Source organism: Psychroserpens luteus (assembly GCF_015319355.1).
Classification (GTDB): Bacteria; Bacteroidota; Bacteroidia; order Flavobacteriales; family Flavobacteriaceae; genus Psychroserpens; species Psychroserpens luteus.
The window spans coordinates 749728-807398 of sequence record NZ_JADILU010000001.1; the positions used below are offsets into that span (position 1 = coordinate 749728).

The 57671-nt window shown below is 33.6% G+C and carries 43 protein-coding genes (2 of these 43 only partly in view); 11 read left to right on the forward strand and 32 right to left on the reverse strand.

What is annotated here, in order from left to right; all coding sequences use genetic code 11:
- The 3 genes from IM744_RS03310 to IM744_RS03320 all read right to left on the reverse strand — a co-directional run.
- Window positions 1-460, reverse strand: partial view of a TIGR04282 family arsenosugar biosynthesis glycosyltransferase gene (locus tag IM744_RS03310; protein WP_194506660.1) — the 5' portion only. It extends 227 nt beyond the left edge of the window; the window shows 460 of its 687 coding nt (coding positions 1-460); it begins with the start codon at window positions 458-460; its stop codon lies off the left edge, out of view.
- 115 nt (window positions 461-575) lie between these two features.
- On the reverse strand, window positions 576-1640 hold the full coding sequence (arsS, locus tag IM744_RS03315; protein ID WP_194506661.1) for an arsenosugar biosynthesis radical SAM (seleno)protein ArsS: 1065 nt from the start codon (window positions 1638-1640) through the stop codon (window positions 576-578).
- A gap of 6 nt (window positions 1641-1646) precedes the next feature.
- Complete coding sequence (locus IM744_RS03320) at window positions 1647-1982, reverse strand: arsenosugar biosynthesis-associated peroxidase-like protein (protein ID WP_194506662.1); 336 nt, start codon at window positions 1980-1982, stop codon at window positions 1647-1649.
- Window positions 1983-2159: 177 nt separating this feature from the next.
- Between IM744_RS03320 and xdhC the strand changes: the two genes are divergently transcribed.
- Genes xdhC through IM744_RS03335 form a run of 3 tightly spaced genes read left to right on the forward strand, consistent with a single transcriptional unit; the run spans window position 2160 to window position 4464 of the window.
- Window positions 2160-2939: a xanthine dehydrogenase accessory protein XdhC gene (gene xdhC / locus IM744_RS03325; RefSeq protein WP_194506663.1), complete on the forward strand. Its 780-nt coding sequence runs from the start codon at window positions 2160-2162 to the stop codon at window positions 2937-2939.
- A 35-nt stretch (window positions 2940-2974) separates the two neighbouring features.
- Entirely contained in the window at window positions 2975-3982 is a 1008-nt protein-coding gene (locus IM744_RS03330) for a hypothetical protein (RefSeq protein ID WP_194506664.1), read from the forward strand.
- Window positions 3979-4464, forward strand: a complete 486-nt coding sequence (locus IM744_RS03335; protein WP_194506665.1) for a nucleoside-triphosphatase — start codon at window positions 3979-3981, stop codon at window positions 4462-4464. Before IM744_RS03330 ends, IM744_RS03335 begins: the two co-directional genes overlap by 4 nt.
- A 71-nt stretch (window positions 4465-4535) precedes the next feature.
- Here IM744_RS03335 and IM744_RS03340 read toward each other — a convergent pair whose 3' ends face one another.
- From IM744_RS03340 to IM744_RS03370, 7 genes are all read right to left on the reverse strand, one after another.
- Complete coding sequence (locus tag IM744_RS03340; protein WP_206694456.1) at window positions 4536-4946, reverse strand: hypothetical protein; 411 nt, start codon at window positions 4944-4946, stop codon at window positions 4536-4538.
- 85 nt (window positions 4947-5031) lie between these two features.
- On the reverse strand, window positions 5032-5601 hold the full coding sequence (locus tag IM744_RS03345) for a GNAT family N-acetyltransferase (RefSeq protein WP_194506666.1): 570 nt from the start codon (window positions 5599-5601) through the stop codon (window positions 5032-5034).
- A complete protein-coding gene (locus tag IM744_RS03350) occupies window positions 5601-7937 on the reverse strand; it encodes a xanthine dehydrogenase molybdopterin binding subunit (RefSeq protein WP_206694457.1) in 2337 nt (778 codons plus the stop codon). The genes IM744_RS03345 and IM744_RS03350 overlap by 1 nt, the downstream gene beginning before the upstream one ends.
- Entirely contained in the window at window positions 7930-9339 is a 1410-nt protein-coding gene (locus tag IM744_RS03355) for an FAD binding domain-containing protein (RefSeq protein WP_194506667.1), read from the reverse strand. The genes IM744_RS03350 and IM744_RS03355 overlap by 8 nt, the downstream gene beginning before the upstream one ends.
- A gap of 3 nt (window positions 9340-9342) precedes the next feature.
- On the reverse strand, window positions 9343-9816 hold the full coding sequence (locus IM744_RS03360; protein ID WP_194506668.1) for a nucleoside deaminase: 474 nt from the start codon (window positions 9814-9816) through the stop codon (window positions 9343-9345).
- A 101-nt stretch (window positions 9817-9917) separates the two neighbouring features.
- Complete coding sequence (tamL, locus tag IM744_RS03365) at window positions 9918-12203, reverse strand: translocation and assembly module lipoprotein TamL (protein WP_194506669.1); 2286 nt, start codon at window positions 12201-12203, stop codon at window positions 9918-9920.
- 3 nt (window positions 12204-12206) lie between these two features.
- A complete protein-coding gene (locus IM744_RS03370; RefSeq protein ID WP_206694458.1) occupies window positions 12207-17303 on the reverse strand; it encodes a translocation/assembly module TamB domain-containing protein in 5097 nt (1698 codons plus the stop codon).
- Between the two features lie 360 nt (window positions 17304-17663).
- Here IM744_RS03370 and IM744_RS03375 point away from each other — a divergent pair, with 360 nt between their 5' ends.
- Complete coding sequence (locus tag IM744_RS03375; RefSeq protein ID WP_194506670.1) at window positions 17664-18431, forward strand: M90 family metallopeptidase; 768 nt, start codon at window positions 17664-17666, stop codon at window positions 18429-18431.
- 26 nt (window positions 18432-18457) lie between these two features.
- Here the strand turns inward: IM744_RS03375 and IM744_RS03380 are convergent, their stop codons facing one another.
- From IM744_RS03380 to IM744_RS03395, 4 genes are all read right to left on the reverse strand, one after another.
- The gene (locus IM744_RS03380; RefSeq protein ID WP_194506671.1) at window positions 18458-20692 is read right to left on the reverse strand and encodes a xanthine dehydrogenase family protein molybdopterin-binding subunit; all 2235 of its coding nucleotides are present in this window, start codon (window positions 20690-20692) and stop codon (window positions 18458-18460) included.
- Between the two features lie 101 nt (window positions 20693-20793).
- Complete coding sequence (locus tag IM744_RS03385; RefSeq protein WP_194506672.1) at window positions 20794-21255, reverse strand: (2Fe-2S)-binding protein; 462 nt, start codon at window positions 21253-21255, stop codon at window positions 20794-20796.
- Between the two features lie 63 nt (window positions 21256-21318).
- Window positions 21319-21900, reverse strand: coding sequence for a nucleotidyltransferase family protein (locus tag IM744_RS03390; RefSeq protein ID WP_194506673.1), 582 nt, complete (start codon window positions 21898-21900; stop codon window positions 21319-21321).
- Window positions 21901-21903: 3 nt separating this feature from the next.
- Window positions 21904-23448, reverse strand: coding sequence for a hypothetical protein (locus tag IM744_RS03395; protein ID WP_194506674.1), 1545 nt, complete (start codon window positions 23446-23448; stop codon window positions 21904-21906).
- 147 nt (window positions 23449-23595) lie between these two features.
- Between IM744_RS03395 and IM744_RS03400 the strand changes: the two genes are divergently transcribed.
- The 5 genes from IM744_RS03400 (at window position 23596) to IM744_RS03420 (ending at window position 30549) form a co-directional block, all read left to right on the forward strand.
- Window positions 23596-24771 (forward strand): 2-isopropylmalate synthase, encoded by a 1176-nt coding sequence (locus IM744_RS03400; protein WP_194506675.1) that lies wholly within the window; start codon window positions 23596-23598, stop codon window positions 24769-24771.
- 94 nt (window positions 24772-24865) lie between these two features.
- Window positions 24866-26248 (forward strand): 3-isopropylmalate dehydratase large subunit, encoded by a 1383-nt coding sequence (leuC, locus tag IM744_RS03405; RefSeq protein WP_194506676.1) that lies wholly within the window; start codon window positions 24866-24868, stop codon window positions 26246-26248.
- A complete protein-coding gene (gene leuD / locus IM744_RS03410) occupies window positions 26248-26838 on the forward strand; it encodes a 3-isopropylmalate dehydratase small subunit (protein WP_194506677.1) in 591 nt (196 codons plus the stop codon). The genes leuC and leuD overlap by 1 nt, the downstream gene beginning before the upstream one ends.
- An 8-nt stretch (window positions 26839-26846) precedes the next feature.
- The gene (leuB, locus tag IM744_RS03415; RefSeq protein WP_194506678.1) at window positions 26847-27965 is read left to right on the forward strand and encodes a 3-isopropylmalate dehydrogenase; all 1119 of its coding nucleotides are present in this window, start codon (window positions 26847-26849) and stop codon (window positions 27963-27965) included.
- Window positions 27966-27969: 4 nt separating this feature from the next.
- Window positions 27970-30549: a phosphoenolpyruvate carboxylase gene (locus tag IM744_RS03420; protein WP_194506679.1), complete on the forward strand. Its 2580-nt coding sequence runs from the start codon at window positions 27970-27972 to the stop codon at window positions 30547-30549.
- 155 nt (window positions 30550-30704) lie between these two features.
- Here IM744_RS03420 and IM744_RS03425 read toward each other — a convergent pair whose 3' ends face one another.
- The 4 genes from IM744_RS03425 to IM744_RS03440 all read right to left on the reverse strand — a co-directional run bounded on the left by IM744_RS03425 (window position 30705) and on the right by IM744_RS03440 (window position 34840).
- Window positions 30705-31937, reverse strand: a complete 1233-nt coding sequence (locus IM744_RS03425) for an ammonium transporter (protein WP_194506680.1) — start codon at window positions 31935-31937, stop codon at window positions 30705-30707.
- A 5-nt stretch (window positions 31938-31942) separates the two neighbouring features.
- Entirely contained in the window at window positions 31943-32281 is a 339-nt protein-coding gene (locus IM744_RS03430) for a P-II family nitrogen regulator (RefSeq protein WP_194506681.1), read from the reverse strand.
- 215 nt (window positions 32282-32496) lie between these two features.
- Window positions 32497-33804: an ammonium transporter gene (locus IM744_RS03435; RefSeq protein WP_194506682.1), complete on the reverse strand. Its 1308-nt coding sequence runs from the start codon at window positions 33802-33804 to the stop codon at window positions 32497-32499.
- 25 nt (window positions 33805-33829) lie between these two features.
- A complete protein-coding gene (locus tag IM744_RS03440; protein WP_194506683.1) occupies window positions 33830-34840 on the reverse strand; it encodes an outer membrane beta-barrel protein in 1011 nt (336 codons plus the stop codon).
- Window positions 34841-35279: 439 nt separating this feature from the next.
- On the opposite strand from IM744_RS03440, the gene gltB reads away from it, so the two are divergent.
- Together gltB and IM744_RS03450 are read left to right on the forward strand one after the other, a co-directional pair.
- Entirely contained in the window at window positions 35280-39794 is a 4515-nt protein-coding gene (gltB, locus tag IM744_RS03445) for a glutamate synthase large subunit (protein ID WP_194506684.1), read from the forward strand.
- Window positions 39795-39798: 4 nt separating this feature from the next.
- Window positions 39799-41262, forward strand: coding sequence for a glutamate synthase subunit beta (locus tag IM744_RS03450; protein WP_194506685.1), 1464 nt, complete (start codon window positions 39799-39801; stop codon window positions 41260-41262).
- A gap of 203 nt (window positions 41263-41465) precedes the next feature.
- On the opposite strand, the gene argH is transcribed toward IM744_RS03450, so the two are convergent.
- The 14 genes from argH to ilvB all read right to left on the reverse strand — a co-directional run.
- Entirely contained in the window at window positions 41466-42740 is a 1275-nt protein-coding gene (argH, locus tag IM744_RS03455) for an argininosuccinate lyase (RefSeq protein WP_194506686.1), read from the reverse strand.
- A gap of 90 nt (window positions 42741-42830) precedes the next feature.
- Window positions 42831-43892, reverse strand: coding sequence for a M20 family metallo-hydrolase (locus IM744_RS03460; protein WP_194506687.1), 1062 nt, complete (start codon window positions 43890-43892; stop codon window positions 42831-42833).
- Complete coding sequence (gene argB / locus IM744_RS03465) at window positions 43889-44665, reverse strand: acetylglutamate kinase (RefSeq protein WP_194506688.1); 777 nt, start codon at window positions 44663-44665, stop codon at window positions 43889-43891. Before argB ends, IM744_RS03460 begins: the two co-directional genes overlap by 4 nt.
- Before the next feature lie 90 nt (window positions 44666-44755).
- A complete protein-coding gene (locus tag IM744_RS03470; RefSeq protein WP_194506689.1) occupies window positions 44756-45691 on the reverse strand; it encodes a Rossmann-fold NAD(P)-binding domain-containing protein in 936 nt (311 codons plus the stop codon).
- 78 nt (window positions 45692-45769) lie between these two features.
- A complete protein-coding gene (locus tag IM744_RS03475) occupies window positions 45770-46900 on the reverse strand; it encodes an aspartate aminotransferase family protein (RefSeq protein WP_194506690.1) in 1131 nt (376 codons plus the stop codon).
- A 94-nt stretch (window positions 46901-46994) separates the two neighbouring features.
- Window positions 46995-47795: a pyrroline-5-carboxylate reductase gene (proC, locus tag IM744_RS03480; RefSeq protein WP_194506691.1), complete on the reverse strand. Its 801-nt coding sequence runs from the start codon at window positions 47793-47795 to the stop codon at window positions 46995-46997.
- A 92-nt stretch (window positions 47796-47887) separates the two neighbouring features.
- Window positions 47888-48865 (reverse strand): N-acetyl-gamma-glutamyl-phosphate reductase, encoded by a 978-nt coding sequence (gene argC, locus IM744_RS03485; protein ID WP_194506692.1) that lies wholly within the window; start codon window positions 48863-48865, stop codon window positions 47888-47890.
- Window positions 48862-50046 carry an argininosuccinate synthase domain-containing protein gene (locus IM744_RS03490; RefSeq protein WP_194506693.1) on the reverse strand — a complete coding sequence of 395 codons (1185 nt, stop codon included), beginning with the start codon at window positions 50044-50046 and terminating at the stop codon, window positions 48862-48864. The genes argC and IM744_RS03490 overlap by 4 nt, the downstream gene beginning before the upstream one ends.
- Complete coding sequence (locus tag IM744_RS03495) at window positions 50043-50666, reverse strand: GNAT family N-acetyltransferase (RefSeq protein WP_194506694.1); 624 nt, start codon at window positions 50664-50666, stop codon at window positions 50043-50045. Before IM744_RS03495 ends, IM744_RS03490 begins: the two co-directional genes overlap by 4 nt.
- A gap of 426 nt (window positions 50667-51092) precedes the next feature.
- On the reverse strand, window positions 51093-52670 hold the full coding sequence (locus IM744_RS03500) for an NADP-dependent glyceraldehyde-3-phosphate dehydrogenase (protein WP_194506695.1): 1578 nt from the start codon (window positions 52668-52670) through the stop codon (window positions 51093-51095).
- 5 nt (window positions 52671-52675) lie between these two features.
- On the reverse strand, window positions 52676-53944 hold the full coding sequence (gene ilvA / locus IM744_RS03505; protein ID WP_194506696.1) for a threonine ammonia-lyase: 1269 nt from the start codon (window positions 53942-53944) through the stop codon (window positions 52676-52678).
- A 104-nt stretch (window positions 53945-54048) separates the two neighbouring features.
- Window positions 54049-55551: a ketol-acid reductoisomerase gene (gene ilvC / locus IM744_RS03510; protein ID WP_194506697.1), complete on the reverse strand. Its 1503-nt coding sequence runs from the start codon at window positions 55549-55551 to the stop codon at window positions 54049-54051.
- Between the two features lie 13 nt (window positions 55552-55564).
- Window positions 55565-56092, reverse strand: a complete 528-nt coding sequence (ilvN, locus tag IM744_RS03515) for an acetolactate synthase small subunit (RefSeq protein ID WP_194506698.1) — start codon at window positions 56090-56092, stop codon at window positions 55565-55567.
- A gap of 1 nt (window position 56093) precedes the next feature.
- On the reverse strand, window positions 56094-57671 hold the 3' portion of the coding sequence (ilvB, locus tag IM744_RS03520; protein ID WP_194506699.1) for a biosynthetic-type acetolactate synthase large subunit. Its footprint extends 159 nt past the window's final position; only the last 1578 of its 1737 coding nucleotides appear in the window; its start codon lies off the right edge, out of view; the stop codon is at window positions 56094-56096.

Genomic DNA, 57671 nt, shown 5'->3' on the forward strand with positions numbered 1-57671 from the left:
GAGATGATGTAAGTCTGGAGATATTTCGGCTTAAAGCTGAAGTTTGCCATGGTAATTTTAGAAACGTCTCTACATTAAAATGAGATTTTTTCAATCCCATTAAATAGAAACCACCATCTTTTGATGGACCTAAAACAATGTCGTTTTGCTGTAATTGATGAACAGCTTTTAAAATATGATTTGTTTGTAAATGAGGTGTATCATTACCAATAGTCACAACATTTTCATAACCTTTATTGTAAACAGATTGAATAGCATTAGTAAAACGCTCACCAAAACTAGAACCTATTTGGTTTTTTTCCGAAGATAAAAAATAAGGTAAGCCAGATTTTTCTACAATCTCTACAGTATGTCTATTTAAGGCATCAAATAAAGCTTCTGAAGATTGAAACGGTTTTTGAGTCGCTTCAAATTCAGCAGAATTTGCAAAAATTAATATGGCTGTTTTGTTATTTTTCATTTGTCATTCCTGCGCAGGCAGGAATCTGTATTTTATATATCTATTTAGTTTTGAAAACTAGCGAATCTCATTTTGTTATTTCTCATGTACCATGAGATTCCTGCCTTTGCAGGAATTATGCAACAACACCTTGACAGCTACTTCCTGCTCCAGCAGTGCAACCATAACAATGTTGTGAAATCACGATATCACGTCCTTCTAATTGTTCTTCGTTAAACTCTGAAATATGCTTGGATTTACTATTTACAGGTAATTCTAGCATTTGATTAAAATCACAATCAAATAAATAACCATCCCAACTAATAGAGAGCGTATTTGTACACATCACATTTTTAACAGCAGTAGGATTATAGGCTTCAACCAATTGATACATGTAATCTTCATAGTTTTCTGAAGCAATTAAGAAATCGAGAAAACGTGCAATAGGTAAATTTGTAATCGCAAAAAGACTGTGAAATTGAATTCCGAAATCTTCCATCAATGCTTTTTTGAAATCCTTTTCCATTGCAGCCTGATCTCCAGGTAAAAATGCACCAGACGGATTATAAACCAAATCTAATTTTAAGTCGCTATCTGGCATTCCGTAGCCAACAGCATTCAGTTCTTGCAATGCTTTTATTGATTTAGCAAAAACACCATCTCCACGCTGTTTATCTGTTTTTCCTTGTGTCCAGTGTGGCATTGAGCTCACAACATGAACATTGTGTTTTTTGAAAAATTCTGGTAGATCGTAATATTTTTTATTAGCACGAATAATCGTTAAATTAGAACGTACAATAAAATCTTTGATTCCAACTTTTGAAGCTTCTTCAACAAACCATCTAAAATCTGGATTCATTTCTGGAGCTCCTCCTGTTAAATCTAAAGTATGAGCGCCAGATGTTTTTATAACCTCAAGACATTGTCTCATGGTGTCGCGTGTCATGATTTCCTTTCGGTCAGGACCTGCATCAACATGGCAATGATCACAAACTTGATTACACATGTAACCAACGTTGATTTGTAGTATTTCTAACTTTCTTGCTTTAAGCGGAAATTGGCTCGTCTCAGAAATTTTAGCTTTAAATGTTGGTAATTCTCCGTTTTTGAAAATACCGTTAGATAAGATTTCGAGTTGCCTATTACTTTGGGCTAAATCGCTTCCTTTTTTTTGTAGGGATTGGGTCTTTAATTTTATCATTTACTATTAACCGTCTAATTTATTTACTTTATTCATCATCTGAATACCATGAACAAGAGTAGCTCCACTTTTAATTGCAGCGCCAACATGAATGGCTTCCATCATTTCCTCTTTAGTCACACCTCTTTGCAAGCCATCTTTTGTGTAAGCATCTATACAATAAGGACATTGTTCAGTATGTGCAACAGCTAATGCAATTAAAGATTTCTCACGAGCTGTAAGTGCACCTTCTTCAAAAACTTTTCCGTAGTACTCAAAGAATTTGTTACCTAATTCTTCTCCCCATTCTGTTATTTTACTAAACTTTCTAAGGTCTGCAGGATCGTAATATGTTTTTGACATGTTTAAAGTTTCAAGAGTTAATTTATCTACGTAAAAAGTAGATATTGAGTTTTAAGTCGGTATTAATTATCAAACTTAACAGAAAATTTAGCAGAATGCTAATTTATTTTTTATCACAGAAATGAAATATGGTTTACCTTAAAAAAGTCTTACTTTTAAATTCTCTTTTTAGCAAGAATGAAGAATTGGATTGAATTATTATCAGAATTTAAGGAAAAGCAACAGCCAGTAGCTCTAGTTACTGTGACAAGATGTTTAGGGTCAACGCCTTGTGTGTTGGGTTCACGTATGATTATAACAAAAGAAGAAGTGCTTTATGGCACTATAGGAGGAGGGAAGTTAGAGTTTTTAGCTATTGAAAAAGCTATGATAGCTTTAGATGAAAACAAAATTGTAGAGTCTGGATATACTTTAGGTCCGGAGTTTGAACAATGCTGTGGAGGAAAAGTTGAATTTATAATAGAACCTATGAACCAATCACCAGAATTGTTTTTATTTGGAGCAGGACACATTGGACAAGAAATCGTGAAATTGCTCATCGGCACACCATTTAAAGTTTATCTTATTGATTCTAGAAAAAACTGGTTTGAAGAAAAGGAGTTAGATAATAGTATCAACCAATGTGAGGTTAGTGAAATAGATTTTAAAACGTTTAGAGATGCTGTTAGATGGGGAAGTAATTGCTATGTTTTAGTACTCACTCATAATCATGCTATTGATTTTGATATCATCTCAATGGCATTAAAAGAAGAAACCAAGTTTCTAGGTTTAATAGGTAGCAAAACAAAAAAAGCACGTTTTAATAACATGCTTATCAATGAGATGAATATTAAAGAAGGTATGAATAATGTCGTTTGCCCTATTGGATTGCCTATTGGAGGAGATACACCAAAAGAAATTGCGATTAGTGTTGTGGCACAATTACTTCAAGTGCATTATCAACCAATAGCAAAATAGATAGTGTCATTCAGAGCAAAGCGAAGAATCTTTACATGAAAAACAACAAATCCATTATAGATAAATTAACTGCACTTTGGGCTTTAAATGAGTCTGGCCTTGGTGGTTTTTTACATGTTTTTAATACACCTTTTACAGGTTTAGTCGTTGGCGGAATTTCCATTTTACTCATTAGTTTAATTGCATTTTATGCTGAAAACAAATGGCAAGCTATTTTAAAAGCGTTGTTAATTGTTTTAATTATAAAAATGGCTGTAAGTCCGTATTCTCCTTTTGGAGCTTATGTTGCGGTGAGTTTTCAAGCATTGTTAGGAGCTTTTCTGTTTGCTAATTTTTCATGGAAAGGTATCACATTAATGGTTTTGGGAATGGTAACATTTTTAGAGTCTGCACTTCAAAAATTATTGATATTGACTATTGTCTATGGGACAGAATTATGGCAAGCTATCAATATTTATGGTTCTTGGGTGCAAAAGAAATTGAACTTTATTTCAGAAACCTCTACAACATCAGCCTTAGTAACATTGTATCTTGTAGTCTATGGGATTTGCGGAATCTTAGCAGGACTATTTATCAAAAGTCTTATCAAGATTATATCAAATAAAAAAGACACTGACTTTTACATAGAGCCAGATAATATGGACTCAGATAAAAAGCCATCAAAAGTCTCTTTTAAAACTAAAGTAATTTGGGTTTGGTTGATTACAGTTGCAGTTATCGTTTTGGCTTTTACATTCTTTGGAGGTGATTTATTTGGGTGGAAAAAAGGTGTTTATATCATGTTACGTAGTTTCTTAATTTTAATGCTTTGGTATCTCGTTATTGGTCCTCTGCTATTAAAATTGGTTAGGAAATATCTCAATAAAAAGGAGTCACAGTACAAGGAAGATATCACTAATGCTATGGATTTGTTTCCGTATTTCAGGCAGATTATTTCGTACACTTGGAAAGAGACAAAGCATTTAAAGGGCTACACAAGGTTTAAGTATTTTATGGCAAATAGCATTTCTAATTGCATTCATTTTAAAATTCCTTCGGAATGATTTACATCCTCACAGGAGCCATAAGATCAGGGAAAACCACAACGCTATTAAATTGGAGTAAAGGCAGAAATGATGTTGACGGATTATTGTGTCCAGATAATGAAGATAAAAAACGTTATTTTCTGAAAGTGAAATCACTTGAAGAATTTCAACTTGAAACTAAAAGTGATACTGAAGACATTCTCAAAATTGGACCTTTTAGATTTTTGAAATCTGCTTTCAAAAAAGCAAATGATTTCTTAATTACTTTTACTTCGGAAAATGAAAATCAATACCTAATTTTGGATGAATTAGGGAAACTGGAATTGAAAAATGAAGGTTTGCATTTAGCTGCTGAAAGAGTGATTCCTGAATTTTTGAATAATGACAAGCAACACTTAATTCTTGTGGTTCGTGATTATTTATTAGATGATATTATCGAACATTATAATATTTCGGAATATCGCATATTAAAGAAAGAGGATTTAAGTAATTTGGAATAGCCTTGTCATTCTGCACTTGATACAGAATCTATCTAAAATAACAAAGAGATTCCTGCCTTCTCAGGAATTGGTCAACTAAATAAAGTCTCGCTCAAAGCATAATAAATCGCCATCAAAGCAGAAAAAATAGCACTTCCCATAAATCGCCATTTAATCTTAAATCGATTTTGAATAATATAATTCGCAACAAACGAAATAGGAATATTCACCAAAAATGACCAAAAAGCAATCTCTAAAAGATTAAAACCAATCGCTTCAAATTTTCCAGAAAACAGTTTGATAAACAATAAATGTCTGGCGATCCACAATGGGTTAAAATACGCTATTGCTAAAAAAGTTTTGGTTAATGTCGCTTTAATCCCTTTTAAGAACTGTGTCTTTTTTACAATCCAATCAAAATAATTCGGAATTTCAAAAGCATAAAAAGTGGCGCCAATAAACATCATTCCTAGCAAACGATACCAAGAAAACTCATCGAGCAAAAGTGCAGCAATAGTATCTCCAGCACTATAAATAAGTGCGCCTTTTAGTATGTTTTGTTTATTGTAATGTAGTGCGATAATCTATCTAGTTTAAATCTGATTTTATTAAGCAATAAATTTCACTATCTAAAAATTGACCATCATAATAGAAGTTTTCTCTAAAATGAGCTTCAAGTTTAAATCCAAATTTAAGTAATAGTGCTTTTGAGTTTTCATTTTCGGTATTGACATTAGCTTCATAGCTATGAAGATTTAAGTCATTAAAACCAAAATGAATTAGTGTATTGAAAGCTTCAGTCATATAGCCTTTTCCCCAAAAGTCTGGATGTAAAATATATCCAATTTCACCTCTTGAATTTTGTCTGTCAATTCGCCAAATCCCGAAATCACCTATTGGTTTCTTACTGCTTTTTTCAATGATAGTCCATGTAATTCCTTTGCGTTCATTGAATGCATTAATGTAGCCTTCAATTCGCTTTTCGGTATCTTCAACTCGTTTAGGAATTGCAGTATCCATATATTTAGAAACAGCGTTATGACTTCTCATGTTTAAAAGGGCTTGCGCATCTTCTTTTTTGTAAGCTCTGAAAATAAGTCGATTACTTTCTAATTCTGGAAAAGCATCAAAAACTTGCTCGTTTACCTGTGTTTCCATTATAGTTTATGCTTGTTTTCATATAAGGCCATCAATACTTTTTCTGGAGTCATTGGAGCATGAAATTGTAAATCGTAGTTAGGATTAAAAACTTTAATTGCATTTTGAAGTGCAAAATAAGCACCAATGCCATACATTAAAGGAGGTTCTCCAACTGCTTTAGATTTTAAAATAGCCATGTCATTTCCTTCAGTTTCTACAGGAATAACTTCTACGCTTTTTGGTACTGAAAATATATCAGGCACTTTATAAGTAGATAATGCATTAGATAATAATCTACCATCGTCATTATAAGCAATTTCTTCCATGGTCATCCAACCAATTCCTTGAATTAATGCGCCTTCTACTTGGCCTAAGTCAATACCTTCACTCATACTTTTTCCGTAGTCATGGACAATCTTTACACTGTCAAATTCATAAGTTCCACGTGTGCAATCTATGGTTGTTGTTGTAATTGCGGTCCCATAAACGTGATAGGCAAAAGGATGTCCTTTTTCTTTGGTTTTATCAAAGTGAATTTCTGGTGTAGCGTAATGTGCATTTTCAGTAAGCGCTACACGTTTTAGCATTGCGCTACTTATGAGTTCTGTCCAAGTTAAATCTGATTTTTCAGCTTTAATGTAAACAGACTCATCTTTCAATTCTAGATCATTTTCCGAAGCATTTAAAATTTCCGAAGCCACAATTTTTAGTCTTTCAACTAAAGCATTACAAGCCATTAAGGTTGCTTTTCCGTTTAAGTCTGCAGTAGAACTCGCAGCAGAAGGTGACGTGTTGGCAACTCTCGTCGTATTAGTAGTTTCTATCTTGATTTTTTCAATAGGAATAGAAAATACATCTGCAGCAATTTGCATCATCTTGGTGTTTACACCTTGACCCATTTCTACAGCAGCTGTGCTAATACCAACGCTTCCGTCTAAATAAATATGCACCAAAGCACGCGCGTGATTCATCGGTGTATTGGTAAACGAAATACCAAAAGTAATTGGCATAAAAGAAAGCCCTTTTTTTAAGCTTGCATTGTTTTTATTGAAGTCTGCAACCTCTTGCTCTAATGCTTCAATATTAAATATATTTTTAGCAGAATTCCATGTGTTTTTGGCTTCTACTTTTTTAGCAATTTGTCCGTAAGAAAACGTGTCGTTTTCATCTAATAAATTTGCTTCTTGAATTTGTCTAGTTGGAACTCCAATTTCATTTGCAGCTTTTGCAATTGCAGACTCTATTACAAACATGCCTTGTGGTCCACCAAAACCTCTGAACGCTGTGTTTGGCGGTAAGTTGGTTTTACAACTCAATACTTTTGTCGTTACGTTTGGCACGTAATAACTGTTGGTTGCATGAAATAAGGTACGCTCTGCAATGGCAGGAGATAAATCTGCTGCAGCACCAGAATTTTGCAAAAACTCCGTTTGGTAAGCTAATATTTTTAAGTCTTTTGAAAGTCCGATTTTATACGTGCTTTCATAAGGATGACGTTTTCCAGTCGTTCGTAAATCGTCATGACGATTCAATATTAATTTTACCGATTGATTTAAATGATAGGTTGCTAAAGCAGCCATGACTGCCCAAGGTGTTGCTTGATCTTCTTTACCGCCAAATCCACCTCCAAGTCTTGTGACATCTACTTCAATTTTATGCATCGCAATGCCTAAAACTGTTGCAATTGTTTTCTGTACAGCAGTCGGACCTTGTGTGGATGATGTGATTTTTATATTTCCGTTTTCTAAAGGTTCTGCGTAAGCACCTTGTGTTTCGATATATAAATGTTCTTGTCCGTTGGAAAAGGTTTCTCCTTCAAAAACATAGGTGCATTCCTTAAATACTTTTTCGGTATCACCTAAACTAAAAGAACGTGGTGCATTGATAAAACTACCTTTTGCTTTTGCTTCTTTTGCTGTGGTGATTACGGGTAAATCTTCAATTTCAATCTCGATTAAACCTCGTGCTTTTCGTGCAATAAATTCCGACTCTGCAACAATTAAAGCAATTGGCATTCCCCAAAAGTGAACTTCATCTTCAGCAAATAAAGGTTCGTCAGGAATAATACCACCAATTTCATTTTCACCAGGAACATCTTTGTAAGTGAAAATACGTTCAACACCTTCCAAAGCTTCTGCTTTAGAATAATCGATATTTTTTATTTTTCCGTGTGCTTTTGGCGAATCAAAAACCACTGCGTGAAATGTACCTTTTCTTATGTTTACATCGTCTACATACAAAGATTCTCCGCGAACATGCGTGTAAGAGTCTAAGTTTTTAATGCTTTGTTTTAATGATTTTGAAACAGCATCTAATTTAGTGTCTAGTACTTTATTTGCTTTGTTTTTATGCATGCTGAACAAAATCGTTTAAGGTGAATTGCTTCGGAAATAACGTTGTAAAATGAGCAAAGAATAATTGTCTTCCTAATAAACGTTTATAGTCTGTTGTTCCTCTAACATCGCTAATTGGACTGATTTCTTTTTGAAGCATTTCGTTGGCTTCAATTATAGTTTCAGAAGTCAACGGTTTTCCAATTAAAAATGCTGATGTCTTGTGTAAATACTTCGGAATTGCTGCAACACCTCCAATAGAGACATGTGCTTTTGAAATGGTTTCGTTTTCAACCGAAATATGTATTGCAGAATTGACACTCGCAATATCCAAATGTGTTCGTTTACAAACCTTTTCAAAATTAAAAAAAGAGTGCTCTGTTGGTAAATTAAAGCTAATTGCTTTTAAAAGTTCACCATCATTTAAGTCGTAAGTTTTATAACCTTGATAAAAGTTTTTAAGTGCAACTGTTCTTTCTTTTTCTTCGGAATTTAATATCGTAATATTACTATTAAACGCTAAGAAAAATATGGTCATATCACCAATAGGAGAAGCGTTGGCTAAGTTTCCTCCCAAGGAAGCCATGTTTCTAATTTGTTCTGAAGAAACTAATTTTAAGTGTTTTCTTAAGTTTGGTAAAATACTGTTTAGCTCAGTATGATTCCATAAGTCGGAAACGGTTGCATTTGTTCCTATGGTGCAAACACGGTTTTCAATGGAAACACCTTTTAAATAATCTTTTTCAGCAATAAGATGCACGTCGTTGTCAGCCAGATGATCTGCTTGTTGTACATATAAATCAGTTCCTCCAGAAACATATTTTCCTTTAGGTTGATTTAAATCTTTAGCTTCAATATCCTTTAAACGTTGAGGAATACTTTTAAAATACTCAGGAATAAATTGGTTCTCAATTAACCAATCAAAAGTAGTTTCTGTTTTGTTTTCCAGTTTTTCAACAACTTGATGGGCAGCTTTTTCTATTGCTTTATAACCTGTGCATCTGCAAATGTTTCCGCTTATAGCGTCAATGGCATTACTATAATTTTTATCAGAATTTGATAAAGCAAAACCTGTTAAAGCAACCACAAAACCAGGTGTGCAAAATCCGCATTGTGTGGCGTAATTTGCTTTCATAGCTACTTGAACTGTGGTTAATTTGTCTTTTAGATTTGTTCCTTCAACCGTTACAATGTGCTTGCCATGCGCATTTCCGAGGGGAGAAATACAAGAGGTGATACTTTGGTATTCTATAGTGTCACCTTTTAATGTGCCAACCAATAGTGTACAAGCACCGCAATCGCCTTCTCGACAACCAATTTTGGTTCCTGTGAGTCGTTGTTGGTAACGAACAAAATCCAATAAAGTCATTCCGGAATGCTCCGAAGTTTTAATGGTTTTGTTATTTAGGATGAAGGCGATCATATATTAATATTCAGTCTTATCCATTTTTTTAGTCCATTCTTGAAAAGGTTCTAATGCGATTTCGCGAGCTAATTGCTCAAACGGTATGCTTCGTTCTGAATAAGGTAAAGGGATTTCTTTGTAAATAAATTCGTCATCAAAACCAATGTTTGCTGCATCCACTTGATTACTTCCGTAATACACTTTATCAGGTCGAGCCCAATATATAGCGCCTAAACACATAGGGCAAGGTTCGCAAGACGTATAAATTTCGCAACCATCTAATTGAAAGGAGTCTAAGTTTTTACAAGCATCTCTAATTGCTGTAACTTCTGCATGAGCAGTTGGGTCATTAGTAGAGGTTACTTTGTTGTTTCCGCGTCCTACAATTTTTCCGTCTTTAACAACGACGCAACCAAATGGTCCTCCTTCATTGTTATTCATTCCTTTTAAAGCTGCGTTTACAGCTTCTTTCATAAATTGTTCTTTATCTGTCATATATAATTATTTGAGTTGGGTTTTTATTTTAATACAAGATATTAAATTCAAAGCTAATAGGGTGTATTCAATTAAACTAAGAAAGCGTAAAATTAAACAACTTAAAAAGAATACCCAATGGCAAAATTAAGCACAGGTTGGTCAAGTTGAAAATCAAAACGTTCTCCTTCTGGTAAGGATGGGTCATGAAAAGGTGCTGCCAAATCAAAACGGATTACAAAACCTTGTAAATCGACACGCAAACCAAAACCAGTTCCCATTCCTAGCTCATTGATGAAGTTGGAAGTGAATTTGTCTTCACCATCAAAAGTAGAATTAGCTTCAGAGTTCCATACATTCCCAGCATCTACAAAAAGTGCGCCTTTAAAAAAGGAATAAATTGGAAAACGATATTCTACATTTGCTTCTAATCTTATGTTTCCGGTTTGTTCAAAGTATGTTCCGTCGCTCTCAGTGTCATTGTCTGCATTGTAAGTTCCTGGTCCTAATGAACGTGATTTAAAAGCACGAACACTATAGGGTCCACCAGAAAAATACTGCTTTACATATGGGATGACATCTGAGTTTCCATAGGCTAATCCATAGCCTGCAAATAATCTAGTAGCAATCGTATGTTGTCTATCTTTTCCGAAGTTTAAATGAAAACGAGCATCAATATCAGCTTTTGCATATTGCGCATATTCTAATCCTAGAAATGTTTTTGGATCTCCTGCGATTTCTTCTTTTCCAAGCAGACTTATGGAGTTTCCAGCGACATCCAAAGTAGCGTTTAGGAAAAATTGATTTGGATCATTTGTGTCAACCATCTCATTGTAAGTAAATGAAAATGTCAATCCTGAAATAAATTGCTGATCAAAACTGCTCTCTAAAAATGGGTTGTCTTCTAAAATCGCTTCAAATTCTTCACTCGTTTCCTTCAAACTCGTATAATTGACTGAGATGGGATTAACCTCATAGGTTATATAGCGGTTTGCATTCCAAGTATAACCAAATAATGCGCTTCCTGTTAATAGCGCATATAATTGGCTTCGTTTTAAATAACTAATTCCTAAACTGGTTTTTGTCTTCGGAATGGAATACTCAAAAAAGTCATCATTGATATTAAATGGCGAAATCACTCTTGGGAAAATAACTTCCCCCTTTAAACCATATTCTAAACTACTTAAGCCAGCATTTGAGCCACTAGCAAATTGTGTTTCATAACCAATGTTTGCGGTAAGATTTAATGTTTCGCCACCTCTAAAAAGGTTTCTGTTACTGAAGGTTAATGCAAGGTTTGGACCTGTAAAATTATTTGATTTTGTGACTGCTTGTAACTCTGCTCTAAAAGCTCTTTTTGTTAAAGGTGATAAGAAAATATTGGCTTCAAGTACACCTAAGCTATCAGTTAATAAGGAATCTACTTCTCTATATTGGATATTCACATATTTGTATGCACCAATGGTTGATAATCGTCTAGATGTGTTTTTAGAAATTTGCGGACTGTAATAATCACCTTCTTTAATTGTGATAAATTTGTCTAAATGCTTTGGTTTAAAAAATAGCGAATCTTGTAAATAATTTTTCTCATTAAAACGCTCTGTCGTTGTGGTTAATGAGTCTTTTAAATTATAATCTGGATAAATATTGACACGTTGAATTTGATATGGAACTGTTGATTTCTTCGGAACTTGTGCTTTTAGCTTCAGGAACAAATCAAAACGTTTGTTATTGTACTGATTGGTGTCTGCTTCAAAAATAAAAAAGTCTGAATTCATGTTGTAATACCCTTTCTTTTTTAATTCTGAATCTATTCGAAGACGTTCTAGTTTAAGATTGGATAAGTCAAATCGCATATTTTTTGACAAAGGAGAATTTGCTTTGGCTATTTTAACGTCTTCGTAAAGTGGAGACGACATAGAATCTAATTGGAAATTTTTCATTTTATAAGCTGCAGGTACTTTTAAAGAATAAGTAGCATAAGCTTCTAGTTCTTTTTCTTCAAAAGAAGATGTTGCTGTACTGTAGAAAAATCCATTATTTTCTAGTCTATTGCGTAAAATATCCTCAATTTCAAAAGTTTTAATATTAGATTGATATACCGGTTTTTCTCCAATTTGTTTGTAAAGCCAACGGTTGATAAAACCAGGATTTTCTTTTTGAGTTTTGTAGTAATAATATAAGCCTGGACGCATTCCTAGAAATTTAGAGTTAGGAGTTGGTCTTAAAATAGTTTCAAGTTCTAGTTTTAAATCATCAACATTTTTAACAGAACTATCAGCCTTGATTTCGATTTTTGCACCAGTGTAAAGTCGTTCGCCATCAGGAATATATTTTCTAATACTACAAGAATGCAAGAGTATTCCGAAGAAAAAAAGATAGATGATATGTTGTATTGTTTTGTTCAAGGTTTAATTCTTTTTCTGTTCTATACTTGCATTTGTTTCTTCTTCTTTGGCTTTAATTTTGGCTTCAGCAGCTTTTTTGTCAGCTTCTAATTTTGCTTTCTTTTCGCTTTGAGATTTAAATATAGCATCCCAAAGTTCGTTAAATTCATTGAACTCTTGAGTGAAAATTAATGCAATCCCGCTCACGATTGTTTGTCCGTCAATAACATTCTCAAACTCACTTTTTCTAAAGCCTTTCAATCTGTATCTACCATCTTCTGAAATAATATATTCTAAACTTACATTACCAATCAAAGGTGTTGACTCTCCAGTTGAACTAGTGCCTTGAATATCGACTTCGCTACCAACACGTACAATTAAACGATCATCAAATAATTTTTTTTGTGCAGCGACATCTAATTGAGTTCTATCTGTTGCACTTTCGCCTTGATAATCTGTGTAGCTATTGAGTCCGAAATCTAATTCAATCCCAGAGTCACCTAATAATTTATCTGAAAATGCATTAAGTTGTCCTGAAACAGCATCATTTATATTGTCTCTTGCTATGGTCGCAAATCCTCCCGAACTACCATCACTTCCTGAATCTGGATAAAAACGATTAAGCACGAGCAATGAAAAAACTTGTTTGTTGAGTTCGGCTTCTTGAGCGTTGACTTGTTGCACACGACTATAAACTTGTCCACTAATAGCACCTTGCTCTTCCTCAGGCATATCTAGATTAAAAGATATTTTAGGTTGTAATAATTCGCCATCAATATTAAGATATACAATAAAAGGCAAAACTTGTTTGTATTTGTTTTGTACCGAGGGATCTGCACCAGAAATTTGTGCAGCCATTAAGGTAGAAGCAGATGTTTCTAGATTATAGATAGCGCGAACATCAAGTTTGGCATCAAAGGGGTCTCCAGACCAAGTGACGCGACTTCCAGGAGCAATTAAGAATTTTCTATTGACTAAATTATATAAATTAAGTTCGTAATGTCCATCTGAAATTTCATAAGCTCCTGTAAGTGATATTCTCCCGTTTGGAACCATAGTAAAAATAAGTTCACCTTCTCCAGATGCTCTAAAATTATCTCCAGTTTCTTGATCAATAATGACGGTTACAGCAGCATCCTTACCAATTTTTATAAGTGTTGAAATATCTAAACCTTTGATGGTTGCGGTTTGCTCTTCGGTTTGAGTGAGAATAGCGTCAGGATTTTCTCGATTTACAAAAGCGACCACACCATCTCTCTCTTCAATATTAGCGTAAGAGGATGGCATCACGTAAGTAACATCTGTATCTGACCCTAAGGTTAATTCAGCATTTAATTTAGGGATTTGTAAATCTCCTGTTAATTTCGCATTGGCGTTAAAAGTTGCTTTTCCGTAGAAATACTCGTTATCTTCATGCGTAGCATTGAGTATTTGAAAATTATTAGCTTTTAAATCTAGGTTAAAAGTTGGGTTGATAAAACTTTTGGTACCAATATCACCAGAGAGAATCAATGCATTATTGTTTTCATCCAAAATGGTGAAATTAGACATTGAAAGTCCGTCGTTATTCACATTAAGTGTTTCATTTTGCATAGTAAACTTTGTGTTGAGTTTACTTACATTAATACTAGCGTCATCGAAGTTTATAAATCCATTATAAATAGGTTTTGCAGTTGTTCCAGTCACCTTAAACTTTCCGTTAAAACTACCATTAGCATCTTTAATTTCGCCTAGTGTCAAGGTGTTGAACGCTTTCATTTTAAACTCATTAATATTGAGATTAAGATCAAGAATGGCAGCAGTCTCAGTTGCAGTATAGTCACCAACGAGGTCTAGATCAATATCGCCTCCTTTTAGTCCTGCATTAAAAGCATAGGCATTATCTGAGAGTGAATTTCCATTAAGGCTCAAAGTTCCTAAATCTGTATCTAGAATTTTTAGCTTTTTGATACTTAAATCTGCGATGAGTCCTGTTTGTCCAAATGGTTCTTCTAAAACAAAGTCACCATTAAGTTCGCCAGTTGCTAATTTTGCATCAGGATTCAAATAATTGAAGAATTCACTAATTCTAAAATTGTTAAAATCTAAAGCAACATGAGGTTTTCTGATGCTTTCTAATTGATTAGTGATTTCAATAGATTGGTTGTCTTTAGAGATTTTAAAATTATTAAAAGCTAGATTTCTATCAGTTAGAATAATAGCATTTGTTGCAGGTATTGACCATTTTTCTTTGTTTAGAATTAAGCTGTCTGGATTTACTGTAAATTCTAAACGCTCACGATTACCAGTAATTTTGGTATTAATATTCATGAGTTTTTCAGTATCGTGGTAACCTAAGAAGTTAAGCGATAATTCGTTATTGGTTTGATTCCCGGTAATGATTGTTTTTGGAACCTCTAGAGGACCAGCAGTAATGTTTTTAAAACCGAGATTAAAATTGAAATTCTCCTTATCTGTATTCATTGAAAAGGCTAAACTGTCTAATTCGTTGCCACTATAATTAATATGAGGCGCAGTAATTTTAGCTTTAAGTAAGCGTTTGTTTTCATTGAAATATACAGCAATATCAATCGTATCTAAATCCTTAACATTCACTAAAAACACATCATTAAGCAAAGGGGATTGCGAAATTTTACCTTCCAATTTAAATTTTACCGGATTTGTAATAGAATCTGAAATAGTTTCATCTCGATAAAAATAACTTAAAATATGTCTTTCTAAAGCCTTGCTAAAGGTTTGAGGATCTGAGTTTGATTTTAAATTGAGGTTGACTGTTTTGTTTTTTATAGATATTGATGTCGTGTCTTTTTCTACATGTGCTAAAGCATTAAAACCACCTAATAAGTAAGTTCTATTGTCATAAACTACAACACCATCATCAATAATTGCAGAAGCATCGTATTTTTCGGCATTGCCTTTAAAATCTGCAAATATTTTCATTCCAGTTTTGACATTACGTTGCATCAATCCAAGTGCTTGCAAATTTGCTCCAATTACATCGATTTCTACAGTTGCTTCTGGTGCTATTGAGTCTAGAACTACAAACGCATCGAGATTAATATTGAGGTTATCATCTTTATATTTTGAGAAGATTTTTCCTGTTCCATTTTTTATGTTTCCGTTGAGGTTAAGGTTTTTTATTGCGTAATTGTTAAGCTGAAACTTTGTAACCGTCGCATCTAATGTCGCATCGAGCGTGTTAACTGTTGATCCGCTTCCTTGTGATTTTAATTTTAAACTTAAGGCTCCAAATTGCAGATTGCTGAGTAATTCATTCACTTTATAATCTTCTATGGTAATTGAAGCATCGTAAGCAATAGTGCTACTGTTTTTGAAATTACCATCTAGAGTTGCGATCCCTTGTGTGGTTGTTAATTTTGCTTTTGCGGAAATATCTTGTGGATTGCCATTGAGTTGTCCCACAAGTTTAACATCATTAGGCAAGCTAATTCCTAAATCCTCTTCATTTATAAATTGTACAATATCTAAACGTTTTGTAATAGCAGAAAACCGTGGAATATCAAACCCAAGCGTTTCAGGATTGGTCACGTTTTTAAGTGTTCCATTGGCTGAAATTTGCGTTGTGTTTCCCCAATTTATTTTTGCATCAGTAAGTTTTACTAAAGCTAAATTTCCAGATGCATTGAGGTTTCCTGTAAGTTGTCTTTTACTTATTGTGTTGAGGTATACGTTGTTTTTTAAGTCTGGTAGAAATTTAGAAATCTCAGATAAAGAGAGACTAAAAGATGGTAAATTTACATCTACTCTTGTCGTTTTTGGATTACTTATTAACCGTGAAAGTGAAGTGTAGTCTAAATGTGTGTAACCCGAAAGAGCATTATTATTTAATCTAAACTCTAAGTTGTCTAAACGCAGTTGTTGATCTGTCGCTTCAAAATTTACAGCAAGTTCTTTGAGGTTGAGTCCAGAAATTTCATTGAATTTAAATTCATTTAATTCCAAATTCGCTTGCTTGTCTTTTAATATGATGTTCTGAGCCTTTAATGTGAGGTTTTGAAATGCAAGAGCGTTTGGGTTAAATACTCCTTTTTTTGGTTTTGCATTGCCAACACGATAATCAATTTGATTGTTTTCTATATCGATACTTTCAATATTGACTTTTAGTTGAGGCCATTCAAAAGTTTGAATATCTGTCTTGGCTTCGTTTTTAGTGTTTTCAATTGTTTTGACAATCCCATTATTTTTAGTGTCAGTTTGGATTGAAATTTTAGAGTTTTTTAACCGAATAACATTCAAGTTAATATCATTATCCGCTAGATCGATTTGTGGAATTTCTGTGTAAAAATCAGTGATATCTATATCTGCAATGATTTGATCAGGTTGAGATTCATAATATGCAGCGACATTTTGGAGTGTTACGCTTTCCGAAGAAAATTTAGGTAAAGGTACATTTGATGTTGTGGTATCAATTGCTACTGGTTTTTGAATGAATTTTATTTTAGAGTTGATGAGTTCAATTTCCGAAGCATTAAAAATCATGTTTTCAATGTCTGTAGTTTCCATATTAGCTTTTAGTTCGCCAATTTGGAATCTACTATCGATTCCTGCAACTGCATCATCAAAAACAATATCAATAGTATTGAAATTCAGTTTTCCTATAATCAAATTAAGTGGAGTAGAAGTTGTATCTACAGCGACTGTCGTCGTGTTAGCAGAAACAAAAGCATCTATCAAAAACTGAAAATTATAACCTGAAACAGTATCTCTTCTAATGATATTAGCGCGTAAACCATTCCAATCTAAAGCATCAACTCCAATGGCTTCTCCGTTAATCATTTTCCAAAGAGGGATATTGGCTTCTAACGATTTTGAGTAGACTAAAGTGTCACCAGTTTTGTCTTCTAAGTACAATCCGTCGAGTTGTAAATCGCCATCAAAAGTGATGAATAATTTGTCTATGTTAACTTTTGTATTGGTTTTATTAGAGACGTAGTTTGCTGCTTTATTAATGATAATATTTTGTCCCCAAGGACTTCTTATAAAGAGTATAATTAGAAATAAAAAAAGAAAAATGCCTAATAACACTCGCAAGGTTCTACGTAACCAGCGATATTTGCGTTTTTTTGGAGAATTAGTCTCTATGTTTTCAGGGTTTTTCAAGCGTCAAATATAACGATGTAAAGGTATTATAATTGTCACGATTGCAATTAATATTAACGCTCATACCATAGAATTTTAACGCAATGAAATAATTATTTAATTAAAATTTTTATTTGAAAATTCATTAGTATTTACAAATAGCAAACGATCTATAATCTTTTCTTCGGAAATTTGATTTATTGAAAGCAATTGCGATTGATGTTAATTAGGATAGTGTATAGTTTTTTCAATGAAATTTGTTGGACTATAATACCAAGTGAAATTTTATAGACCACTATTGAGATTGTTTTTTTGTGAAATTGACCTATAAAAAGTTTCAAAATCATTAGTTTAGAACTCTTAAGTTTCAAAAGCCTATTTATGTTATACATCATAATTTTTATTATTCTTCTCATCTTCGTTGTTTATGTGTTTTATAAAATGTATTCAAAAAAAACGAAACAATTTCCAGCGCATTGGCACAATATTTTACTTAAAGAAGTTCGGTTTTATAAAAATTTAGAGCCTAATGAGCAAAAGCGTTTTCAAGATAGAATGATGCAATTTTTGAGCGAAGTATATATTGATAGTGTTGGTTTCGAAATTGAAGAATTAGATAAAATATTAATCGCGTCAAGTGCTGTGATACCTGTATTTGCATTTAAAGAATGGCATTATCCAACAGTAACCGGAATTATAGTATATCCAGATAATTTTAATGAAGATTTTGAATTTTCAGACAAGAGTGAATCTAAACAAATTGCAGGTGTTGTGGGTACAGGTCGATTAGAGAGGAAAATGATTTTATCTAGAAAAGCGTTGTATCATGGATTTAAAAATTCTAATGATAAACGCAATACAGCCATTCATGAATTTGTTCATTTGATTGATAAAATGGACGATATGGTTGATGGTGTTCCAGAGATTTTAATGCAAAATGCATATACCATTCCATGGTTAAAATTGGTGCATGATGAAATGGAAGCTATTAATGATGATAAATCAGATATTAGAGCTTATGGAGGAACCAAACAAGCAGAATTTCTCGCAGTAGCCTCTGAGTACTTTTTTGAAAACCCAAAACTCATGAAACGCAAGCATCCAGAATTGTACAGGATGTTAGCTGAGTGTTTTAGAGTCAAATTTTAATGCTTCGGTCCTGATAACCTTCGGGATTAAACCTTCAAACCAGCATCATGTTTTATTAAAAATTTTACAAATGGTTGCTTAGTCAATATTTGACCTGTTGCTGCTTTAATTGCATTTGCCAAAGCGCCTCCAGCTGGTGGTAATCCTGGTTCTCCTAATCCTGTTGGAGATAAATCGCTGTCAACAAAAAAGGTGTTAACGATTGGAGTTTCATTCATTCTAATTAAGCGATAGGTGTTGAAGTTGACGTCTTGAGGTTTTCCATTTTCAAAAGAAAAATCACTATACATCGCATGACCAATACCATCAATTACACCACCTTCAATTTGATTTTTTGCACCTGTTGGGTTGACTACGATTCCGCAATCTACTGCAACAGTCACTTTTTCAACCATTGGTAATCCGTTTTTTAATGTAATATCAACAACTTCGGCAACGTGAGTATTATGACTATAATAAGCAGAGAATCCTTGATGAACGCCTTCCTTGGTATTTTCCCAATTGCTTTTCTCAACAGCCAATTTTATAGCATCTGTCATTCGCTTTGCGGAATATTCAATATTAGAATCTTCGCCATCGGTAACATTTTTAAGCAAGTCTAATCGTAATTGTACTGGATCTTTCTCACAGGCTTCTGCCAACTCATCAAAAAAGCTTTGCTCTGCAAAGGCTAAAAAGTTGGTGTAAGGTGCTCGCCAAGCTCCTGTGGTAATATTACTTTGGTAATTCCCAGATTCGACTTTATAATTTTTAATAGCTCCAGCAGGAAAGAAATGCGGAATCAATCCATACATATTGGAGTTAATAGCTGCTTCTTTTAAATGGTAACCTGTCACTTTATTGTCTTTTATTGAAGCAGAAATTCTATATTTAATAGCTGGTCGATAAACACCTAACGACATATCATCTTCTCGGGTAGAAATTAACTTAACAGGTTTTTTAATTGTGTTAGCAATTTCTGCTACTTCATATACAAAATCACCATAGAGACGTCTTCCAAAACCTCCACCCATACGTGTCATATCTATATGTACATCTTCAAGATTGCGATTTAATAATGAAGCTACAACTTTCGCTGCTGCTTCTGGAGTTTGCACAGGGCCAACTAAGTGCACTTTTTCATCTGTAACATCAGCGAAAAAGTTCATAGGCTCCATGCAGTTATGAGGTAAAAAAGGTGATTCGTAAGTGCGTTCAATAACTCTATCAGCTTCTGCAAATGCTTTTTTGATATTACCATCTTCACGCCTAATGTCAAGATTTTTGCCATCTAAAATTTTTACGAGTTCGTCATCATGCGTTTTTGTACTCTCAGTTGATGAATCATCTTTCCAAGTTGCTTTTAAGGCTCTTTTGCCTTTTATAACATCCCAAGTGGTTTTTCCAATCACTACGACTTTATCTGTTTTGCTTAAACGCACACTCCAATGTGAAGATGGGTCAAAACTCTCTTGATTTAAATAGTTTCTTGCTTTTTCTCCAATAGTTATCACATCAATAACACCTGGTAAGGCTTTGGCTTCGGAAGCATCATAGGATTCTAAAATTTGTCCAAAAGCAGGAGGTCTTAGTACAGAAGCGTACAACATTCCATCAACTTTATAATCTAAACCAAATAATGGTTTGCCAGTTATGATTTTATCAACATCAACGTTAATAGCATCTTTACCAATAATTTTATAGTCTTTTGTTTCTTTTAAAGTGATATCTTCTGGCACTTCGAGATGAGCTGCTTCATTAACAACATCGCCATATCCAAGTGTGTCTCCATTAGCATTTTTTATAATACCTTCGGAAGCTGAGCAAGAAGCTGCATCAACGTTCCATTTAATCGCTGCTGCATTAATCAACATTTGTTTTGCAGTGGCTCCAGTTTGACGAAGTGCGTCCCAACCAAAACGAATTGACTGACTTCCGCCAGCCACTTGCCTGGTGAAATTAGTTGTGTCTAAAGCACCTTGTTCAACAGAAACATGTTCCCATGGTACGTCAAGTTCTTCAGCAATAATCATTGGCATCGATGTTTTTACGCCTTGGCCAATTTCAGGATTTGGAGAAAAAATGGTGACGTAGCCATTTTCAGCAATCTTTATAAATGCATTAAAATCTTTGAAATTTAATTTTGAAATGTCAACTGGAGGCACAGCAGTTTCTCCACAAGATGTCAAAAAATTGAACCCAATTAAGAGTCCGCCAGAGGCAAGAGCAGAAGTACGAAGAAAATTACGTCTGCTAAAAGTGATTTTGTTTTGATCTTCCATGGGTTTATATTTATTGTTTTTCAATGGTCACATGATGTTCGCTATTAATCATTCCTATGGTTAATCAAATTTTGAACATGCTCGTTTCATGATTTCTTAGCTTAAGACATCTTTTTTGCAGCCAATGCGACTGCTTTTTCTATTCGGTTATAGCTTGCGCATCTACAGAGATTACCATTCATGGCATTTCTTATTTCTGTATTATTAGGGTTCGGGTTTTGACTCAAAAAAGATGTAGCTGTCATGATTTGACCAGCTTGACAATAACCACATTGCGGAACGTCAAGTTCTTTCCAGGCTTCTTGTACAGGATTTAATTTATCATTGGCAAGGCCTTCAATGGTTGTAATATTTGCGCCTTCCAAACTTGCTATAGGTATTGAGCAACTCCTAACAGCAGTGCCATCTAAATGTACAGTACATGCGCCACATTGTGCAATTCCACATCCAAATTTGGTGCCTACTAAATTGAGTTCATCTCGAAGCACCCAAAGTAAAGGTGTGTCTTCATCTACAGTTACAGAAACTGCTTTTCCGTTAATCTTTAAATTATAACTTGCCATAGCCAAAATATATTTAGCTAAAGTTAAAGAATATTTGTCTTAAATATGTTGTGTATTAACTTTTTATAGTGATTTCAAAAAATTGAGGTAATCTTCTTGAGTATCAATATCAATTAATTTATCACTCTTAATAGAAATGACTTGGGCTTTGTGAATGTTTAAAAAGTCTTTTGCCCCTTTATCTCCTTCTAATTGTTGAAGTTGTTTAAAATATTTCTTCGGAAAAATTACTGGTACACCAATTGTCTTTTCGTATTGAGATGCTATAATTTGAGTTGGGTGTTTTTCCGAAGAAAGAATTAATAAGTTGATGTAATTTGAGTCTATTTTAGGTTGGTCGCTAAGCATTATTAAAACTGCATCAAAATTTGTGTTATCGATGTGATTTAATCCTTCAACAATGCTAGAGCTTAATCCTTCTTTGAAATTAGGATTAATTATGATTTCAATATCATATTGTGAAATAGAATTTTTTATGTTTTCGGCATTTGAGCCTAGTACACAAAATACTTTTTTTGCATTTGTTTGTAAAGCGTTTTCAATACTTAAACCTAAAAGCGTTTTATTGCCAATTGGTAATAACTGTTTTGTTGATCCCATTCTAGTTGAACTTCCTGCGCTTAGCATTAGTATGGCAACATTCATTTATTAGCTGTAGTTTTCTAAATATTTAGTTTGAATGATTTGATCAACAGGAGTGCTGTTGATTTTACTTTCCAACCAAGAAATAATATCTAAATACAAAAATGCACGTCTTTCAAAAGGATGATCTTCAAATTGCTTAAGCGTTGCATGTAAATCTTTAAAAGCATTTTTGAGATCGTGAGGATAAATGTCTTGTAATCCTCTAATGAATTTGATCATCTCTTTTTGAACTTCATGAAGATCGTTCATTTTAATTAAAAACTTATAAGTGCTTCTAAGTAAGGTGTCTAAATGGTAATCTAGTCCTGCTTCATAATGAGCAACAAGATTTAACACTCTAGAAAAACACAACAAATCTTCACGCATAGACAATGACTTGTTAGAAATAATCTTGTCTAAATATTTTATACATTCTTTATTGTTTCCAGCTCCAAAATGTAAACTAGCAAACTTGTAGTAAAACACCATTTTATGATGATCGTCAATTTTATTTTGAAATAGTGTTAAGCTTTTTTCAATCTTCGGAATTAACTCTAAACCTTCCTTAAAACTCCCGTCAATAAAGTGTTTGTTGATATCATGAAAATTTAAATACAAGAAAGTGAGTGATTGGATGTTTTCGTCCTTCGGGAAAGATTTTTCTTCAACTTTCATTTTTAGATTTGAAAGAATATCTACGAATTTCGGTTTGTTTCTTATGAAGAAAACAGACTCTAATAAATAATTATTTCCTTTTAAAAAGAAAACAGGATTTAACTGAATCATATTTGGGTACTCTTGAAACAAATCAACCCATTTTGAAGCATATTTATAGCAATTTTTAAAATCCTGAAGTAAAAAACTATACCACAAGTAGGCATTGTAAAGCCAGAGTTTTTCTCTAAAACCTAGATTTTGAATCTTATATTTAGGTAGTCTTGCATTAAAATAAGCTGTTACTTGTTGGCTTTCATCTTCACTTTTTACATAACCAGTCTTTAAAATAATGCTATACAATTGCAAAGACAAGTTGGATAATTTGCTAGCTATAACATTTAGGCTGCTTAATTCTTTTGCTTGTATTGTGAGTTCATCTGCTCGTGTACTAATACTTCTTGTGATGTATTGTGACTCAATTATTTTTTCGAGTTCTACAATTTCAAAAGCTAGGTTCTTTTCTTCATTTTGAACAGCGACATCTTTAGCCTTGTCTAAAATTTTTAAACTCTGTTTGTATAAACCTTTATGATATAAGATGGAAGCAAAATCAAGTTGCTCTCTAATTTGAGAACGTATGTTTTGGTGAGAAGGATTTAATTTTAAGCTAATTAAAATCTGTTTATATAAGTGTGCTTTGACATTAGCTAACTGTTGTTTCTTAACGATACCACTTTTTAAAATTACAGTTTCATCATATACGTTAGCCTTGTCCAATAAATTGAAAAGATTTAAAAATTTAGAATCAGAATTAACATCAAGACGTCCAACGTACAGCTTAAATTGTCGTTTTTCAGATTTAGTTAATGATTTAACTAACAAGAATAAATTATCTTTTTGACCCTTCGTCATCAATAAGTTTTTAAGTTAAACACTTGTTTATCAGTACTTAAATAGGTGTTTTGTGTTTTGAACATCGTAAAACGCAACTAATAGGTGTGTGAATTTACAAATTGAAAATATACATTCGTAAGACAATACGAAAATATATTTTGATAAATGTCAGATAATAATATACAAATCTTCGATACAACCCTACGTGATGGTGAACAAGTCCCAGGATGTAAATTGAATACAGAACAAAAAGTTATCATTGCAAAACAACTAGATATCTTAGGTGTAGATGTTATAGAAGCTGGTTTTCCTGTATCAAGTCCAGGTGACTTTAAATCGGTTCAAGCCATTTCAAAAATTGTGAAAAATGCAACAGTTTGCGGTTTAACAAGAGCTGTTGAAAATGATATAAAAGTTGCTGCCGAAGCATTACAATATGCAACTAAACCAAGAATACATACAGGAATAGGAACGTCTGACTCTCATATCATTCACAAATTTAAATCTAATAGAGAAACTATAATCGAACGTGCTTTTGCTGCGGTAAAATATGCGAAGTCATTTGTTGAAGATGTTGAGTTTTATGCTGAAGATGCTGGTAGAACAGAAAATGAATATTTAGCAAGAGTCTGTGAAGCTGCAATTAGAGCAGGAGCAACAGTTTTAAATATACCTGATACTACAGGTTATTGTCTGCCTAGCGAATATGGAGCGAAAATCAAGTACTTAAAAGAAAATGTAAAAGGCATTGATAAAGCCATTTTATCTTGCCACTGTCATAATGATTTAGGATTAGCAACAGCAAATTCTATTGAAGGTGTTATTAATGGAGCAAGACAAATAGAATGTACCATCAACGGAATAGGTGAACGTGCAGGAAATACAGCTTTAGAAGAAGTCGTTATGGTGTTGAAGCAACATCCATATCTTAATCTAGATACTAAAATCAATACATCTATGCTCTATGGAATGAGTCAATTGGTAAGTGATAGTATGGGTATTTATACACAGCCAAATAAAGCCATAGTTGGCGCAAATGCTTTTGCTCATAGCTCAGGTATTCATCAAGATGGTGTTATAAAAAACCGTGAAACTTACGAAATCATTAATCCTAAAGATGTAGGTGTAACAGAATCTGCAATCGTATTAACAGCAAGAAGTGGAAGAGCAGCTTTGGCTTACAGAGCAAAAAATGTGGGTTATGAATTAACGAAACTTCAGTTGGATGATGTCTATGCAAACTTTTTGAGTTTTGCAGATAGAAAGAAAGAAATCAATGATGGCGATATTCATCAAATTATAGAAACTAGTAATGTTTACAGACAGATAATTTCAGCATAAGCTCATAATAGGCATTTAACAATTATATAAATGGACTACCTAAACTAAATGGTAGTTGATTTTTAATGAAGATTACCGCTTTTGCGGAAGATATATGGGAAAAACATTATTTGATAAAGTTTGGGATTCACATGTGGTTAATACCATTGAAAATGGCCCACAAATATTATACATAGATCAACATTTGATTCATGAAGTTACAAGTCCTCAAGCTTTTAATGAGTTAGAAGATCGCGGAATTTCTGTATTTAGACCAGATCAAATTGTAGCGACTGCAGATCACAATACGCCAACTCTAGATCAAGATCAGCCAATAAAGGATGAATTATCAAGAAAACAGTTGGAGCAACTTTCAGAAAATTGTAAAAAAAATAATATTACATTATATGCATTAGGTCATAAATATAATGGAATAGTCCATGTAATGGCTCCAGAGTTGGGTGTCACACAACCAGGTATGACTATGGTTTGTGGAGATAGTCACACCTCAACACATGGAGCGTTCGGAGCCATTGCATTTGGTATAGGAACAAGTCAGGTAGCACAGGTTTTTGCTAGTCAATGCTTGTTGCTTACCAAACCAAAGAGTTTAAGAGTTACGGTTAATGGCAAGTTAAAGAATGGCGTCTTACCAAAAGATGTCATTCTTTATATTATTTCAAAACTTGGTACCAATTCTGGGACAGGTTATTTCTGTGAATATGCAGGTAATGTATTTGAAGAGATGAGTATGGAAGGTCGTATGACCGTTTGTAATATGAGTATTGAAATGGGAGCAAGAGGTGGAATGATTGCACCAGATCAAACAACTTTTGATTTTGTCGAAGGACGAGAGTTTGCTCCAAAAGGAGAAGATTTTAAGAAAAAAGTAGCCTACTGGAAAACCCTACCAACAGACAAAAATGCTCAATTTGATAAAGAATATCATTTTGATGCTGAAGATATTGAACCGATGATTACCTACGGAACAAATCCAGGAATGGGAATTAAAATTTCAGAATTTATTCCAGAAGTTAGTGATGCCTCTTTTGAGAAATCACTGAAATATATGAACTTCAAAAAAGGAGAATCTCTTATCAATAAACCTATTAATTTTGTGTTTATAGGGAGTTGTACAAATTCTAGAATTGAAGACTTTAGAGTGGCAGCAAATTATATAAAAGGCAAGCAAAAAGCCGATAATGTTACAGCTTGGCTGGTTCCTGGAAGTAAACAAGTAGAGGCTCAAATTATAGAAGAAGGTTTGAAAACTGTTTTTGAAGATGCTGGTTTTGAATTGCGTCAACCAGGATGTAGTGCTTGTTTGGCTATGAATGATGATAAAATTCCGCAAGGTGAATATTGTGTATCAACATCAAACAGGAATTTTGAAGGTCGTCAAGGTCAAGGTTCAAGAACTATTTTGGCAAGTCCGTTAGTTGCAGCAGCAACAGCAATTGAAGGGAAAATAATTGATATTACTAAACAATTAAATTAATGGAAAAGTTCACAACATTGCAATCTAGAGCCATTCCGTTAAATATTGAGAATGTAGATACAGATCAAATCATACCAGCACGTTTTTTAAAAGCCACAGACCGTAAAGGTTTTGGTGATAACGTATTTAGAGACTGGAGATATCATAAAGATGGATCAGTAAATTCAGATTTTGTCCTTAATAATTCAAAATATACAGGAAGCATATTAGTTGCTGGAGATAATTTTGGATGCGGATCCAGCAGAGAACATGCTGCTTGGGCTATTACAGATTTTGGTTTTAAAGTCGTTGTGTCTAGCTTTTTTGCAGATATATTTAAAGGTAATGCTTTAAATAATGGGTTGTTACCTGTTCAGGTTTCAGAAGAATTTCTAAAAACCTTATTAACCCAAATTGAGAATCACCCAGAAACGATGATTGAGGTTAATCTTGAGGATCAAACAATTTCAGCTAAAGATTTAGATTTATCGGCACATTTCGATATTGATGCGTATAAAAAAACATGTATGATTAATGGTTATGATGATATCGATTATCTTGTAAATAATATAAAATTAATTGAGATCTTTGAAGCTCAAAAAATATACTAATAATAGAAATGAAATTACAAATTGCAGTATTGCCAGGTGACGGTATTGGTCCAGAAGTTACAAACCAAGCTATAAAAGTTTTAAAAGCTATTGCTTCAGAATTTGATCACACGTTTAAATTCAAAACAGCAGATGTTGGTGCTGTCGCCATTGATAACCACAACAACCCGTTACCAGATGCTACATTAAAACTATGTAAATCTAGTGATGCTATTTTATTTGGAGCAATTGGTCATCCAAAATATGATAATGACCCATCTGCAAAAGTACGTCCAGAGCAAGGATTACTTAAATTACGAAAAGAACTTGAACTATTTGCTAATATAAGACCAGTAAAAGCCTATGAATCGCTTTTGGATAAGTCACCCTTAAAAAGGCATATCATAAAAGGAGTGGATATTAGTATTTATAGAGAATTAACAGGTGGTATTTACTTCGGAAAAAAGGAATTAAGCGAAGATGGTAACGTTGCATCAGACTTATGCGAATATTCACGAGAAGAGATAGAACGTGTTGCACATTTAGCATTTGAAGCTGCTCAAAGCAGAAATAATAAAGTTACATTAGTAGATAAGGCTAATGTTTTAGAAACTTCAAGACTTTGGAGAAGAGTGGTGACTGAGATTGCTAAACAGTACGGTGATGTAGAATTAGATTTCTTATTTGTTGATAATGCAGCAATGCAAATGATACTGAACCCAAAACAATTTGATGTTATTTTAACCGAAAATATGTTTGGAGATATCATTAGTGATGAAGCTAGTGTTATTGGTGGTTCAATAGGTTTGTTAGCTTCAGCTTCCGTAGGAAAAAAATATGCGATGTTTGAACCTGTTCATGGCTCATTTCCGCAGGCAACAAATAAAAACATAGCAAATCCTGTCGCTTCTATTTTATCTGCAGCGATGTTGTTAGAGCATTTTGAATTGTTTAGTGAAGCACAACTTGTAAAATTAGCAGTAGAAAAATCATTGAAGTTACACATCTCAACTCCAGATATTAATTCAAAATATGATAATGTATCCACAAGTAAAGTGGGTGATTTTATTGAAGATTTTATTAATAATCCAGGTGATACTAACATGAATTTCACAAATATTCATTTAGGTCAATCAACAATCATATAATTACATGTCTACACAACCAAAGCTTACTAGGTTTAATCAAAACGTACTTTCTAAATATCAAATTTATAACAGTATTTTTATGACTTTGCCTTTTGATACCATCACTAAAACAGGAGCGCTTTTACCTTTGTTTCATGAGACTTGTAGTAAAGGTTTCGCAGATGGAGATAATCCGACAACGATAGTTAATTCGTTTTTTAAAAAATATCAAGCGAGACGATCAGATAAAAGTCAAATTGATTTATTGTTTCGTTTTATACAATATATAGAACGCCAAGTGGTATTGTTTGATGCTGTTGAAGATGCAGCTTTTCCTGTCGTTAATAATATGGATGGGATTGGTACGTTGCGTAGTTTAAAAGAAGCGGTATCTGCAGAGAATAAACTAGAAACACTTCAAAAGTATCTTGAAGAATTTAAAGTTCGTATTGTGCTAACTGCGCATCCAACTCAATTTTATCCAGGATCTGTTTTAGGTATTATTACAGATTTGACAAAAGCAGTTAAAGAAAATGATTTATTGGGTATTAATGATTTATTGGCTCAATTAGGAAAAACGCCATTTTTTAAACATAAAAAACCAACGCCTTATGATGAGGCGGTAAGCTTAATTTGGTATTTGGAAAACGTGTTTTATAAGTCCTTTGGGTCAATTTACGATTACATTCAGCAAAATATTTTCGACGGAAAACAAATTGATAACGATATTATTAATATCGGTTTTTGGCCAGGAGGTGATAGAGATGGGAACCCTTTTGTTACTCCAGAAATTACTCTAAAAGTTGCTAAAAGATTACGAGAAACTATAATAAAAAACTATTATAGAGACGCGAGAAGATTAAGGCGGAAATTAACATTCGAAGGTGTCGAGGAAAGAATTGTTGTTTTAGAAACAGAGCTTTATAAAATCATCACGCATGTAAAGTCATCGTTAACATTAGATTTTTTAACTTCAGAATTAAAAGAAATAAAACAAATTATAATTGGTAAACACCAATCGCTGTATGTTGATGAGGTTAATAGTCTATTAAATAAAATTCATTTGTTTGGCTTTCATTTTGCTAACCTTGATATTCGTCAAGATAGTAGAAAGCATGCTCAATATTTTAACGATATGGTAAATGTGTCGATTAAAAGTGGAAGTGAGATTTTTCCCAAGAATTACCACGAGCTATCAGAAAAAGAGCAAATACAAGTTTTATCAAAAGTTGAAGGTGAAGTAGATTTATCTTTAGTTAAAGATGAAGAAACTTTGAAGGCTTTAAAAACCATGAAAGCCATAAAAACGATTCAAACGACAAATGGTGAAGTTGCTGCAAACCGTTATATCATTAGTAACAACCAAACGACTTTACATGTTATGCAATTGTTTGCTATGTTAAAATTAGTTGCATTTCAGGATAAATTAACAGTTGATATTGGACCTTTATTTGAAACCATTACCGATTTAGAAAATGCACCTCAAGTGATGGAAGATTTATATACCAATCCAGAATATGCTGCGCATTTAAAATCAAGAGGAAACAAGCAAACTATTATGCTTGGATTTAGTGATGGTACAAAAGATGGTGGCTATTTAATGGCAAATTGGGCTATTTATAGAGCAAAAGAAAACTTAACAACAGTGTCTCGTAAATATGGAGTTACTGTTATTTTCTTTGATGGTCGTGGTGGTCCTCCAGCACGAGGTGGTGGAAAAACACATAATTTTTATGCTTCTCTAGGGCCAACAATTGAAGATAAAGAAGTGCAATTAACTATTCAAGGTCAAACCATATCTTCAAATTTCGGAACTTTAGATTCATCACAATATAACTTAGAGCAGTTAATTAGTTCTGGGATTTCTAATAGTTTAAGTGATAAAGATTTAAGAATGAATGTAGATAATAGAGAAGTCATGGATGACTTGTCTAAATTAAGTTATGAAGCTTATAAAAATTTTAAAGCACATCCTAAATTTATTCCTTATTTAGAGCATATGAGCACATTAAAGTATTATGCTAATACTAATATTGGAAGTCGTCCTTCAAAAAGAGGAAAAGCAGAAGGCTTAGTTTTTGAAGATTTAAGAGCCATCCCGTTTGTGGGATCTTGGAGTCAATTAAAGCAAAATGTTCCTGGCTTTTTTGGAGTTGGTACTGCGCTTAAACATTATGAAGATACCAATCAATTTGATAAAGCTCAATTGTTGTTTCAAACATCAGATTTCTTTAAAACACTTATTGAAAATAGTATGATGTCCTTATCTAAATCATTTTTCGATTTAACAAAGTATATGAGTGAAGACGCTGAGTATGGTGAGTTTTGGAATGTTATTTATAATGAATATCAAACTTCAAAACGTTTGCTTTTAAAGCTAACAGGTTACAAAGAATTGATGGAAGAAGAGCCTGCAGGAAAAGCTTCTGTTGCGGTTAGAGAGTCTATTGTTTTACCATTGTTAACGATTCAGCAATATGCTTTAAAGAAGATACAAGAGTTAGAAAAAAGCGGTATTACTAAAGGAAAAGAGATAGAAATTTATCAAAAAATGGTAACGCGTTCTCTCTTCGGAAATATTAATGCTAGTAGAAATTCTGCTTAAGATAAATTATTAGTAATAAGAGTTAATCTTACATATTAAAAAAAAGAGGACATCAGAAGATGTCCTCTTTTTTTTTGCTATTAAAATAATTTTAATAAACAAAAATCCCGAAGCTATGAGTCTTCGGGATTTTTTAGATAACTAATCAATCAAAACTAATGCTCATTCAGTCTAAAGTCTGGATAGGCATCCATACCATGTTCATGAACATCAAGACCTTCTAACTCTTCTTTTTCTGAAACTCGAATTCCAACTGTTTTCTTCATAATAAAAATAATTAAAAATGAAGATGTGATACAGATTGCTGCATAAGAAGCAACACCTATCAGTTGACTTACAAGTTGTGCTCCACTTGCTAAATTTCCGAAGATACCAACAGCTAAAGTTCCCCAAATACCGCAAACTAAATGTACTGCAATGGCTCCAACAGGATCATCAAGCTTTAATCTGTCAATTAGAGATACAGCAAAAACGATTATTGCTCCTGCAATTGCTCCAATAATAATAGCATCTGTAGGACTCATTTGATCTGCACCTGCGGTAATTCCTACTAATCCGCCTAAAATTCCATTTAAAAACATGGTTAAATCCATGTTTTTGTATTTTATGAATGATACCATAGCAGCTACAACTCCTCCAGCTGCTGCCGCCAAACAAGTAGTTACAAGTGTTATCGATGTTAATGCTGGATCTGCAGATAACACAGAACCACCATTAAATCCAAACCATCCTAACCATAGTATTAAAACACCAGCAGTTGCTAATGGGATATTGTGTCCTGGTATGGCTTGTGGTTTTCCATCTAAAAATTTACTAATTCTAGGTCCTAAAAGACAAACAGCAACCAAAGCAGCCCATCCACCAACAGAGTGTACTAAAGTAGAACCTGCAAAATCATAAAATGGTGTTTCTAGGGTTTGTAAAAATCCGCCTCCCCATTTCCATGAACCTGCAATTGGGTAAATTAAACCAACATAGATTATGGTGAAAATCATAAAAGGTCCAATTTTCATACGTTCTGCTACAGCTCCAGATACAATAGTAGCTGCTGTTGCAGCAAACATACCTTGAAATAAGAAATCTGTCCAGTAGGTGTAGCCTTCATTGTAAGTTAAGTCTAAAGTACCTGCGTCATTTAATGGTGCATCTAAACCAAATCCTGCAAATCCTAATAATCCATTAAAATCTCCAGGATACATTAAATTAAATCCAACGATACAATACAGTAGTAGCCCAACGGTAATGATAAATATATTTTTAAATAAAATATTAAGCGTATTTTTTTGACGTGTCAACCCAATTTCTAAAAATGCAAAACCTAAATGCATAAAGAAAACGAGCGCTGTACAGATCATCATCCATACGTTATTTATAGTAAGTAGTTCCATGTGTTTTATTTTAAAGTGTTTCCTCCTTTTTCTCCTGTTCTAATTCTGTAAACTTCATCTATTTGAGATACAAAGATTTTACCATCACCAACATCTCCTGTAGATGCTGCTTCTATTAAGGTTTTTATAGTGATTTCTTCAAAATCGTCATTAACCACTATTGACAAGTAGCGTCTTTGAATATCACTTGTGCTATAAGAAACACCTCTGTAAACGTGGCCTTCTTTTTCGTTTCCAAGTCCTGTTACATCCCAATAAGAGAAAAAGTTTACACCAACTTCATGTAGTGCTTTTTTTACTGTAGAAAACTTTGATTTCCGGATGATTGCTTCAATTTTTTTCATAATTCGTTGAAATACATTAGTTGATTTTTTAGTTGCTCTATCTTAAAAGACGAAATTTTTAAATGGTTTTGTTTGATTTTTTGTCATTATATAATTTCATAACGTCTTAACAACAGAAAAACCTAAAGAGCAAAAGCTCTGAAGGTTTTTCTATGAACCATAACAAGATTAAACAATCAATTTAAAATTTTTATATGAATATAGTTCTTGTGAGTTTAACCTCTCTCTCGTTTTCCTGGGAAAGCAATTTCACCATGTTCAGAAAGATCGAGACCAATTATTTCTTCTTCTTCAGTAACACGAAGACCTATAGTTGATTTCAAGATTTTTAGAATTATAAATGATAACCCAATTGACCAAGCAGCATAAGCTAAAACACCTATGGCTTGTGTGCCTAATTGACCAAATCCACCACCATTAAATAATCCTATTCCAGCTTCACCGTCAATTCCCCAAAGGCCAATTACAAGTGTTCCCCAAGCACCAGCTACTCCATGTACTGAGGCTGCTCCAATAGCATCATCAATTTTAAGTTTTTTCTCAATAAATTCGATTGAGAAAACAACTAGAATACCACCTATTAGTCCTGCGAAAACAGCTCCTATTGCAGACATATTACCACAACCTGCAGTAATACTTACTAATCCTGCTAATGCACCATTTAAAGTTTGAGGTAAATTTGGTTTACCATACCAGATCCATGTTGTTACAAGAGCACCTAATCCACCAGCTGCTGCTGCCAAATTCGTAATTAAAACAACGTTAGAAGCTGCAATTGCATCTGCTCCTCCCCAAGCTAATTGAGATCCACCGTTAAAACCAAACCATCCTAACCAAAGTATGAAAACACCTAGAGTTGCAAGAATTTGATTGTGTCCTGGAATTGAAAATACTTTGCCATCTACATATTTACCAATTCTAGGTCCTACCATAAATGCAGCTACAAGTGCAGCCCATCCGCCAACGGAGTGTACAATAGAAGATCCAGCAAAATCAATAAACCCAAGTTCGGTTAACCAACCAGAACCTTGCCATTGCCATCCACCAGCAATTGGATAGATTAAAGCAGTCATTACTATTGAGAATATAATGTAAGTTGAGTATTTAGTTCGTCCAGCAATAGCTCCAGAAACAATAGTTGCTGCAGTAGCTGCAAACATGGTTTGGAAGAATAAATCTGCTCCCTCGCCTTGCATCAAGCCACTCCAGAAAAACCACCCGTTAGAAGTGTCTCCGTACATTAATGAATACCCTACTAACCAGTATGTTAGAGATCCTACGCAAATATCTAATAGGTTTTTCATTGCAATGTTCGCTGCATTCTTAGAGCGTGTCATTCCTGTTTCAACCAATGTGAAACCTGCCTGCATAAAGAATACTAAAATACCTGAAAGTAGCATCCATAACATTCCCATATCTCCGTTGATTGCGTTTACAGCATCCTCAACATCTTTTGTGGTAGCAGCCACTACATCTTGAGTTATAACTAGATTTGGGAGTATTGTTAAAAAAATATCTGTCATAATTATTGGTGTTAGTTAGTTTTAATTAAAATGAGTAGATAGCGCCAACTAAGAAAGTAGCTAGGCTTTTTGTACCCATTAAGTCTGCATCAGCAAAAATCTCTTCAGATCCGCTGTCCATTCTTAATTCTGGCTTTATTGTTAAATCATCTACAGTATAGCTTCCTGTTAATGTAAGTCCAATTACACTAAGGTCATCTTCTACAAACTCACTCGCAGTTTGAAAATATTCACCTCTTAATCCTAAAGAGAATGATTTATTTAAACCATATTGAGGATAAAGTGCTGCTCCATAAAAACCTTCGCCATCATTATCAGCATAAGCAGCATTGATTCCTAAGTAAAAATCATCAGTGATATCAAAACCACCTGTGTAATCAACTTCAAAGCCTAGAACAATACCAGAATCATAATAGAAATTCAAATACTGACCAGCGTATCCTAATTGGGCTCCAATAGCATAATCACCTGTGGTATTATTATTTACATCTGTAGGGTTCATTATGGCTGCCATTAAGCTAAAGTCTTCAGATAAAGTGAAATCTGCTTTTAAACCCACATGTGAAAAAGGTCCATTTGAAAATAAATAAGATGTACTGTAATTGAAATTTCCAGTAGGTGAAATTACTTCATAACCTAAGAAGGTGTTAAAACGTCCTAATGTAAGAGTTGTTCCTTCAGATACATTCCAATAAGCATATAATTGATTGATATTATAACCACCTGTAGCATCATCTCCTTTTGGACCAAATGCCAAATCAGCTACTGCACCAACTTTTCCAGACTCATATGATGCTATTACGTTAGCCATTCCTAAGGCAAAGCCAGTCTCGTTTGCAAATGAGGTGCCGAAACTTTGAAATTCATCAGCGTTGTCTCCAAATATAGCTTGATCAGTCGAAGTTAAATTTGTTTGATAATAGGCATCAACGCTACCACTAAAAGTGACTTTCTTAGTTGTAGCCTCCTCAGTGGTCTCTTGAGCTGTTAAAACTATTGATGCTAATAGTAATGTTAGAGTAAATAATTTTTTCATAATAATTAATTTATAAACAGTTAGTTAGTTCAAATCTATATAAACTTTGAATAGACCCTATTAAAAAAAGGGATTAAAGTGTTATTTTTGTGATAATATGATTTTTAACCCCCAAAAATTTAGGGTTTAAATTATTTTTAACCTTTTTTTAAGATATTGCTAATTCCATTTTTGGTTTTTTCTGTAAAATCTACCATTGTTTAAATAATGTTTAAAAAATTATTATTTTCGAAATCGTTTTCGCAATAAAGAGTGGTTTTTGTTGAATATTTTTTATTTGGTTATTCGTCAGTATATCCCGTTATTATTGCAAAATTTTCATTTTGAGAGCACTTAACTATCGATATGGGAAAAATTTTTCAACTATTTTTTTTATCAATTTTTTGAGTCTATCTTACAGAGATAATAAGGTGTGAAAGCCTTTAAAATTTGCTGTATTATGTTTAAGAAACAAGGACTTTATTCACCAGAATTTGAACACGAAAATTGTGGTGCTGGATTTATCTGTAATCTAAAAGGAGAAAAGACGAATCAAATTATACATGACGCCTTAGAAATTCTTGTCAAACTTGAGCATCGAGGCGGTGTGAGTTCAGATGGGAAAACTGGAGATGGAGCGGGTTTATTAATAGATATTCCTCACGCTTATTTTAAAAGAGTTTGTGGTTTTAAGATTCCTGTAAAAGGAAAGTATGCTGTTGGTATGGTCTTTTTACCTAAAAATAGAAACCAATATAAATTTTGTAAAGATACTTTCGAAAAAGAAATAATTGCACAAGGATTGTCTATCATTGGGTGGAGAGAAGTACCTGTAGATTCAACACAACTTGGAGAAATTGCTTTAGCTTCAGAACCAAATATTGAGCAACTTTTTGTAGGGAAATCTAATGAAGTTTCAGAAGATGATTTTAAAGCAAAACTATATGCAGCACGTAAAATAACAGAACATACTGTTAGAAAATCTAAGATGTCACAAAGTTCTTATTTTTACGTGTCTAGTTTGTCAATGAATACGTTGATATACAAAGGTATTATAATGCCTGAAGATATCGGCCCATATTATAAAGATTTACAGGAGACAGATTTAGTAACACGTTTGGCTTTAGTGCATCAACGTTTTTCAACCAATACAATGCCAACATGGGAATTAGCGCAACCATTTCGATTTATGTGTCAGAATGGTGAAATAAACACGCTTCGTGGTAATGTGAGTAGAATGCGTGTTCGTGAAGAGATTATGAAAAGTGAAGTCTTTGGACCTCAAATTGATAAATTATTTCCAATTATTTTACCAGGAAAATCAGATTCTGCGTCAATGGATATGGTGGTAGAATTACTAACACATACTGGACGTTCATTACCAGAAGTTATGATGATGATGATTCCTGAGGCATGGGAAAAACATGCAACAATGTCTCCAGAACGTAAAGCCTTTTATGAGTATAATTCTTGTATTATGGAGCCATGGGATGGGCCAGCTTCTGTGCCTTTTACAGATGGAAATTATATTGGAGCATTACTTGATAGAAACGGATTAAGACCTTCTAGATATACGGTTACAAAAAGTGGTAAATTAATAATGTCTTCGGAAATTGGAGTTGTTGACATTGCTCCCGAAGATGTAGAAAGTCATGGTCGTTTAGAGCCAGGGAAAATGTTTTTAGTAGACATGAATCAAGGTCGAATTATAAATGATCAAGAGATTAAAAGTAAAATTGTTAGAGAAAGACCATATCAAGAATGGTTGGATAAAACAAGACTACATTTAAAAGACATTCCTTACACAGGTGAAACGTGTCCGATAGAACTTTTAGATATAAAAACCAGACAACGATTATTTAACTATACGTTTGAAGATATTCAAGAAGTGATTACACCAATGGCTCAAAAAGCAAAAGAAGCTTTAGGTTCTATGGGAATTGATACGCCTTTAGCTGTATTATCTAACAAGCCTCAGTTAATTTCAAACTACTTTAAACAATTATTTGCTCAAGTCACAAATCCACCTTTAGACGGAATTCGTGAAGAAATCGTAACAGACATTAGTTTGTCATTAGGTAAGGATCGAAATATTTTTAGTATTACAGAAAGACAATGTAGAAAATTAAAAATTCAAAATCCAGTAATTTCAAATAACGATTTAGATAAAATACGACATATTTCTGTTGAAGGTTTCAAAGCCGAAACTATTGAGATTTTATATCAAAAAGATAAAGGCTTAAATGGACTTGAGGATGCTTTGGATGACATTATTGTGCAAATTGAAAAAGCACTAGAACGAAATACAAATATTATCATCTTATCAGATAGAGGAGTGAGTAAAGAGTTGGCTCCAATTCCTTGTTTATTGGCTTGCTCGTATGTGAATCATCAAATGAATCGTTTACGTAAACGTTCCTATTTCGATATTATAATTGAATCTGCAGAGCCACGTGAGCCACATCAATTCGCGACGTTATTTGGTTATGGAGCAAGTGCTGTAAACCCTTATATGGTTAACGAAATCATTAGAGCGCAAGTAAAAGAAGGTTTTATAACAGACATGGATGAGCAAAAAGCGGTTGATAACTTTAATAAAGCTATTGGAAAAGGGATTTTAAAAGTGATGAACAAAATAGGGATCTCTACACTGCATTCATATAGAGGTTCTCAGATATTTGAAATTGTTGGTTTCAATTCGCAATTTGTCGAAAAATATTTTCCTTATACTACCTCTAGGATTGAGGGTATTGGCTTATATGAAATTGAAAAAGAAATCGATAAGCGTTATAAATATGCGTATCCAAATAATGATGTTGACAAGCGTTTAGGCTTGAATATTGGTGGAGATTACAGATGGAGACGTAATGGAGAAAAGCATTTATTTAATCCAACAACCGTTGCGAAATTGCAACAAGCAGTGAGATTGAGTGATCAAGCAAGTTATGATGTCTATGCTAAAACCATTAATGAGCAGTCAGAAAATTTAATGACCATTCGTGGTTTATTTGAGTTTAATAATATTGACCCAATTCCTATTGAAGAAGTAGAACCTTGGACAGAAATCGTAAAACGTTTCAAAACAGGAGCGATGTCTTATGGGTCTATTTCTAGAGAAGCACACGAAAATTTAGCAATAGCAATGAACAGAATTGGAGGTAAATCCAATTCTGGTGAAGGAGGTGAAGACAGACGACGTTTTCAGCCAGATGTTAATGGAGATAGTAGAAATTCTGCAATTAAACAAGTGGCTTCTGGTCGTTTTGGAGTGACGTCCCACTATTTAACGAATGCGAAAGAGATTCAAATAAAAATGGCTCAAGGTGCAAAACCTGGAGAAGGTGGTCAATTACCAGGTGAAAAAGTATTGCCATGGATTGCTGCAGCACGAAACTCTACACCTTTTGTAGGTTTAATTTCACCGCCACCACATCATGATATCTATTCTATAGAAGATTTAGCACAATTAATTTACGATTTAAAAAATGCAAATCGCGAAGCTAGAATTAATGTTAAATTAGTTTCTGAAGTTGGAGTAGGTACGATTGCTGCTGGTGTTGCAAAAGCAAAAGCAGATGTTGTACTTATTGCTGGTTACGATGGAGGTACAGGAGCATCACCTTTAACATCCTTGAAACATGCAGGTTTGCCTTGGGAACTTGGTTTAGCCGAAGCACAGCAAACCTTAGTGCTTAATAACTTAAGAAGTAGAATTGTTGTAGAGTGTGACGGTCAATTAAAAACAGGACGTGATGTTGCAATTGCAGCATTATTAGGAGCAGAAGAATTTGGGTTTGCTACTGCGCCATTAGTAGCTTCAGGATGTATTATGATGCGAAAATGTCATTTAAATACATGTCCAGTTGGTATTGCAACACAAGATAAGACCTTGCGTAAAAACTTTAAAGGCACACCAGAACACGTGATTAATTTCTTCTACTATATAGCTGAAGAATTAAGAAGCATCATGGCAGAGTTAGGGTTTAGGTCTATGGCTGAAATGGTTGGTCAAACACATAAAATAAATGCAAATAAAGCCATTACACACTACAAAGCAAAAGGTTTAGATTTATCTTCAATTTTACACAGACCAGCTGAATACAGCCAAATGCCAGTTAAGAATTCTGAAAAACAAGATCATAACTTAGATAATGTTTTAGATTTTACAATTCTAAAAGATTCGCATCGTGCATTATATAGAAAAGAGAAAATGACATTGGCTTATCCAATTAAGAACACTAATCGAACAGTTGGTGCGATTGTGAGTAATGAGATTTCCAAAATATATGGACATTTAGGATTACCAGAAGATACCTTAAATATCAATTTTACAGGTTCTGCTGGACAGAGTTTTGGTGCTTTTGGAGCACACGGATTGACCTTTAGCCTGGAAGGTAACACTAACGATTATTTAGGAAAAGGCTTATCGGGAGCTAAACTAATTGTGAAGAAACCAGCAAAAGCAGATTTCAAAGCGCAAGACAATATCATTATTGGTAATGTCTGCTTATTTGGAGCAGTCGCAGGTCAAGCTTACATCAACGGTATCGCAGGAGAACGTTTTGCAGTAAGGAATTCTGGTGCAATAGCAGTTGTAGAAGGTGTAGGGGATCACTGTTGTGAATACATGACAGGAGGAAAAGTGGTTGTTCTAGGTAGAACAGGTAGAAACTTTGCAGCAGGAATGAGTGGAGGAATAGCTTATGTGTACGATCCAGAAAATAAATTTGTAAACGGATTGTGTAATACCGAAACGATTGAATTTGAAAAGATTCTTAAAAAAGACGCCAATGATTTAAAGTCATTAATTGAAAAGCATGTAAAATACACAGGAAGTCTGTTAGGTGAATCATTATTAGGAGATTGGGAAACGAGTTTGAGTAATTTTGTAAGAGTAATGCCAACGGAATACAAACGTGCTTTGAAACGTTTAGCGACAGAGGAACAAATGGTTGAAGAATTAGAAACAGTATAGGATAATGGGAAAAGTAACAGGTTTTAAAGAGTTCGAAAGAAAAGACGAAAAATATGCTCCTGTAAAGGATCGTGTGAAAAACTATAATGAGTTTACAGTGCCTTTGAATGATAAGGATATGACCGAACAAGGGTCTCGCTGCATGGATTGTGGTATTCCATTTTGTCATAGTGGTTGTCCTTTAGGTAATCTCATTCCAGATTTTAACCACATGGTGCACCAAGGCGAATGGCAAAAAGCCTCTTGGATATTACATTCTACAAATAACTTTCCTGAATTTACAGGTCGTTTATGTCCTGCACCATGTGAACAAGCATGTGTTTTAGGTATTATTGAAGATCCAGTTTCTATAGAAAATATTGAAAAAAATATTGTTGAACGTGCCTTTAAAGAAGGTTGGATTAAACCACAACCTCCAAAAAATAGAACCGGAAAAACGATTGCTGTTGTAGGTTCTGGACCTGCAGGATTAGCAGCTGCTCAACAATTAAATAGAGCAGGTCATATAGTAACAGTTTTTGAACGCGATGATGCTATTGGTGGATTACTACGCTACGGAATTCCAAATTTTAAAATGGAAAAAGGCATCATAGATCGTCGTTTAGCTATTTTAGAAGCAGAAGGAATTATATTTAAAACTAACGTAAATGTAGGTGTTAACTATGATGTTGAAGAATTAAAAGCTTTTGATGCTGTTGTACTGTGTGGAGGATCAACAGAAAGAAGAAGTTTGCCAACTCCTGGTATTGATGCTGAAGGAGTAGTGCAAGCTATGGATTTTTTAACGCAGCAAACTAAAGTTGTTTTAGGACAAGAGGTTAAAGATCAAATCTTAGCTACAGATAAAAATGTGATTGTCATTGGTGGAGGAGATACAGGATCAGATTGTATTGGTACATCAAATCGTCAAGGAGCAAAATCGGTAGTTAATTTTGAAATTATGCCAAAACCTCCAGGACACAGATCACCAGCAACACCTTGGCCATATTGGCCATTACAATTAAAAACATCTTCTTCTCATAAAGAAGGTGTTGAAAGAAACTGGTTGATTAACACCAAAGAATTTGTAACCAATAACAAAGGAAAACTTACAGCGTTAAAAACTGTAAATGTAGAATGGGAAATGGTTCCTGGTGAACGTCCAAAATTAATAGAAATCGCAGGTACTGAAAAAACATGGAAATGCGATTTAGCATTATTAGCACTTGGTTTTACAGGTCCAGAATCTACAATTGCAGATCAATTAGGATTAGAAAGAGATGTACGTTCTAACTATAAAGCAGCATATGGGAAATATCAAACTAACATCCCTAATATTTTTACTGCAGGAGATATGCGACGCGGACAATCATTGATTGTTTGGGCAATCTCAGAAGGTCGTGAAGCAGCGCGTCAAGTTGATATTTATTTAATGGGTAAATCAGATTTAGCAACTAAAAATGAAGATGGAGATTTAGTAGCGCTATAATTATATAATCTAAAATGCTTTTCTGTTATTATTAATTAGTCTAATTTTAAGGTAGAATAAAAAAAGCATCTTTTTTCAGATGCTTTTTCTATTTAATCCTGCAAGGTCTTTTTTTTGACCTTGTAAGTATTCTTTTGTTATCTAATTTTTAGACCTACAAAGTTTTTGAAACCTTGCAGGATTAGTACGATTACATTAGAGAATTACTTCGGAAACTTAGCCCTAATATCATCTAAACACAAATTATGAATACTCCCAATATGAGTATGTTCTTTTCCTAAATCTGGTTGATACGTGTCATTTTGAACTTGACTTCCAATTTTTTGATAAGCCTCTCTAAAAGACATACCATCAACCACTAAATTATTAATACTATCTACAGTGAATAAGTATTTGTATTTATCATCACTAAGATCAACATCTTTAACAATGATTTGCTGAATAGCATAATTAAAGATATCTAAAATATCTTTTACATCTTCAAAGGCATTAATAATGTTTTCTTTCAATAACTGAAAATCTCTATGGTAACCACTTGGTAAATTGTTGGTGATTAATAGCATTTCGGTATGTAATGCTTGAATTTTATTACACTTACCTCTAATCAATTCAAACACGTCAGGATTTTTTTTATGTGGCATAATACTACTTCCTGTGGTCAATTCATCTGGAAATGTGATAAACCCAAAATTCTGACTCATATACAAGCATATATCCATAGCAAAACGTGACATTGTATTACATAATCCGCCTAAAGCACTTGCGATAGCGCGTTCACTTTTTCCTCTACTTAACTGCGCAGCAACGACATTAAACTTTAAGGTTGAAAATCCTAATGCTGCAGTGGTAATATTTCTATCAATAGGAAATGAGCTGCCATAACCTGCAGCAGAACCTAATGGGTTTTGATCAACAATTTTAGACACCGCATTTAAGACGTAAACATCATCAATTAACAATTCTGCATAAGCAGAAAACCATAACCCAAAAGAGGAAGGCATGGCAACTTGTAAATGAGTATAACCTGGTAATAATTGCGTTTTATGCGTTTCAGCTAAATCTAAAAGCGTGTCAAAAAACGTTTTTGTTTTGTCGTTAATGATTTCAAGATTCTCTTTATAATAGAGCTGAAGTGCCACTAAAACTTGATCGTTTCTAGAACGTGCTGTGTGAATTTTTTTTCCGACGTCGCCTAAGGTTTTTGTGAGTTCATATTCGATTTTAGAATGCACATCTTCATAAGTGTCTTCGATAACGAAGTTGCCATTTTCAATAACTTCTGAAAGCGAGTTTAACCCTTTTTTGAGTTGATCTAATTCTTCCGAAGTTATAATTCCGATGGATTCCAACATTATAGCATGAGCTAATGATGCTTGAACATCATATTTAGCAATATGCAAATCAATTTCTCTATCGTTGCCAACTGTAAATTGTTCTATTTTTTTATCTATTGAAAATCCTTTGTCCCACAACTTCATAATCACCTTTTTTTTGTCATTCTTGCGAAAGCAAGAATCTATTTTAAATCTTATTTTTTGGCTTCCTGCTTTTGCAGGAACAACAGTGTTTTATAATACTTTATTCAATAATTCAATATAAATAATAATCCCTTCTTCAATTTCAGCAAGATAAATAAATTCATCTGCTGTATGAGAACGTGTGCTGTCACCTGGTCCCAATTTTAAAGATGGACAAGTTAAAACCGATTGATCTGATAATGTTGGAGAACCATAAGTTTCTCGACCTAAATCAATACCTGCTTTTACTAAATCGTGATGCATGGGGATTGATGACGAATTTAATCGTAAGCTACGTGCTTTAATACTTGTGCAAGGTGATTTTTTCGTTAGTATGTCTGAAATTTCTTGATTAGAATATTTATCATTTACACGAACATCAATCACTAAATCAACTTCCGAAGGAATAGCATTATGTTGCTTTCCTGCATTGATTTGTGTCACAGTCATCTTTACATCACCTAATACTGGCGACTTTCTTTCAAATTTAAAATCTTGAAACCATTTTAAAACATCAATAGTATTGTAAATCGCATTGTCGGTATTTGGATGTGCAGCATGACTTGCAGTACCTTTTACTTTAGCATCAAAAACCACTAAGCCCTTTTCGGCAATGGCTAATTGCATTAATGTTGGTTCTCCAACAATGGCTACATCTACTTTTGGAATCACAGATAACATACTGTTTAGGCCATTTGGTCCACTGCTTTCTTCTTCAGCAGATGCAACGATAACCAAATTATAATTCCCATTTTTCTTGTCATAGAAATGAGTAAATGTTGCAATTAAAGACACCAAGCAACCACCAGCATCATTACTTCCTAAGCCAAATAATTTCCCGTCTTCTACTATCGCTTTTAATGGATCTTTAGTGTAACCATTATTTGGTTTAACCGTATCGTGATGAGAATTTAAAAGCAGTGTAGGCTTCTTCTCATCAAAATATTTATTAGTTGCCCAAACGTTGTTTTTGTTTCGTTTAAACGGAATACTATTTGTTGTAAACCAATTCTCAATGAGTAAAGCTGTGTGCTCTTCTTCCGAAGAGAAAGATTGTGTTTCTACGAGCTTTTTCAATAAAGCAATAGCTTTTGTTGTGAGTTTTTCTATCATTTTTGAATGGTTGTATAAATTGTGTTCGTTGAAAAAAGCATACTTGGTTTTCCTATGCATACCTTGGCAACATTATTATGTATGGCATGAAAACAATTATTCAGTTTAGGTAACATGCCATCAGCAATAATCCCATCGTCAATTAAGGTTTGATACGTTTTGGTATTTATGTTTTTTACTACGGAATTTTCGTCGGAAATATCTTCTAAAACACCATTTTTTTCAAAACAGTAATAGAGTTCTGTTTTATAGTTTTTTGCAAAACCAATCGCTAATTCTGAAGCAATTGTATCTGCATTGGTATTTAATAATTGTCCGTTTTTATCATGAGTAATAGCACAGAAAACTGGCGTTATGTTATTTTTTAAAAGGAGTTCTAATGTATTTGTGTTTACCTGTTTTATATCGCCAGCAAAGCCATAATCTATTGGTTGACTCGATCTTTTTTCTGAAACAATAGTATTACCATCAGCTCCAGAAAAACCAATAGCATTACAGTTGTTTGCTTGTAATTGTGCAATGATGTTTTTATTGATTTTTCCTGCATAGACCATAGTGATGATGTCTAAATTAGCTTCATCTGTGATGCGTCTACCGTCATTCATTTGTACAGGAATATTCATTTTTTGAGCCATTTGCGTCGCTAGTTTTCCACCACCATGAACCAATAATTTTGGTCCTTCCAATTCTGAAAATTGACTTAGAAATGACAGTAATGCTTTTTCGTCATCAATGATGTTTCCGCCTATTTTTATGATTTTTAATGTTTCCATTCCTCTTGTTCGTCAAGCTGAACTTGTTTCAGCTTCTCATTATTTATTTTTTTTGATGTGATGCTGAAATAAATTCAGCATGACGTTATATTATAAATCTTCCAAAATTTGCTTTAAAACCACTTGCGCAGCAAAAGTTCTATTATTAGCTTGTTTAATAACTACAGATTGGTCGCTATCTAAAACAGCATCTTCAACAACAATATTTCGTCTCACAGGTAAACAATGCATAAATTTAGCGTTGCCTAGTTTGGCTTTAGTCATCATCCAATTATTATCTTGATTCAGCACTTTTCCATAGTCATTATAACTGCTCCAGTTTTTTACATAAACAAAATCGGCATCTTTTAAAGCATCTTCTTGATTATAATTTATTGGTGAGTTTTTAGTGATTTTAGAATTCAGTTCATAGCCTTTGGGATGTGTAATTGTGAAATCTACATCCAAATCTTGCATCATTTTTACAAATGAATTTGCAACCGCTTGTGGCAATGCTTTTGGATGAGGTGCCCAAGATAACACGACTTTAGGCGTTTTTTTCTCTGTTAATTCTGAAATTGTAATCGCATCTGCCAAAGCCTGTAATGGATGAGCAGTTGCAGATTCCATGTTTACAATAGGAACTGTAGCGTATTTTTTAAAACTGTTGAGTATGACTTCACCTTCGTCTTTCGCTTTGTCCGTTAACGTTGGGAAAGCTCTAACCGCAATCACATCTGCATATTGAGAAATCACTTGTGCAGCTTCTTTAATGTGCTCAGATTTATCAAAATTCATTATTGTTCCATCCTCAAACTCTAAGTTCCAAGCATCGTTGACGTTTAAAATCATCACATCCATTCCTAAGTTTTTTGCTGCTTTTTCTGTGCTTAAACGTGTTCTTAAGCTTGAATTAAAAAACAGCATGACCAAAGTTTTGTGTTTTCCTATTTCAGAATACTCAAAAGGATTCATTTTTAATAAAATGGCTTCTTTTATAAGTTCCGAAAGATTTGATATGTCTTTTAAAGTTGTGAAATTTTTCATCTTTTAAATCTTTTCGTCAAGCTGAATTTATTTCAGTTTCTCACATTTATGCGATTCTGAAATAAGCTCAGAATGACGTTACTTTTCTAATTCTAATTTTAATGCCTCAAAAAAGCTGTCAATGTGTTTTTTCTGAATCGTCAAAGGTGGAAGGATTCTAATTAAATTTGGATTTTTTGCTCCACCCGTAAATATGTGATGTTTGAAAATGAGTTGTTTTCTTAATTCGGAAATTGGAAAATCGAATTCAAGTCCGAGCATCAAACCTCGTCCTTTAATTGATTTAAGTTGTGGTAATTCTTTTGCTTTTTCTTGAAAATAATCAGAGATATCTGAAGCGTTCTGCATCAAGTTCTCTTTTTCTATCACATCTAATACGGAAAGCGTAGCAGTGCAGGCTAAATGGTTACCACCAAAAGTAGTTCCTAATAATCCAAAAGATGCTTTTATTGATGGATGAATCAAAATGCCACCAACAGGAAATCCGTTACCCATACCTTTAGCAATAGAAATAATATCTGGAGTAATGTTATGTTTTTGAAAAGCGAAAAAATCACCAGTTCTTCCAAAGCCAGATTGCACTTCATCTGCAATAAGAACAGTATTGTGTTGTTTGCAAAGTTTTTCTAAGCCTTGATAAAATTCAGTTGTATTTTCATCTAATCCACCAACACCTTGAATACATTCGATAATGATTGCACAGGTTTTGCCTGCTTTTAAAATAATTTCAACAGATTCTAAATCGCCTAATTCTACAAAATCAACTTCTTGTTGTGCATTTAAAGGGGCTACAATTTTAGGATTATCTGTTGCAGCAACAGCAGCCGAAGTTCTTCCGTGGAAAGAATTTTTAAAAGCTAAAATTTTTGTTTTACCATTATGAAACGATGCAAGTTTCAACGCGTTTTCATTGGCTTCTGCTCCAGAATTACATAAAAATAATTGGTAATCTTTGCAGCCAGATGAGGTTTCAAGCTTATCAGCTAATTCAACTTGTAAAGGATTTTGAATTGCATTACTATAAAAGCCTAGTTTTTCAACTTGATTAGAAATAGCAGATACATATTTTGGATGAGAATGTCCGATAGAAATCACAGCATGGCCTCCATAAAGATCAAGATATTCAACACCTTTATCATCGTAAACATAAACGTCTTTTGCGCTTACTGGTGTGACATCGTAAAGTGGATATACATTAAATAAACTCATGTTTTTGTTTTTATGTTTGTCATTCAGAGGGAAGCATGACCGAAGAATCTACATTCCAAAAGATTCTTCGCTATGCTCTGAATGACAAACATTATTAAATCTGTTCCTTTTTAATAGCATTAATCTTGTTAAACGATGCAACCATACCTTGTATTAAAGATGAACTCAGTCCTTTGTGTTCCATTTCATTTAAACCTGTAATCGTACAACCTTGTGGTGTTGTTACTCTATCAATTTCTTCTTCTGGATGATTACCATTTGTGATTAATAAATTAGCAGCACCTTCAGAAGTAAACATTGCTAATTCTTGAGCTTCTTTAGCATCAAAGCCTAATTGAATTGCTGCTTGAGTAGTTGCTCGTATGAGTCGCATCCAAAACGCAATTCCACTAGCGCAAACAACCGTTGCTGCTTGCATTTGAGATTCTGGAATAGCTAATGTGTGACCCAATCTATTAAAAATAGCTTCTGCGATTTTAATACGCTTTTCGCCTTTTTTATTACTACAAATGCAGGTCATTGATTTGCCAACAGCAATCGCAGTATTTGGCATTGCTCTAATAATAAAATTGTCGCTACCAATTTGAGACTCAATCTTTGGGATTAGAAATCCAGTAATGGTTGAAATTAATACATGATTTTCCGTTAAATAAGGTTTAATGTCATTTAGTATTTTTTCAAAATGGGCTGGTTGAACTGCGAAAATCAAAATGTCAGATTGTTTGACAGCTTCAATGTTATCAGTTGTTAATACCACGTTTTTGTAGCCTTCAAACTCTTGAATATCATCCAAATTTCTTTTAGTTAGATATAAAGTGGTTATAGCGTTTTTGGTAATTAATCCTTTTGCTATTGACTTTCCTAGATTTCCTGTTCCTATGATTGCTATTTTCATTTGTTCGTTTTTTTATCCTGCAAGGTTTTAAAAACCTTGTAGGTTTTGTAATCTGGTTGATACCTACAAGGTCTCCAAGACCTTGCAGGATATTAAAAGTAATTTGCTTTTAGTTTTAACCCTTCGGTCTCTTCTAAACCAAACATTAAATTCATGTTTTGAACAGCTTGTCCTGATGCTCCCTTTAATAAATTATCTATTATACTTGTGACAAGTAGTTTGTTATTGTGTTTATGTAAATGAATGATGCACTTGTTCGTATTTACAACTTGCTTTAAATGAATCTCTTCATCTGATACAAATGTGAAAGCAGCATCTTTATAATACGATTTATAAAGTGTTTTAGCATCTTCCAAAGTTCCTTCAAATGTTGTGTATGCTGTGGCAAAAATCCCTCTGGAAAAATTACCACGATTTGGCATAAAGTGAATTTCAGAATTAAAACCAGTTTGTAATTGGTTTACTGTTTGATTGATTTCACCTAAATGCTGATGAGTAAAAGGTTTGTAATGTGAAAAATTATTATCTCTCCAAGTAAAATGAGTGGTTGATGATAATGATGTTCCTGCACCTGTAGCTCCAGTTACTGCATTGATATGAACGTCTTCTTTAATTAAATTTGAATCTGCTAATGGTAATAATGCTAATTGAATTGCAGTTGCAAAACATCCTGGATTTGCAATGTAGTTAGCCTTTTTGATAGCTTCCTTTTGTGATTCTGGTAAACCGTAAACAAATTCTTTTTCTTCGAAATGCTTATCAAATTCTAATCTAAAATCATTACTTAAATCGATGATTTTTGTGTCTTCGGAAAACGTATGATTCTCTAGAAAAGCTTTTGAATTGCCATGACCTAAACACAGAAACAATACATCAATATCAACATTGATTTTATTAGTAAATTCCATTTCCGTAGAACCAATTAAATCTTGATGTACTTTGTGAATTTTATTACCTGCATTTGATGTGCTGTACACAAAATTGATTTCTACTTTAGAGTGATGAATCAACAATCGTATTAATTCTCCTGCTGTGTAACCTGCACCTCCAATGATTCCTGTCTTAATCATAATTCTGAATTTACTTGCTGGTATATTTTATTCTGATTCCCTAGTATTTTAATAAAACCTTTAGCCTCATCAGCAGTCCAACCTTTGTTTTCTTCTCCATAACTTCCAAATTTGGCATTCATTAAATCGTGTTTAGAATTAATTCCATCCAAAGAGAAATGATATGGTTTTAAAGTTACAAAAACATCACCTGAAACTTTGTCTTGGCTGCTTTGTAAAAAAGCTTCCATATCTCGCATAACTGGATCTAGATATTGACCTTCGTGTAAATGCATTCCGTAGAAACTAGACAAATAATCTTTGTGTTGTAATTGCCATTTAGTCAACGCATGCTTTTCTAATAAATGATGGGCTTTTATAATAATTAAAGCAGCAGCTGCTTCAAAACCAACACGTCCTTTGATACCAACTATCGTATCTCCAACATGAATATCTCTGCCAATGGCATAAACCGAAGCTAGATTATTTAAAACTTCAATATTTACTTCAGGATTGTTTTTAATTCCGTTAACAGCAACTAATTCACCTTTTGAAAAAGTTAAGGTTACTTTTTCATCTTCTACATGCTTTAATTGCGATGGATATGCTGAATCTGGTAATGGTTTTTCTGAAGTTAAAGTTTCTTCTCCACCAACACTAGTTCCCCAAAGTCCTTTATTGACTGAGTATTTGGCTTTATTCCATGACATATCGATTCCGTTTTCTATGAGGTAATCAATCTCTTGTTGTCTCGTGAGTTTACCATCTCTAATGGGTGTGATAATTTCAATTTCTGGAGCTAGAGTTTGAAAAATCATATCAAAACGAACTTGATCATTACCTGCACCTGTACTTCCGTGGGCAATATATTTGGCATCAATACTTTTTGCGTATTGAACGATTTCAATGGCTTGTATGATTCGTTCAGCACTTACAGATAGAGGATAGGTGTTGTTTTTAAGCACATTTCCGAAGATTAAATACTTAATTACTTTATCATAATACGAGGCAATTGCATCAATATTCTTATAGGTTGACACACCCATTTTGTAAGCATTACTTTCAATAGTTTTAATTTCTTCGGAAGTAAAACCGCCTGTGTTCACACTTACCGCATGAACATCATAACCTGCTTTGCTCAGACTTACTGCGCAATATGAGGTGTCTAAACCTCCACTATATGCTATTACTAATTTGTTCATTTTTTCTCTTTTTTTAAGAACATAGATTGTTTAATGTTTTTCAATCTTGTCCATACTTTTTTGTTATAATGGTGCTCTTCAGTTTTGGATTCCTCTTTTTTTGAAGGATCATAAAGCATACCAGTACATAAACACATTTTTTGTTCTGTCCTCGTTAGTACATCAAAATTTTTGCAAGTTTGACAACCTTTCCAGAATGATTGGTCATCTGTTAATTCTGAAAACGTGACAGGTTTATAGCCTAAATCACTATTCATTTTCATAACCGCTAATCCTGTTGTGATACTGAATACTTTAGAGTCTGGGAATTTAGTTCTAGAATGTTCAAAAACAACTTTTTTAATTTGTTTAGCAAGACCTTGATTTCTAAAATCTGGATGTACAATTAGTCCAGAATTAGCAACAAATTTCCCATGGCTCCATGCTTCGATATAGCAAAAACCCGCAAATTGATCTCCCTCTAAAGCTATTACACCATTTCCGTTTTCCATTTTGGTAATGATGTATTCTGGTTGTCGCTTTGCAATACCTGTACCTCTAACTTTTGCAGCTTCTGCAATAGTTTCGCAAATGATATCTGCGTAGATACTATGGGATTTGTTAGCAATAACAATTTTCATTGTAATTGAGTTTTAAATTAATATAATGTGATTTGTTTTTGAAAGTAGAACCGGACTCACCTATGTTCTGTAAATAGAAGTACACCCTAAGGGCGACGAGGGAAAAAGCGACGCAACTCATTATGATTATCTGATGCGATAATTAATGATTGAGAATGGTTTTTGAAAATTGAGTTGTACACAATAAAAAAATAAAAATAATGAATATAGAGATTGATGCTAATTAGAAGAATTAGCGAAAGCGTTTTTCCAGGTTTAAACCTGTTGGTCTGGGTGCTCTATATTTGTGTCTTAGTGTAAACATATGACTAAACTACGTATTAAATTGTTAACTGCAATAGATGAAATCTTGTTTTTTACGAGATTTATGAATTTCGAAATAAAAGACTTTTAAATTGTAAATATCTCATTTATAAGTGCTTTTGATTAAAGAATATAATCTGTACTTACAAAGTTTGAAGCCCTGGAGTCTAATAATTCCTTTAAAATAGCATTGTTATACTCATTGTCTTTAGAGGCAACAAATGTTCTAATTGAAAATGAACGTAATGCATCATGCACACTCAATGTTGCAACAGCAGAATCTTTACGACCAGTAAAAGGGTATACATCTGGTCCACGTTGACAAGAACTATTTAAATTCACACGACAAACCAAATTCACTAAAGTGTCTATTAGAGGCGCTAATGTTTTTACATCCTTACCAAATAAACTTACTTGTTGTCCATAATTCGAGGCAGCCATGTCATCTAAAGGTTCATCAATATCACTAAAAGGAACCACAGGAATTACGGGTCCAAATTGTTCTTCTTGAAACACTCTCATGTCTTTTGTTACAGGATATAAAACTGCTGGAAAAATATAATTCTCAGTAGTTTCACCTCCTTTTTTATTAATGACTTTTGCTCCTTTTGCTGTGGCATCATCAATTAATTCTTGAATATAGGCTGGTTTATCTGGCTCTGGAAGTGGTGTTAGTTTTGCGCCATCTTCCCAAGGGTTTCCAAATTTAAGTGCATCTACTTTTGCTGAAAAACGCTTGTTGAATTCTTCAACGATATCATTATGTACATATAATACTTTTAAAGCTGTACAACGTTGGCCATTAAATGAAGTTGATCCTGCAATACATTCGTCTATTGCTAAGTCTAAATCGGCATCTTTTAATACAATGGCTGGATTTTTAGCTTCCAAACCTAAAACTAAACGTAATCTATTACTTTTTGGATGCTGACTTTGTAATGCATTCGCAGATTTACTGTTTCCAATTAATGCCAAGACATCAACTTTGCCAGATTGCATAATTGGTGCTGCAACTGTTCTTCCTCTTCCGTAGATAATATTAACAACACCTTTTGGAAAACTAGTTTTAAAAGCTTCTAATAAAGGTGAAATTAATAATACTCCATGCTTTGCTGGTTTAAAAATGGCTGTATTTCCCATAATTAAAGCGGGAATTAAAAGCGCAAATGTTTCGTTTAAAGGATAATTATAAGGTCCTAAACATAGAACAACACCTAAAGGTCCACGACGAATATGTGCATTAACACCAGAGTTTTTTTCAAACTTAGCGCTATCACGATCCATTTGTTTGTAATCCTCTATGGTATCATAAATGTATTCAACGGTTCTATCAAATTCCTTTTCAGAATCTGGTAGATTTTTACCAATTTCCCACATTAAAAGTTTCACGATTTCTGCTCGTTTGGTTTTCATTTGCGAAACAAACTTTTCCATACAAGCAATACGGTTTACAACTTTCATCGTTGGCCATAAACCTTGTCCTTTGTTATAAGCCAAAACTGCTGCGTCAAGAGCTTGCAAAGCTTCTTTTTCTCCTAAAGTTGGAATAGTACCTAATAATGTAGGTTTATAAATTTCCGTAGAAGAAATAGTAGAATAAACTTCGGAAGTTTCTCCTGCCCAAGTTTTCAATTCACCACCTACTAAGTAGGTTTGTTGATTTAAAATATTTTTGATTTGATACTGTTCAGGAATATTCATATTTTTTAAACTAAGAATTGAAATAAATCGGGTTTATCATTTAAATAATCTCCATAAAAATTATGAAGCTTCATTTTTGTAATTAAAGGTTCTAGGTCGTCGGGTGATTTTAATTCTAATCCAACAACAGCGACATCATTATCTCTATTTGCTTTTTTTGTGTATTCAAAATGTGTGATATCATCTGTGGGACCTAAAATATCAACTACAAAATCTCTTAAAGCTCCTGAACGTTGAGGGAATTTAACGATAAAATAGTGTTTTAGATTTGCGTAGAGTAGCGCACGTTCTTTAATTTCGGCAGTACGCGTAATATCGTTATTGCTACCACTAATAACGCAAACTACGTTTTTGCCTTTAATTTCTTCGGAAAACTGATCTAAAGCAGAAAGACTCAAGGCTCCTGCAGGCTCAACGACAATAGCATCTTTATTGTATAGGTCTAAAATTGTCTGACAAATCTTACCTTCATCTACAGTAACTACACGATGTAATGTTTCTTTACAAATAGCAAAATTCAAATCACCAACGCGTTTAACAGCTGCTCCATCTACAAAGCTATCTATAGAATTTAATGTAATGTTTCTATTGTTTCTTATAGAATTTAGCATGGCAGGTGCTCCTTTTGGCTCTACGCTAATGATTTTTGTTTGAGGTGATAAAATTTTAAAAACAGACGATAATCCTGATGCAAGTCCGCCTCCTCCAACTGGTACAAATACGTAATGAATTGGAAGTTCTTGTGCTTGATCTATGATTTCTAATCCTACGGTTGCTTGACCTTCTATGACTTTTTCGTCATTAAATGGATGAATAAAAGTCTTATTCAATGCCTCAGATTGTTTTATTGCTTCATGGTAGGCATCATCAAATGTGTCACCAACCAAAACAACATCTACATAATCTTCTCCAAACATTTTAACCTGCTCAATTTTTTGATTAGGAGTAGGGGAAGGCATGAAAATAGTACCTTTTATTTTTAGAAGTTTACAAGAAATAGCGACACCTTGTGCATGATTTCCTGCACTAGCGCAAACAATCTCATTTTCAATTTGAGAGGCATTTAATGATGAGATTTTATTGTAAGCGCCACGAATTTTATAAGAACGGACTTCTTGTAAATCTTCTCTCTTAAAATAAATATTAGCACCAAAATGCTTAGAGTAACGTGCATTTTTAATTAAAGGCGTCACAGATGCGATGCCTCTTAGTTTTTCTGCAGCAGCTTCAATAGCTTCAAGTGTAGGTCTGTATATTGTTGTAGTTTCTTCCATATTCACTTCCCTCAAAAGCGGGAATCTTTTTCTTATTTAAAATACTTACAGGGTTTTTAATGCTGAAATAAATTCAGCACAGCGCCTCATAGGATGATTATAGATTATGCTAAAACTGAATCTTCAGTTTTTACATCAGATTTTATAATTTTCATTGCTGTCATTGCAGCTCTTAAGCGTTGACCAACAGCTTCAATTGGGTGATTTCTAATGGCATCGTTTACAGCGATTAATTCAAGATTATCTGCTGCGTTAGATTTAGAGAATGACTTCCCAATAATATCGGTGTTTACAGTTTTCATAAAGTCTGTTAATAATGGTTTACACGCATGGTCAAATAAATAACAACCATATTCTGCAGTGTCAGAGATTACTCTGTTCATTTCAAATAATTTCTTTCTCGCAATTGTGTTAGCAATTAATGGTAATTCATGTAGAGATTCGTAATAAGCAGAATCTTCAATAATCCCAGCGCTTACCATAGTTTCGAATGCTAACTCTACACCAGATTTTACAAAAGCAACTAATAGTACACCATGATCAAAATATTCTTGTTCACTAATATGATCTGAAGTTAAAGCAGTTTTTTCAAAAGCAGTTTCACCTGTTGCAGCTCTCCATTTTAATAAGTTAACATCGTCATTTGCCCAATCTTCCATCATGGTTTTTGAGAAATGACCAGAGATGATATCATCCATATGCTTTTCAAATAAAGGTCTCATGATATCTTTTAATTCTTCAGATAATTGGTTTGCCTTTATTTTTGCTGGATTAGATAAACGATCCATCATATTGGTAATTCCACCATGTTTTAAGGCTTCGGTAATTGTTTCCCAACCAAACTGAATTAGTTTTGCAGCGTAACCAGCTTCAATTCCTTCTTCAACCATTTTGTCAAAACTTAAAATTGCACCTGTCTGTAACAAACCACATAAAATAGTTTGCTCTCCCATTAAATCACTTTTGACTTCTGCAATAAAAGATGATTCTAAAACACCAGCTCTATGTCCACCAGTTGCTACAGCATATGCTTTTGCTTGAGCCCAACCTTTGTTTTCTGGATCGTTTTCTGGGTGTACAGCAATTAATGTTGGTACACCAAAACCTCGTTTATATTCTTCACGAACTTCAGTTCCTGGGCATTTTGGCGCCACCATAATTACCGTAATATCTTCTCGAACTTGTGTTCCTTCTTCCACAATATTAAATCCGTGAGAATAACTTAATGTTGCTCCGTTTTTCATTAAAGGCATTACTGCTTTTACAACACTTGTATGCTGTTTATCTGGTGTTAAATTCAATACCAAATCTGCAGTTGGAATTAAATCTTGATACGTGCCAATATTAAAATTGTTTGATGTTGCATTTTTAAACGAATCACGTTTTTGATCAATAGCTACTTGACGTAAAGCGTAAGAAATATCTAAACCAGAATCTCTCATATTTAATCCTTGATTTAAACCTTGAGCACCACAACCAATGATTACGATTTTCTTTCCTTTTAATACTTTCACGCCATCTTCAAACTCTGAAGCGTCCATGAAACGACATTTTCCTAATTGTTCTAATTGTACTCTTAATGGTAATGTGTTGAAATAATTTGACATTTTTCAGTTGTTTTTAATGTTGCAACGCTTTAAGCATTGTTGATATTTTCATTTCATCTTTAGTGACTGCAATACGTCCAGAACGTGTAAATTGCATGATTCCAAAAACGATTAATTCTCTATGTAATAAGTCTATTTCTTCTTTTCTTCCAGATTTTTCAATAACGAAAAACACTTTGTTTACTGTCACAATTCTCGCGTTACTTTCTTTTATGATATTCTGAATTTGACGCTCATTAAACAATAAATCAGACTTTATTTTGAACATGCAAGATTCTTGATAAATCGTTTCGTCTTCAGTGTGATAAAAAGCTTTGATGACTTCGACTTGTTTTTCTATCTGACCGATGATTTTTTTCATTTTTTCTTCGGAAAGCTGAACGACCATAATCCATTTAGTTACATTTTCAATTTCTGAAACTGATGAATTAATACTTTCAATATTAATGTGTCTTCTTTGGAAAATTGCCGAAATCCTATTTAATAATCCGATATTATTTTCGGTATAAATGGAAACCGTATATAAATTATTTTCATTCATATTATTCTAATCTTATATCTGAAACTGATGCTCCTGTTGGTATCATAGGAAATACATTTCCCTCTTTTTCTACACAAACCTCTAAAAAATAAGGACCATCTGTGTTTATCATTTTTTCTACAGCATCCTTAAGTTCTTCTCGTTTTGTTACTTTTTGTGCTTCTATAAAATAACCTTTTGCAATAGCAACAAAATCTGGATTTACCATTTCCGTAGAAGCATAGCGTTTATCAAAAAACAATTGTTGCCACTGTCTAACCATGCCTAAAAATTCATTATTTAAAACCACAATTTTAACTGGTACTTTTTGTTGAAAAATGGTACCCAACTCTTGAATGGTCATTTGGTAACCACCATCTCCAGAAATTGAAATAACTTCACGTTCTGGAGCAGCCATTTTTGCTCCAATTGCAGCAGGAAGACCAAAGCCCATTGTCCCTAAACCTCCAGATGTAATGTTGCTTCTGGTTTTATTGAAATTTGCATAACGACAAGCTATCATTTGATGCTGTCCAACATCGCTAACAATTGCTGCATCTCCTTTGGTTTGGATATTAATTTCTTTTAAAACCTCAGCCATTGTTAATCCCTCTTTAGTAGGATGCAAATCGTGTTTTATGACTTTTTCATATTCGATAGCATATAAATCCTTGAATTTTTGATGCCATTCTGGATGTGTTTTTTCTTCTAAAAGTGGTAATAAAGCTTCTAGACTTTCTTTTGCATCTCCTAAAACAGCTACATCTGTTTTTACATTTTTATCTATTTCTGCTGGATCAATTTCAAAATGAATCACTTTTGCTTGCTTTGCATACGTCGATAAGCTTCCTGTTACACGATCGTCAAAACGCATTCCGATTGCAATTAAAACATCACAATCATTAGTCAAAACATTTGGAGCATAATTACCATGCATGCCAACCATACCAATATTTAATGGATGAGACGTTGGAATTGCTCCTGCGCCTAAAATAGTCCAAGCCGAAGGGATTCCTGCTTTTTCAACCACTGCTTTAAATTGAGCTTCAGCTTGACCCAAAGACACACCTTGACCCCAAACTATCATTGGTTTTTTAGCAGCATTAATTAATTTTGCAGCAGCTTCAACTGAAGTGTGATCTAACTTTGGAATAGGAATATAACTTCTAACACCTGTACATTTTTCATATTTAAAATCGAACTCTTCAAACTGAGCATCTTTAGTAATATCTACCAAGACTGGACCTGGACGACCACTTCTTGCGATATAAAAGGCTTTAGCAATAGCTTCAGGAATTTGTGCAGCTTTGGTAACTTGACAATTCCATTTTGTAACTGGAGTAGAAATACCCACAATATCAGTCTCCTGAAACGCATCACTACCTAACAAATGCGAAGCTACTTGACCTGTAATACAGACCATTGGTGTACTATCTATTTGAGCATCTGCGATACCAGTAATTAAATTTGTTGCTCCTGGTCCTGAAGTTGCAAGTGCAACTCCGACTTTACCAGAAATACGAGCATAACCTTGTGCAGAATGCGTAGCACCTTGTTCATGACGTGTTAAGACGTGATGAATTTGGTCTTGATACTTATA

Coding starts and splice junctions, on each gene's coding strand:
- leuB (WP_194506678.1), top strand. CDS start 26,847: ATGAAATTACAAATTGCAGTATTGCCAGGTGACGGTATTGGTCCAGAA.
- IM744_RS03500 (WP_194506695.1), bottom strand. CDS start 52,670: ATGAATATTCCTGAACAGTATCAAATCAAAAATATTTTAAATCAACAA.
- IM744_RS03400 (WP_194506675.1), top strand. CDS start 23,596: ATGTCAGATAATAATATACAAATCTTCGATACAACCCTACGTGATGGT.
- IM744_RS03330 (WP_194506664.1), top strand. CDS start 2,975: ATGAAAAACAACAAATCCATTATAGATAAATTAACTGCACTTTGGGCT.
- gltB (WP_194506684.1), top strand. CDS start 35,280: ATGTTTAAGAAACAAGGACTTTATTCACCAGAATTTGAACACGAAAAT.
- IM744_RS03470 (WP_194506689.1), bottom strand. CDS start 45,691: ATGAAAAATTTCACAACTTTAAAAGACATATCAAATCTTTCGGAACTT.
- IM744_RS03460 (WP_194506687.1), bottom strand. CDS start 43,892: ATGATAGAAAAACTCACAACAAAAGCTATTGCTTTATTGAAAAAGCTC.
- IM744_RS03390 (WP_194506673.1), bottom strand. CDS start 21,900: ATGAATGTTGCCATACTAATGCTAAGCGCAGGAAGTTCAACTAGAATG.
- IM744_RS03320 (WP_194506662.1), bottom strand. CDS start 1,982: ATGTCAAAAACATATTACGATCCTGCAGACCTTAGAAAGTTTAGTAAA.
- IM744_RS03345 (WP_194506666.1), bottom strand. CDS start 5,601: ATGGAAACACAGGTAAACGAGCAAGTTTTTGATGCTTTTCCAGAATTA.
- argC (WP_194506692.1), bottom strand. CDS start 48,865: ATGATTAAGACAGGAATCATTGGAGGTGCAGGTTACACAGCAGGAGAA.
- IM744_RS03380 (WP_194506671.1), bottom strand. CDS start 20,692: ATGGAAGATCAAAACAAAATCACTTTTAGCAGACGTAATTTTCTTCGT.
- ilvA (WP_194506696.1), bottom strand. CDS start 53,944: ATGGAAGAAACTACAACAATATACAGACCTACACTTGAAGCTATTGAA.
- IM744_RS03450 (WP_194506685.1), top strand. CDS start 39,799: ATGGGAAAAGTAACAGGTTTTAAAGAGTTCGAAAGAAAAGACGAAAAA.
- IM744_RS03440 (WP_194506683.1), bottom strand. CDS start 34,840: ATGAAAAAATTATTTACTCTAACATTACTATTAGCATCAATAGTTTTA.
- IM744_RS03395 (WP_194506674.1), bottom strand. CDS start 23,448: ATGACGAAGGGTCAAAAAGATAATTTATTCTTGTTAGTTAAATCATTA.
- IM744_RS03495 (WP_194506694.1), bottom strand. CDS start 50,666: ATGAAAATTGTTATTGCTAACAAATCCCATAGTATCTACGCAGATATC.
- xdhC (WP_194506663.1), top strand. CDS start 2,160: ATGAAGAATTGGATTGAATTATTATCAGAATTTAAGGAAAAGCAACAG.
- IM744_RS03375 (WP_194506670.1), top strand. CDS start 17,664: ATGTTATACATCATAATTTTTATTATTCTTCTCATCTTCGTTGTTTAT.
- leuC (WP_194506676.1), top strand. CDS start 24,866: ATGGGAAAAACATTATTTGATAAAGTTTGGGATTCACATGTGGTTAAT.
- IM744_RS03490 (WP_194506693.1), bottom strand. CDS start 50,046: ATGAACAAATTAGTAATAGCATATAGTGGAGGTTTAGACACCTCATAT.
- IM744_RS03475 (WP_194506690.1), bottom strand. CDS start 46,900: ATGAGTTTATTTAATGTATATCCACTTTACGATGTCACACCAGTAAGC.
- arsS (WP_194506661.1), bottom strand. CDS start 1,640: ATGATAAAATTAAAGACCCAATCCCTACAAAAAAAAGGAAGCGATTTA.
- IM744_RS03335 (WP_194506665.1), top strand. CDS start 3,979: ATGATTTACATCCTCACAGGAGCCATAAGATCAGGGAAAACCACAACG.
- IM744_RS03360 (WP_194506668.1), bottom strand. CDS start 9,816: ATGACAGATAAAGAACAATTTATGAAAGAAGCTGTAAACGCAGCTTTA.
- argB (WP_194506688.1), bottom strand. CDS start 44,665: ATGGAAACATTAAAAATCATAAAAATAGGCGGAAACATCATTGATGAC.
- proC (WP_194506691.1), bottom strand. CDS start 47,795: ATGAAAATAGCAATCATAGGAACAGGAAATCTAGGAAAGTCAATAGCA.
- IM744_RS03430 (WP_194506681.1), bottom strand. CDS start 32,281: ATGAAAAAAATTGAAGCAATCATCCGGAAATCAAAGTTTTCTACAGTA.
- IM744_RS03425 (WP_194506680.1), bottom strand. CDS start 31,937: ATGGAACTACTTACTATAAATAACGTATGGATGATGATCTGTACAGCG.
- IM744_RS03355 (WP_194506667.1), bottom strand. CDS start 9,339: ATGATCGCCTTCATCCTAAATAACAAAACCATTAAAACTTCGGAGCAT.
- ilvC (WP_194506697.1), bottom strand. CDS start 55,551: ATGTCAAATTATTTCAACACATTACCATTAAGAGTACAATTAGAACAA.
- IM744_RS03435 (WP_194506682.1), bottom strand. CDS start 33,804: ATGACAGATATTTTTTTAACAATACTCCCAAATCTAGTTATAACTCAA.
- IM744_RS03385 (WP_194506672.1), bottom strand. CDS start 21,255: ATGGCAAGTTATAATTTAAAGATTAACGGAAAAGCAGTTTCTGTAACT.
- argH (WP_194506686.1), bottom strand. CDS start 42,740: ATGAAGTTGTGGGACAAAGGATTTTCAATAGATAAAAAAATAGAACAA.
- IM744_RS03350 (WP_206694457.1), bottom strand. CDS start 7,937: ATGCATAAAAACAAAGCAAATAAAGTACTAGACACTAAATTAGATGCT.
- IM744_RS03420 (WP_194506679.1), top strand. CDS start 27,970: ATGTCTACACAACCAAAGCTTACTAGGTTTAATCAAAACGTACTTTCT.
- leuD (WP_194506677.1), top strand. CDS start 26,248: ATGGAAAAGTTCACAACATTGCAATCTAGAGCCATTCCGTTAAATATT.
- ilvN (WP_194506698.1), bottom strand. CDS start 56,092: ATGAATGAAAATAATTTATATACGGTTTCCATTTATACCGAAAATAAT.